This is a genomic window from Ensifer sp. Root31 (assembly GCF_001424825.1).
Lineage (GTDB): Bacteria > Pseudomonadota > Alphaproteobacteria > Rhizobiales > Rhizobiaceae > Ensifer > Ensifer canadensis.
In genome coordinates, this window is sequence record NZ_LMCO01000033.1 from 1 (window position 1) to 52664 (window position 52664).

At 59.5% G+C, this 52664-nt stretch carries 42 protein-coding genes and 2 pseudogenes; 14 read left to right on the plus strand and 30 right to left on the minus strand.

Going from position 1 to position 52664, the window contains the following annotated elements:
• The 10 genes from ASD00_RS24430 to ASD00_RS24475 form a co-directional block, all read right to left on the minus strand.
• Positions 1–348: aldehyde dehydrogenase family protein (locus tag ASD00_RS24430; protein WP_156585774.1), on the minus strand; the 348-nt coding region annotated here is incomplete at its 3' end.
• 68 nt (positions 349–416) lie between these two features.
• A complete protein-coding gene (gene kdgD / locus ASD00_RS24435; RefSeq protein ID WP_057209666.1) occupies positions 417–1322 on the minus strand; it encodes a 5-dehydro-4-deoxyglucarate dehydratase in 906 nt (301 codons plus the stop codon).
• Between the two features lie 82 nt (positions 1323–1404).
• Positions 1405–2607: a pyridoxal phosphate-dependent aminotransferase gene (locus tag ASD00_RS24440; protein ID WP_057209668.1), complete on the minus strand. Its 1203-nt coding sequence runs from the start codon at positions 2605–2607 to the stop codon at positions 1405–1407.
• 71 nt (positions 2608–2678) lie between these two features.
• Positions 2679–4316 carry a hydantoinase B/oxoprolinase family protein gene (locus tag ASD00_RS24445; RefSeq protein WP_057209669.1) on the minus strand — a complete coding sequence of 546 codons (1638 nt, stop codon included), beginning with the start codon at positions 4314–4316 and terminating at the stop codon, positions 2679–2681.
• Between the two features lie 14 nt (positions 4317–4330).
• Positions 4331–6421, minus strand: coding sequence for a hydantoinase/oxoprolinase family protein (locus ASD00_RS24450; protein WP_057209670.1), 2091 nt, complete (start codon positions 6419–6421; stop codon positions 4331–4333).
• A 176-nt stretch (positions 6422–6597) separates the two neighbouring features.
• The gene (locus tag ASD00_RS24455; RefSeq protein WP_057209672.1) at positions 6598–7443 is read right to left on the minus strand and encodes a transporter substrate-binding domain-containing protein; all 846 of its coding nucleotides are present in this window, start codon (positions 7441–7443) and stop codon (positions 6598–6600) included.
• 40 nt (positions 7444–7483) lie between these two features.
• The gene (locus ASD00_RS24460; protein WP_057209673.1) at positions 7484–8134 is read right to left on the minus strand and encodes an amino acid ABC transporter permease; all 651 of its coding nucleotides are present in this window, start codon (positions 8132–8134) and stop codon (positions 7484–7486) included.
• A 10-nt stretch (positions 8135–8144) separates the two neighbouring features.
• A complete protein-coding gene (locus tag ASD00_RS24465) occupies positions 8145–8813 on the minus strand; it encodes an amino acid ABC transporter permease (protein ID WP_057209675.1) in 669 nt (222 codons plus the stop codon).
• Positions 8814–8828: 15 nt separating this feature from the next.
• Positions 8829–9584: an amino acid ABC transporter ATP-binding protein gene (locus ASD00_RS24470; protein ID WP_057209677.1), complete on the minus strand. Its 756-nt coding sequence runs from the start codon at positions 9582–9584 to the stop codon at positions 8829–8831.
• A 24-nt stretch (positions 9585–9608) separates the two neighbouring features.
• A complete protein-coding gene (locus ASD00_RS24475; RefSeq protein WP_057209679.1) occupies positions 9609–10082 on the minus strand; it encodes a RidA family protein in 474 nt (157 codons plus the stop codon).
• Positions 10083–10553: 471 nt separating this feature from the next.
• Here ASD00_RS24475 and ASD00_RS24480 point away from each other — a divergent pair, with 471 nt between their 5' ends.
• Positions 10554–11300 (plus strand): FadR/GntR family transcriptional regulator, encoded by a 747-nt coding sequence (locus ASD00_RS24480; protein WP_057209681.1) that lies wholly within the window; start codon positions 10554–10556, stop codon positions 11298–11300.
• A 32-nt stretch (positions 11301–11332) separates the two neighbouring features.
• Here the strand turns inward: ASD00_RS24480 and ASD00_RS41920 are convergent.
• Positions 11333–11532: pseudogene (locus tag ASD00_RS41920) on the minus strand (hypothetical protein); the annotation flags it as partial.
• Positions 11533–11658: 126 nt separating this feature from the next.
• Entirely contained in the window at positions 11659–12270 is a 612-nt protein-coding gene (locus ASD00_RS24485; RefSeq protein ID WP_057209683.1) for a TetR/AcrR family transcriptional regulator, read from the minus strand.
• Positions 12271–12368: 98 nt separating this feature from the next.
• Here ASD00_RS24485 and ASD00_RS24490 point away from each other — a divergent pair, with 98 nt between their 5' ends.
• Both ASD00_RS24490 and ASD00_RS24495 read left to right on the plus strand, forming a co-directional pair.
• Positions 12369–13454 (plus strand): aldehyde reductase, encoded by a 1086-nt coding sequence (locus ASD00_RS24490; protein ID WP_082523716.1) that lies wholly within the window; start codon positions 12369–12371, stop codon positions 13452–13454.
• Position 13455: 1 nt separating this feature from the next.
• Positions 13456–13845, plus strand: a complete 390-nt coding sequence (locus ASD00_RS24495; RefSeq protein ID WP_057209684.1) for a nuclear transport factor 2 family protein — start codon at positions 13456–13458, stop codon at positions 13843–13845.
• A 113-nt stretch (positions 13846–13958) separates the two neighbouring features.
• Here ASD00_RS24495 and ASD00_RS24500 read toward each other — a convergent pair whose 3' ends face one another.
• From ASD00_RS24500 to ASD00_RS24540, 9 genes are all read right to left on the minus strand, one after another.
• Positions 13959–15521: an ABC transporter substrate-binding protein gene (locus tag ASD00_RS24500; protein WP_244496125.1), complete on the minus strand. Its 1563-nt coding sequence runs from the start codon at positions 15519–15521 to the stop codon at positions 13959–13961.
• 118 nt (positions 15522–15639) lie between these two features.
• Positions 15640–16464: a creatininase family protein gene (locus ASD00_RS24505; protein WP_057209686.1), complete on the minus strand. Its 825-nt coding sequence runs from the start codon at positions 16462–16464 to the stop codon at positions 15640–15642.
• A gap of 357 nt (positions 16465–16821) precedes the next feature.
• Positions 16822–17814 carry an oligopeptide/dipeptide ABC transporter ATP-binding protein gene (locus ASD00_RS24510; protein ID WP_057209687.1) on the minus strand — a complete coding sequence of 331 codons (993 nt, stop codon included), beginning with the start codon at positions 17812–17814 and terminating at the stop codon, positions 16822–16824.
• Positions 17811–18830, minus strand: coding sequence for an ABC transporter ATP-binding protein (locus ASD00_RS24515; protein WP_057209719.1), 1020 nt, complete (start codon positions 18828–18830; stop codon positions 17811–17813). Before ASD00_RS24515 ends, ASD00_RS24510 begins: the two co-directional genes overlap by 4 nt.
• Complete coding sequence (ddpC, locus tag ASD00_RS24520) at positions 18830–19738, minus strand: D,D-dipeptide ABC transporter permease (RefSeq protein WP_057209688.1); 909 nt, start codon at positions 19736–19738, stop codon at positions 18830–18832. Before ddpC ends, ASD00_RS24515 begins: the two co-directional genes overlap by 1 nt.
• Positions 19739–19740: 2 nt before the next feature.
• Positions 19741–20754: an ABC transporter permease gene (locus ASD00_RS24525; protein WP_025430709.1), complete on the minus strand. Its 1014-nt coding sequence runs from the start codon at positions 20752–20754 to the stop codon at positions 19741–19743.
• 142 nt (positions 20755–20896) lie between these two features.
• Positions 20897–22468, minus strand: coding sequence for an ABC transporter substrate-binding protein (locus tag ASD00_RS24530; RefSeq protein WP_244496124.1), 1572 nt, complete (start codon positions 22466–22468; stop codon positions 20897–20899).
• A 91-nt stretch (positions 22469–22559) separates the two neighbouring features.
• The gene (locus tag ASD00_RS24535) at positions 22560–23192 is read right to left on the minus strand and encodes an XRE family transcriptional regulator (RefSeq protein ID WP_025430711.1); all 633 of its coding nucleotides are present in this window, start codon (positions 23190–23192) and stop codon (positions 22560–22562) included.
• A 315-nt stretch (positions 23193–23507) separates the two neighbouring features.
• Positions 23508–24965 (minus strand): M81 family metallopeptidase, encoded by a 1458-nt coding sequence (locus tag ASD00_RS24540; RefSeq protein ID WP_057209690.1) that lies wholly within the window; start codon positions 24963–24965, stop codon positions 23508–23510.
• A 111-nt stretch (positions 24966–25076) separates the two neighbouring features.
• On the opposite strand from ASD00_RS24540, the gene ASD00_RS24545 reads away from it, so the two are divergent.
• Together ASD00_RS24545 and ASD00_RS24550 are read left to right on the plus strand one after the other, a co-directional pair.
• Entirely contained in the window at positions 25077–25901 is an 825-nt protein-coding gene (locus ASD00_RS24545) for a M55 family metallopeptidase (RefSeq protein ID WP_057209691.1), read from the plus strand.
• Positions 25902–25925: 24 nt separating this feature from the next.
• Positions 25926–27164: an FAD-dependent oxidoreductase gene (locus ASD00_RS24550; RefSeq protein ID WP_057209692.1), complete on the plus strand. Its 1239-nt coding sequence runs from the start codon at positions 25926–25928 to the stop codon at positions 27162–27164.
• A 264-nt stretch (positions 27165–27428) separates the two neighbouring features.
• On the opposite strand, the gene ASD00_RS24555 is transcribed toward ASD00_RS24550, so the two are convergent.
• Positions 27429–27692, minus strand: a complete 264-nt coding sequence (locus ASD00_RS24555) for a hypothetical protein (RefSeq protein ID WP_156407939.1) — start codon at positions 27690–27692, stop codon at positions 27429–27431.
• Positions 27693–27763: 71 nt separating this feature from the next.
• On the opposite strand from ASD00_RS24555, the gene ASD00_RS40800 reads away from it, so the two are divergent.
• Positions 27764–28069, plus strand: a complete 306-nt coding sequence (locus tag ASD00_RS40800) for a hypothetical protein (protein WP_162249752.1) — start codon at positions 27764–27766, stop codon at positions 28067–28069.
• A 454-nt stretch (positions 28070–28523) separates the two neighbouring features.
• Here the strand turns inward: ASD00_RS40800 and ASD00_RS39215 are convergent, their stop codons facing one another.
• Entirely contained in the window at positions 28524–29096 is a 573-nt protein-coding gene (locus tag ASD00_RS39215) for an MOSC domain-containing protein (protein ID WP_234908113.1), read from the minus strand.
• Between the two features lie 826 nt (positions 29097–29922).
• Here ASD00_RS39215 and ASD00_RS24570 point away from each other — a divergent pair.
• From ASD00_RS24570 to ASD00_RS24585, 4 genes and pseudogenes are all read left to right on the plus strand, one after another.
• Positions 29923–31098: a glycosyltransferase gene (locus tag ASD00_RS24570; protein ID WP_225906345.1), complete on the plus strand. Its 1176-nt coding sequence runs from the start codon at positions 29923–29925 to the stop codon at positions 31096–31098.
• A gap of 147 nt (positions 31099–31245) precedes the next feature.
• Entirely contained in the window at positions 31246–33480 is a 2235-nt protein-coding gene (gene glf / locus ASD00_RS24575) for a UDP-galactopyranose mutase (protein ID WP_113567105.1), read from the plus strand.
• A gap of 59 nt (positions 33481–33539) precedes the next feature.
• Positions 33540–36662: pseudogene (locus tag ASD00_RS24580) on the plus strand (glycosyltransferase).
• Positions 36659–38992 (plus strand): glycosyltransferase family 4 protein, encoded by a 2334-nt coding sequence (locus ASD00_RS24585; RefSeq protein WP_057209700.1) that lies wholly within the window; start codon positions 36659–36661, stop codon positions 38990–38992. The pseudogene ASD00_RS24580 and the gene ASD00_RS24585 overlap by 4 nt, the downstream one beginning before the upstream one ends.
• 563 nt (positions 38993–39555) lie before the next feature.
• Here ASD00_RS24585 and ASD00_RS24590 read toward each other — a convergent pair.
• Both ASD00_RS24590 and ASD00_RS24595 read right to left on the minus strand, forming a co-directional pair.
• Positions 39556–40782 carry an acyl-CoA dehydrogenase family protein gene (locus ASD00_RS24590; RefSeq protein WP_057209702.1) on the minus strand — a complete coding sequence of 409 codons (1227 nt, stop codon included), beginning with the start codon at positions 40780–40782 and terminating at the stop codon, positions 39556–39558.
• 66 nt (positions 40783–40848) lie between these two features.
• On the minus strand, positions 40849–42474 hold the full coding sequence (locus ASD00_RS24595; RefSeq protein ID WP_057209721.1) for an ABC transporter substrate-binding protein: 1626 nt from the start codon (positions 42472–42474) through the stop codon (positions 40849–40851).
• A gap of 437 nt (positions 42475–42911) precedes the next feature.
• On the opposite strand from ASD00_RS24595, the gene ASD00_RS24600 reads away from it, so the two are divergent.
• Positions 42912–44012 (plus strand): LLM class flavin-dependent oxidoreductase, encoded by a 1101-nt coding sequence (locus ASD00_RS24600; RefSeq protein ID WP_057209723.1) that lies wholly within the window; start codon positions 42912–42914, stop codon positions 44010–44012.
• Complete coding sequence (locus ASD00_RS24605) at positions 44009–44218, plus strand: hypothetical protein (RefSeq protein ID WP_057209705.1); 210 nt, start codon at positions 44009–44011, stop codon at positions 44216–44218. Before ASD00_RS24600 ends, ASD00_RS24605 begins: the two co-directional genes overlap by 4 nt.
• Before the next feature lie 242 nt (positions 44219–44460).
• Here ASD00_RS24605 and ASD00_RS24610 read toward each other — a convergent pair whose 3' ends face one another.
• The 5 genes from ASD00_RS24610 to ASD00_RS24630 are packed head-to-tail and all read right to left on the minus strand — an operon-like array spanning position 44461 to position 50956.
• Complete coding sequence (locus tag ASD00_RS24610; RefSeq protein ID WP_057209708.1) at positions 44461–45276, minus strand: ATP-binding cassette domain-containing protein; 816 nt, start codon at positions 45274–45276, stop codon at positions 44461–44463.
• A 53-nt stretch (positions 45277–45329) separates the two neighbouring features.
• Positions 45330–46049: a siderophore-iron reductase FhuF gene (gene fhuF, locus ASD00_RS24615; RefSeq protein WP_082523719.1), complete on the minus strand. Its 720-nt coding sequence runs from the start codon at positions 46047–46049 to the stop codon at positions 45330–45332.
• Positions 46046–48010 (minus strand): Fe(3+)-hydroxamate ABC transporter permease FhuB, encoded by a 1965-nt coding sequence (gene fhuB / locus ASD00_RS24620; protein WP_057209712.1) that lies wholly within the window; start codon positions 48008–48010, stop codon positions 46046–46048. Before fhuB ends, fhuF begins: the two co-directional genes overlap by 4 nt.
• Positions 48007–48903, minus strand: a complete 897-nt coding sequence (locus ASD00_RS24625) for an iron-siderophore ABC transporter substrate-binding protein (RefSeq protein WP_057209713.1) — start codon at positions 48901–48903, stop codon at positions 48007–48009. The genes fhuB and ASD00_RS24625 overlap by 4 nt, the downstream gene beginning before the upstream one ends.
• A gap of 4 nt (positions 48904–48907) precedes the next feature.
• Positions 48908–50956, minus strand: a complete 2049-nt coding sequence (locus ASD00_RS24630) for a TonB-dependent siderophore receptor (RefSeq protein ID WP_244494206.1) — start codon at positions 50954–50956, stop codon at positions 48908–48910.
• Between the two features lie 240 nt (positions 50957–51196).
• Between ASD00_RS24630 and ASD00_RS24635 the strand changes: the two genes are divergently transcribed.
• Entirely contained in the window at positions 51197–52126 is a 930-nt protein-coding gene (locus ASD00_RS24635; protein ID WP_057209715.1) for a LysR substrate-binding domain-containing protein, read from the plus strand.
• A gap of 233 nt (positions 52127–52359) precedes the next feature.
• Positions 52360–52664, plus strand: a 305-nt coding sequence (locus tag ASD00_RS41315; protein ID WP_210173878.1) for a hypothetical protein, incomplete at its 3' end; no start/stop codon positions are given.

Sequence of the window (52664 nt, forward strand, 5' to 3'; positions counted from 1 at the left end):
TCGCAGCGCCTCACCGGCAAAGAAGTCAAAGATCTGGCCGGCGCGCACGGTCTCGCCGATGCCTTCCGCCAGCGTCTTGCCCTCTTCGCGCGACAACAGCCGTCCGAGCTCGTCCTTGCGCGCCAGGATCTCGTCGGCGGTCTTTCGAAGGATTGCATGGCGCTCGAGGATGCCGGAGCGCGACCAGGCCGGAAACGCTGCCTTGGCCGCGGCAATCGCCGCCTTCGCATCCTCGGCCGAGGCGCGGGCATATTCCCCGATCACGTCGTTGGTGTCGGACGGATTGATATTGGCAACGCCATTACCGCCAACCCATTCGCCGGCAATCAGGTTCTGGTGCAATGTCATGGGACCTCCTGCGAGAAAATGAATAGGGTCGCCCTCATCATGCGGGACAAGGGCGACCGTTTTACCTATTAACGCCTGTGCTGACCAATCAAGGTTTCCATCATGGACATTTCCTCCCCCGTCAGGTCGTGAAGCGGTGAGCGGACAGGACCAGCATCGAAGCCCTGTAGGCGTACACCCGCTTTTACCGCCGAAACTGCATAGCCTTTGGCGCGGTTGCGGATCGCCATGAAGGGGTAGAAGAAGTCGAGAAGGATCTTTTCGCACTTCGCGCGTTCGCCGGCGCGCAACGCCTTGTAGAACTCCATTGCCAGACCGGGCACGAAGTTGAACACGGCGGACGAGTAGGTTGTGAACCCAGCTCCGAGATAGGCTTCTGCGAAGAGCTCGGCGGTCGGCATACCGCCAAGGTAGGTCAATCGGTCACCCATCTTCGCCGTAATCTGGCGCACAAGGGCGATGTCCCCGGTACCATCCTTAAAGCCGACGAGGTTGGGGCATTCGTCGCAAAGCCGCGCGAGCGTATCGGCCTGGAGCACGGAATTGTCGCGATTGTAGACCATCACGCCCATACCGGTGGATTGGCAAACGGCCTTGATATGTTGGTAGAGTCCCTCTTGCGGAGCGTCGATCAAGTAGTGCGGAAGGAGGAGAATTCCGTCGGCCCCGGCCTTTTCAACAGACCTTGCAATGGAGGCGGCCATATTCGTGCCATAGCCGCAGCCTGAAACAATCGGCGTCTTGCCGGCAGCTTCCTTGGCAACGCGCACGATTTGCGGGATTTCCTCTGGCGCGAGCGAAAAGAACTCGCCCGTGCCGCCCGCGGCAAACAGCGTGGCTGCATCGTAGCCTGAGAGCCAGTTGACGTGCTCACCGTAGCTCTTGGCATTGAACTTTCCCTCCGCATCGAAATGCGTGACGGGGAAGGAAAGTAGACCGGCGCCAAGCACCTTTTTCAATTCTTCAGTTCTCATGGGTGTAGCCCTCCTTTGAAGGAAGCACCGAATAGCGATGCTCCTAGTTGATTTGTTTTGATTGGATTGGGTGTGCGCCTCTTCAGGCTTTCAGCGATCGCACCATGCTGGCCAGGCGTTCGCAGGCACGTTCCAGCTCGCGCTCGGAGGCGGCGATTGACAGACGAATGAAACCCGGCGCGCCAAAAGCCGCACCTGGCACACTCGATAGGCCGAACTGCTGGAGTAGGTGAGCGGCAAACGTTGTGTCGTCTACGACCACCTCTCCGCTTAGCTTCCGCCCGAACAGCTTCCCCACGCCGATGAACGCGTAAAACGCGCCCTCCGGCGGAGTGAAATCGATGCCCTCCATCCCTGCAAGCCTTTGCGACATGATTTTCGCCCTGTCCGCGAAGGTTCGAGCAGCTTTGGCAACGAAAGCCTGATCGCCGGTTAGTGCCGCGAGGGCTGCCGCCTGCGCTACGGTCGAGACGGACGTTACGCTCTGCGACTGCATCTTATTAAGCGACGCGATGAGCGCTTTTGGGCCGGCAGCATAGCCAACGCGCCAGCCGGTCATCGCATATGCCTTGGACACACCGTTGACGATCAGCGTTCGTTCACGCAGTTCTGGGCAGGCCGACGCGAAAGATATAAAGGGTGCCTCCCTAAGCAGGATGTGCTCGTAGATTTCGTCCGAAAGCACCAACACCTGCGGATGGCGGGCGAGCACTTCGGCAAGTCCTCGGTACTCCTGCGCCGAATAGATAGCTCCGGTGGGGTTAGATGGCGAGTTCAGCAGCAACCATCGGGTCTTGGACGTGATCGATGCTTCCAGCCGCTCAGGGTCGATCTTGAAACCGACCTCGGGCCCGCAACTCACATGGACTGGGTCGCCTCCGTGCAGGGAGACGATGTCGCCGTAGGACACCCAGCAAGGCGTCGGGATTATGACCTCATCGCCAAGCTCAAGCGTGGCGAGGAATACGTCAAACAGGATTTGCTTGGCGCCATTGGCGACCATCACCTCGTCAGCGGCATAGTTCAGCTGATTTTCCGTTTTGAACTTGCTCACGATCGCCTGTCGCAGGCTCTCCATACCCGCCGGCGCGCCATAGCGCACCCGCCCCTGACGAATGGCTTCGCAGGCCGCCTCAGCAACGTGTGCCGGCGGCTCGAAATCCGGCTCGCCAAGCGACAGGTCGATGATATCGCGGCCCTCGGCAATCAATTTCTTCGCAGCCATTGCGATCGCCATGCTGGGCGATGACTTTATGCCCGCTGCGCGCTTGTTCTCGAAGTTCATCTCCGGCTTCCTTGGACTGATTGACATTTAAAGCCGGACGAAGCTTCCGCCCCGCCCGGCCCCCGGGAGGATTATCTGGTAGGGACGTAGTCGAAATCGCTGTCCCGCTTAGCGGCTGTTGGATCGCGCGTGTCTGCCAGGCCATAGCCGCCGCCGCCAGGAAGCTGGAGAATTAACCGGCGACCAGCGGGAACATGTTGCCGACCCTTCGAGGCCAAGCGCGTTCCGTCGTCGAGCAACACTGCGCCAGGAGCGCCGTTCTCGCCGCCATTGCGGCCGCGCGCGGGGTGTTCGACGCGGTCGAACATGGCGTTGAAATGCATCTCGTGACCTTCGGTCGGCGAGATTTCCACGACCTGCCCCAGGCCGCCTCGGAACTGGCCGGCGCCGCCCGAACCGTCGCGCAGTTCCTTACGCCAGAAGATGACCGGACCGACGTGCTCTGTCGCCTCGATCGACATCGAGTGCACGCCGCTTGGAAATGCCGTGGCATTCAAACCGTCAAGCGTGGAACGTGCACCGGCGCCGCCACTGTTGAAGAGCAGGACTTCTGCGCGCTGGCCGCCATCAGCCGGCGCCCTTTCACCCTGCAACGGCCGCACGCTGACGTGCAGGTTCCACAAGGCACCCGCCCCTTCCGCCGGTACGCGACCAGGAAGCATCTTGTGCACGGCGCCAAGTACGGCGTCCGGAACGAGATGCCCGAGGACGTGGCGCACCGAGACCGGTGCGGGATGTTGCGCATTGAGAATGCAGTTTTGCGGAGCCATGACGCGGAACGGTAGCAGGGAGGCGTGATTGTTCGGGATCTCCGGCGCGATCGAGCATTTGAGACCGTAACAGGCGTAGGCTGCGGAGTAGATGATCGGGCAATTGATACCCTTCGGACTGGGCGGCGAGGTCCCTTCGAAATCCGCAAGGATATGATCGTTCGCCACATCGAGGCGCACGGCGATGTCGATCGGCGAGCCATAGCCGTCGACCCGCATTACGTTGGAATAGGAACCCTTCGGCAGGGCCGCAATCCGTTCGATCGTCGCATCGTAGCTGCGCTTGAAGATGAAGTCGGCCAAGGTTTCGAGATCCGTAAGACCGAATTCGTCCATCATGTCCATGAGCCGGCGATGACCGATCTCGTTGCAAGCTGCGAGCGAATAGACATCGCCGACCACCTGATGGCTCTCGCGCACATTGTTGCGCAAGATGTTGACGAGGTCCTTGTTGACAACGCCGCGTTCGGCAAACTTCATGATCGGGACGAAGATGCCTTCTTCGTAGACCTCGTTGGCATCCGGCCCGAAACCGCGACCGCCTACATCGACTACGTGCGCGGTGCAGGCGAAGTAGCCAACCAGATCCCCTTCCCGAAAACTCGGCGAGACGACGGTGAAGTCGTGCAAGTGGCCCGTGCCCTTCCACGGGTCGTTGGTGATATAGACGTCACCCTCGAAGATGCTTTCAGGGCCGATGTCGCGGATGAAGTGGCCGACGGCTTCCGCCATAGCGTTGACGTGGCCGGGTGTACCGGTCACGGCCTGAGCTATCATCTTTCCGCCGCGGTTGAACACGCCGGCAGACAGGTCACCCGACTCACGCACGCTGGTGCTGAACGCGGTGCGGATCAGCGTAAGCGCTTGCTCCTCAACTACGGAGATTAGCCGGTTCCACATGATCTGCATGTGGACGTCAGAAAGTGCATTGGTTTTCATGGTTTTCCCTCTGTTCAGGCAGCTTGCTTGGCACGCACGAGCAGGCAGCCATCGGACTGCATGACGACTTCGCGGCTCGCTGTGATGATGGTCGAGGTTTCGCGTTCGGTGATGACCGCCGGACCGGCGACCCAATCGCCTGGCTTCATGTCATTGCGGGAGACAATCGCGGCACTTTGGAAGTTGCCTTCCTGCACGTCGAAGATTTCACGCGTGCCGCGAACCTCGGCGGCTGCTCCCTTAGCGGTCTTGCCGATCCGCTCAGGCGGGATCACCTTTGAAGTGGCACGCAGCGACCAACTGACGATCTCGACATCAAGCCCGTCAATCACGCGGCCGAAGAACTGCTCATACTGTTCGTCAAACAATTTGCGAAACAGTGCGCCGTCACTATCGATGTAATCACGCACCTCAATGGTGACTGGTACTTCCCAGCCCTGACCGACATAGCGCATGTAGGCAGTGCATTCGAGACCCGGTTCCGCGTCCGGCGCTCCTGAGCGCACGAAGGATGTCGCTTCAGCGATCAAGTCGCTGATGGTGGTGTTGATCGCTTTCGCCTCGAAGCGGCTTAGACGGCTATAGGCGCTTCGAACGGATTCAAAGCCGAATGGAGCCCTCAGGAAACCGATTGCCGAGCCGACACCAGCGCCTGGTGGAATCAAAAGATCCGACATTCCAAGCTTTTCGCACAGCCGGGCGGCATGGATAGGTGCCGCACCGCCGAAGGCAATCATCGTGAACTCCGAAAGCTCCTTGCCGTTTTCAACGGCATGCATTCGCGCGGCGTTGCTCATGTTCTCGTCAACCACTTCGCTAAGCCCGTAAGCAGCGGTCGCAACATTGGTCTCAAGCTTAGACGCCACATCCTGATCCATTGCCTTGTCAGAGGCACAGCGATCGAGCTTCATTGCACCGCCGGCAAACTCGTCGGGGTCAAGACGACCGAGAATGAGATCGGCATCAGTGACGGTCGGGTTCTTACCGCCACGCCCATAGCAGGCGGGCCCTGGCTCGGAACCGGCGCTGTGGGGTCCAACGCGGATCTGGCGCATGCTGTCGACGGTTGCAATCGAACCGCCCCCGGCGCCGATCTCGACCATTTCGATGACCGGAATGGATATGGGCATGCCGCTGCCCTTCTTGAAGCGCCAGGTGCGAGCGACCTCGAATGTCTTAGACGTCTTGGGCGTCTGTTTTTCGATCAGGCAGATCTTGGCCGTTGTCCCGCCCATGTCGTAGGAGAGGACCTGGTCGAGCCCGTAGCTGCTGGCGATATGAGCGGCGAAAATTGCGCCGCCTGCGGGACCGGATTCAAGAAGGCGAACCGGGAATTCGATGGCGCTTTCGACGCTGATGATCCCGCCGCCAGAATGGATCATAAAGATCGGGCATCGGGTTCCCTCATCCGTCAAGCGACCAACGAGGCGGTTGAGATAGGAAGCCATCAGGGGCTTGACGAAGGCGTTGGCGCACACCGTGTTGAAGCGCTGGAACTCGCGCATTTGCGGCGAGACCTCGAACGACACTGACACCGAGATGTCCGGGTTTTTGGCAAGTAGCCGGTCTCGAACGGTTTTTTCATGCGCGCCGTTCAAGTAGGAATGTATGAAGCCAATCGCGACGCTTTGATAACCGGCAGCAACAATGCGATCGCAGAGGGCATCGACTTCGGAAAGGTCCAGCGCCTTGAGCACCGAACCGTCGGCGCCGATGCGCTCGTCAAGTACAAAGCGCTCGTTGCGCGAAACCAGTGGTGCGGGCAGTACGATATCGAGATCATATTGTTCGAAACGGCTCTCCGTGCGCATTTCGATGACGTCACGGAACCCCCTGGTGGTGATGAAGGCAGTTTTCGCACCCCGGCGCTCGATCAAGGCATTGGTGGCGAGCGTGGTGCCGTGGATGATCGTATCGATCTCGGAGAGATCCACGCCCGCGACCTCAGCGACCTGTCGAATGCCTTCAACGATTGCGTTTTCGGGAAACGAGTAGTCGGTCAGCACTTTGATCGAATGGAGCGTGGCTCCCACTTCCATCGCGACATCGGTAAAGGTTCCACCGATATCGACGCCGACCCTAATTTGCTTGCCATCTTTCGCCATTTTCTTCACTCATGCTCCGTAAACGAGCTGTTGTTGCGCCGCGCCCGGGAAGGCTTGTTTTTCGACGTGCGGCGGCACTCCCCGCCCGCACAGACAGGCGGGGGCAAAAAGCTCTTCAGTGGTTGATGTTTCGGGTGCGCTGCGCGACGGCTAAATGAACGCGCAGAGCTTAAGCGTTATTGCTTGCCGGTGAAATCGACACCCGGCAATGTCGTCGGAAGCGCGGCGCGATCCACGCCAATCCATTTCTTGTAGAGCGCGTCAAGCGATCCGTCCGCGGTATGCCGGGTCACAAAATCTGTGAGGTAGGCGAGCATATCCTGATCGCCCTTGCGCACCGCCATTCCCTGGAAATTGTCGGCAACTTTGTACTTGCGCTCGAATTCGGCGCTGTGTCCTGTTTCCTTGATTACCAGGCCGTATGTGACGCTCCCAAGGATCGCATCGACCTGGCCTGAAAGCAGTGCTTGCACTGTCGTCGCATCATCGTCGAAGCGCTTGATTTCTGTCTCCGGCGGCGCAGCCTTGACCAAAACCGGTTCGAACACGCTGCCTCGGTTGACGCCGATTACGTATTTACCGAGATCCTCGTTACCCTTGATTTCAGCATCCTTTTTTGCCCAGACGGTGATGTCGTTCGACGAGTAGGGAATGACATATTGGATGACCTTGGCGCGCTCTTGCGTAATGGTCATAGAAGGCACGAGGAAATCGACATTGCCGTTGACGAGCAGAGGAATGCGGTTCTGGCCGGTGATGCGTTCGAACTTCACCTCGACGCCGAGTTCCTGGGCAATCAGCTTGGAAAGCTCGATGTCGAAACCCTCGTTTTGACCGTTCTGGTCGATGAAGCCCCAGGGAAACTGATCCATCTGAACCCCAATGACGGCCGTGCCCTTTGCCTTGATCTCTTCCGGCGTCACAGCCCCTGCAGTGTTGGCAAAGGCAGTCGCCGTCAGAATGACCGCCGTAAGACCGGACAGGAACCTGGAACGCGAGATGGTCGGTGCTGAATTGAACATGTTGGTTACCTCTGGTTGGTTTTGATATGCGTTCTTCTTGTTATCTCGCGGCGTTGAGGCGCCGTTCGACTCTTGCGCTGAAGTATGTCAGGGGCAGGCAGATAAAGAAGTAGACGAGCCCGACCGCCCCGTAGACTTGCAGTGGTTGAAACGTGATGTTCGCCATTAGCTGCCCCGAGCGGGTAAGCTCAGTCAGGCCTAAGAGTGCAGCAAGAGCAGTCCCCTTGATAAGGTTCACCAGGAAGCCGATGGTGGCGGGCAAACCGATCCGGAAGGCCTGAGGCAGGACCACGTCGATCATGCGGTAGACATAGCCGATACCAAGCGCGCGGGCGGCCTCGCTTTGACCCGGCGCCACGGCCTGGATGCTGCCACGCCAGATCTCGCCGAGAAACGCGCTGGTGTGCAGCGACAGGCCAACGGTCAGCGCCACCCAAATATCGACTTTGAGGCCAAATACCGGCATTCCAAAATAGACGAAGAACAACTGCACCAAGAGCGGCGTCCCTTGGAAGATCTGGATGTAGGTTGCCATAAGGCCGCGCAGGACTGTCCATTTGCTGGTACGACCGAGCGCTACTGCGAGACCGAGCGCTCCGCCAAAAGTGAACGCGAGAAGAGAGAGGATGACTGTCCAGCGAGCACCTTCCAACAGGAATAGAAACTCTCCGAAACCAAATTCACGGATCATCGATTTGGCCTCACTTTGTCGGATAGGAGAAGTAGGTTCTGCCGACCAGCTGCAATGCGACAGAGAAGAACTGGGACAGCAGGAGGTAGACCGCACCGAGGACGAAATAGATCTCGAAACTGCGGAAGGTTTGGGCGTCCAGCGTCTGCGCCATGTAGGTCAGTTCCTCCGCGGAGACCGACGCAACAAGGCTCGAATTCAGCATCATCAGGATGAACTGACTGCAGAGCGCCGGATAGACCGCACGGATTGCCGGTCGAAAAACGATGAAACGATAAATGTCGATCGTATGCAGGCCAAGCGCCCTGCCCGCCTCGATCTGGCCAGGCCGGATCGACTGCACGCCACCGCGAACGATCTCCGCGGCATATGCCGCGCAGTTGAGTGACATTGCGAGGATCGCTGCCTCTTCGCCGTCCAACTTGATACCGAGCGTCGGCATGCCGAAATAGATAAAGAAGATCTGGACGAGAAACGGTGTGTTGCGGATAAGCTCGATATAGCCCACCGCAATCATCCGCACGGCGGCAAGTTTACTCATGCGCATCAACATAAAGACAATGCCCAGCGAAAGGCCGGCAACCATTGAGATGGCAGACATCCTTAGTGTTTGAATGGCGCCCTCGAGAAACATGGGCCAAGCGGCAAAAACAGGGGCGAAATCGAAGGAATATTGCATCTATACACCTCTGCCCTAGTGATTGAGGATCTGGCTGAGGAACGTCTTGGTGCGTTCATGGCTCGGGTTACTGAAGAACACGTCGGGCTTGGCGCTTTCGACGATCTCACCGCGGTCCATGAAGATGACGCGATGCGCAACGGCTCGGGCAAAGCCCATCTCGTGCGTGACGCAGATCATGGTAATGCCGTCGTCGGCGAGCGACACCATCGTATCGAGCACCTCCTTGACCATCTCGGGATCGAGCGCTGAGGTCGGCTCGTCGAACAACATGATCTTTGGATCCATGCAGAGCGCGCGTGCGATGGCGACACGCTGCTGCTGACCGCCCGATAACTGAGCTGGATACTTCAGCGCCTGCTCGACGATGTGGACGCGCTCAAGATGGCGCATGGCCTTTTCCTTGGCCTCTGCCCCCGACGCCTTGCGAACGCGCCGCTGTGCCAGCATGCAGTTTTCAAGCACTGTTAGATGAGGGAAAAGGTTGAACTGCTGGAACACCATACCGACGTCGCGTCTAATATGGTCGGCATTCGCGCCGCTTTGGTTGAGCCGTGTGCCGTTGACGAAGATTGTGCCTTCCTGAATTTCCTCCAGGTGGTTGATGCAACGGATAAGCGTCGACTTGCCAGAGCCCGACGGACCGCAAAGAACAATGTGCTCGCCGCGAGCGACGTTCAGATTTATGCCCTTTAACACTTGCAAAGGGCCATACCATTTGTTGACGCCGACCATATCTATGGCTTTTTCGGACTTCGCGCTTTCGCTCATTCCTCGTTCCCCTTCCTGTTATCGTCAGGATTTCATTGCGACTTCAAACACGGCATCAACCTCGACGGATGAGCCGCGAGGAAGCGATCCGGCGCCGAGCGCCGTACGGACGTGGCGGCCATTTTCTCCGAAGATTTCGACAAGAAGATCGGAAGCGCCATCAATTACGGCGGGATGTCCCTGGAAGTGCGGCGGCGCGTTCACGAAACCGCGAAGCTGCACGCACGCAATTACTCGGTCGAGGTCCCCGTCGAGGGCGGCACTTACCCGGGCCACAAGGTTCAAAGCGCAAAGACGAGCGGCTTGATAGCCGTCTTCAGGCGAGATGTCCTGCCCCACCACGCCGACGAAATGCTCGATACCGTCGATACGCGGGATCTGTCCTGAGACAAAGAGAAGGGATCCCACGAGCCGGTGCGCAACGTAGTTTCCGGAGGCCGGCGCATTAGAAGGCAACACGATGCCGAGCTTGGAGATGCGTTCAGAGACGACACCCATAGCAAATTCCACCTGATTTTCTGCGAGCGCTTTAAAGCGCTTGTTTCGTTGCCGGAGCCATTCGCCTCGTCTCGACTGACAAGGTATCGCTGGCTCACTTACCGGGACCAAAGATTATTGAAATAGTATCTCATGTCAATACCGACACAAGAGATACTACCTCTCAAGAGGTTGACGCATTTACATCACGATAATCGTATTAATTCAGCTACTTACAGTGCATTTTTAAGTCTCTGTCGGTGCGTGTTGCTAATCAGCGTCGAAAATATTTTTGAGTCATTTGCCATAAAGAGCTTTGAATAAGGCTCGCCGATATGCTCATCGAAGCCTGTGTGCGCACACTTTGAGCGCAATCGCCGACATACAGGTAGTACCACATCTTGAAGTAGTGCTATCTTGTCAGAAGGACACCGAAACCCTATTAATCGTCAAAAGCACCGGTAAAGGGTGACGCTAGGTAACGGGTGAATCTTGGACACACTGACAAGTCGGACCATACAAGCACTCAAGGCTCATATCATCGAGGGTGAACTCGACAAGGGCGATAAGCTTGGATCGCTTAATGACCTTTCTCAACGCTTTGGCGTGAGCCGGACCGTCATTCGCGAAGCGATATCCGCATTGCGGTCTGATGGAGTAGTAGAGGCACGCCATGGCGTCGGCGTGTTTGTACGGAATGTGCCCGCGCCGGAAGATTTGACCGGCTATGATTCCGAGCTGGCACTGGCGCCGCTTCGCCGCCTGAAGACGTCATTCATCGACCTTCTGGAACTGCGAATGGCATTCGAGGTTCATGCGGCGGGTCTTGCTGCGACCCGCCGCTCCTGGGCACAGGAATCAAATATCTGGAATGCTGCCCGCCAATTCGAGGCATCGATCGACGACGAAACCGCCCTCGACAATCTGGACGTTGTTTTCCATCGCTCGATCGCAGAGGCGACGAATAATGGTGCCTTTATAGAGTTCTTCAACTTGATGAGCCTTCAAATACTCCCGCAACCGGCGTTCTCAAAGGAACTCAATCCAGCGCTCATCACGCCCGAGTACATTCAAAACACTGTGAGAGAACACAGGGCTATCTGCGAAGCGATCAGCAGCGGAAATTCCGAACAGGCCCGCGAAGCCATGCGCGCCCATCTAAACCGGAGCCATCTTCGGTACCGCGGCTTTTCAGACGGAGAAACTTCCCCGTTAAGCAATCTCGCCCAATCGCCATGAGCCGATGCGCTACATTGAATCGGCGCCAAGCCCTATTGAAGTCTAATGGCAGACCAGAAACACCAGCGCACCAGACGGTGCGGGTGTGTGGGCTGCAAGTTTGGTTTCTTATCAGTCCATTCAGGGCGCGCGCCGTACTGGGCCGTGATTGCCCCGATAAGACCCTGTACCCGACCAAAGCGTCACACGCAGCATATTTGTGTTTGCCACCCAACCAGGACTGCAAGCGTTGCCGACCGCCGACGCCGCCGGCAGCTCGGGAAAATTGTGACCATCCTAAGCGGCCACAGCAGCTCTGCGAGAGACCGTTCGCTCGCGTACATCCGGCCACCCCCCACGTTGCCCCAACGTGAACGGGTTATCTGGTTGTTCCATCGGCATTTTTTTCTTCTGGTTTGAGCGCTACACTCAAAACACGCATCAATAGCCGCAACGCGTCATCCGACCGCCCATCGGCGCTGAAGCTGTGTTTGATGCCATCCATCGCAGCCGCAATCAGCGCGGCGAGGTCCGCGGGTGATATCTCTAATGCCTTCAGGTCGATCTCCCCTTGAGCTTGAGCTGCAGCCAGTACGTTTGCCAGGAGGTCAAGCAGCTTCGATCTGGCGGCAATCGTTATATCCTTTGCCAGTTTCAAATTGGTGTCGAAGAGTTCCTTGGCGTTATCGCTTTTGCTGAACGGAGCGATCAGTCCTTCCTGGAAGGCAGAGATCGCCGCCGCGATACGGTCCACGACATTTCCCGTGCGGCCAAGCGCGGCCTCAACCTCAGACATTGTCCGTTCGTGTGCACGCGCCGAGCCGGCCCGAAAAAGCTCCTCCTTACTGTTGAAGGCAAGGTAGAGGGAAGCGCGCGAAATCCCTGTAGCACGAGCGATATCCGCCATGGTGGTCTTCTGAAAGCCGTACCGGGCGAACACCGGGAGCGCAGAATCCAAAATTAAAGCTGATTTGCGATTTTCATTTTCCATCTGGACATGTTGACGCCCCCTGTCTGAAATGTCAAAGTGACAATTGGACAATATTAGTCCACTTGTCCAATTAACCGAACTCGCATCGGAGCACGATCATGAAAGAGGCGCGACCGCCACAACAAACCACAGTGCTAGTCACGGGGATCAGCGGCTTCCTTGGCGGGCATGTGGCGCTGCAGCTGTTGCAACAGGGTTATCGTGTTCGCGGAACCCTAAGACGGATGGCGTCAGCCGCTGCAACGATGTCCCGCTTTCAACCGTTCACCGAAAATCTCGGCTTCGTCGAAGCCGATCTGGATCACGACCTCGGCTGGGCGGAAGCGGTTTCGGACTGCGATTACATCATCCATACCGCATCTCCATTTCCGAGTGGCGCGGTGCGCGATCAGACAGGATTGATCCGGACAGCAAAGGAAGGGGCTCTCCGCGTGTTGCGGGCGGCCCATGCAGGCAAGGCGAAAAGGGTCGTCCTCACCTCATCAATCGCAGCCACCAATCATGGCAGCGGGCGTGCACCGTTCAGCGAAAAGGACTGGACGGACACAGAGAGCAAACGCGCGACACCCTATTACAAATCCAAGACTCTGGCCGAGCGCGCCGCTTGGGCGTTCGCTGAAGAACATGATCTGGCCTTGACCGTGATCAATCCGGGTCTCATCCTTGGTCCGTTGTTAGGCAATGACTGCGGCGCGTCCGTCGGACTAATCAGGAAATTGATGAACGGCAAGTTCACGCGATTGCCGCGCTACGGTTGCGCAATCGCTGACGTTCGCGATGTCGCGCTCGCCCATGTCCGTGCGATGGTCGAGCCCGGGGCCACTGGACACAGGTTCATCGTCGGAGGCCGCGTCTTCTGGATGAGGGACATTGCGCACGTACTTGCCCAGTCCTTTCCAGCCTACACTTCCCAGATACCCACTGCGGAACTTCCAAACTGGTTGGTTCGAATTCTGGCTCTCATCGACGCCGACGCGGGGACGATCGTGCATGAGCTTGGAAGGGACCTCCGCATCGACACCTCAAAAGCAGAATGCGTGTTGCAATGGCAGCCGCGTCCCGAAGAAGAAACCATCCGCGCCTGCGGTCAAAGTCTGATCGAAAAAGGACTGGTGACCGCCCGCACCGCTGGCCGAGGATTTGACTTTCGCCGCGAAGAGCCAACGAAACATCCAGGAGATTAGAATGATAAACAATGTTCAGACCGAAGAAGACCGCATCCGTGAAAGCGAGCGCAGCCGATTGCGTGCGCTCGTCGCCGCCGATATCACTGCGGCGGCACCTCTTCATGCCGATGACTTCCAGTTAATCACCCCCATCGGCGGAGCTCTATCGCGGGAAGAATATTTCGGTGCCATCGCCGCCGGCCAGATCAAATACCGCGCATGGGAGCCAAGCGATATTGCCGTCCGTCTTTATGGCTCGGCCGCCGTCATACGCTACCGCGCTCGCCTGGAAGTAATCTTCAACGGACATCTCGTGCCGGCCGCAGACTACTGGCACACAGACACTTATGAAGAGCGCAACAGCCGCTGGATAGTTGTATGGTCTCAGGCCACGACCATCAGCCGCTAGCCAAATCGAGGCTGGTAGCCGTTCCCATAAGCCCTTCGAGCCAGAAGCGGTCGAGTATCCGCTTCGGGCCTTCAGGACCAACGATGGGCCATGCGTCGCCTAGAGTTGCGGGGTTAGTCCTCGATGTCGACCTGCTGGAAGCGATGCGAGCCCAATGGCTCCATCACGTAGTTCTTCACCTCTTTCGACATCGGCAGCACAACCGTGGAGTGGGCAATCGGAACCCAAGGTGCCTGATCGCTGATGATGGCCTGTGCCTCTTCGTACAGTTTCGTCCGCTCGCTTTGATCCGAGCTGGTACGCGCCTTCTGGAAGATCTCATCGAGCGGCTTGTAGCACCAGTTGGCATTGTTGCTGCCGCCAACGCCAGAGCAGCTGAAGAAATAGCTGAGCAAATTGTCAGGATCGCCGTTGTCGCTCGTGCCGCCCAAGATGACGGCGCCATCGCGCGCTTCGTCGCGCACCTTCTTCAGATACTCGCCCCACTCGTAGGAAACGATTTCGACACCGATGCCCACCTTGGCAAGGTCCGCCTGCATCAGCTCTGCCGCGCGGCGAGCGTTCGGCATATAGGGACGGCTGACAGGCATAGCCCAGATCTTCATCTTCAGATCTTTGACGCCGGCCCCATCCAGCAGCTTCTTTGCCATTTCCGGATCGTAGCTGTAGCCCTCTATTTTGCCGTTATAGCCCCACATCGTCGGCGGCAGGACGCTTTTGGCGACCTGTCCCATGCCCTGATAAACGGAACCGACAATCGCCTTGCGGTCGATCGCCATATTGATGGCGCGGCGTACTTCCAGCTTGTCGAACGGCGCGATCAAGGTATTCATCGCGAGATAGGAGACGTTGAGACCTGGCTGTTCCAGAACAGTAAGGTCCGGATTTGCCTTCAGCCCGGCCACGTCAGCCGGCGCCGGGTATGGAGCGACATGGCATTCTCCCGCCTGGAGCTTCTGCATGCGTGTCGTCGGATCGGTAGTGATCGCGAAGATGAGGTTGTCGATCTTCGGCGCGCCTGCCCAATAGTCTGCATTGGCCGCAAAGCGAATTGCCGCATCTTGCTGATAATCGACAAAGCGGAACGGCCCGGTTCCGACCGGCTTACGGTCAAGATCCTCGCGCCGTCCTTCAGCCGCCAGCTTGTCGGCATATTCCTTCGACATGATCGAGCCGAAGTTCAGGGCAAGCTTTGACGGAAGCGATGCATCCGGCTGCTTCAGGACGAACTTGACGGTCTTTTCGTCCACCTTGACGATGGCCTTGATGACCGATGGCATGTCCATGGCATTGAACATTTCCCAGTTGGCACCGGGGAAATAGCTGTTCCAGGGATCGTTCTTGTCCAACTGGCGATTATAGGTGAAGAGCACGTCGTCGGCGTTGAAATCACGCGTCGGTGTGAAGTCATCCGTCGACTGGAACTTCACGCCCTCACGCAGTTTCAGCGTGTATTCGAGATTATCGTCGGAAATTGTCCAGCTTTCAGCGAGGCCCGGAATAACCTTGGTCGTACCGCTTTCGAATTCGGTCAGGCGATCATAGATCGTCTCCGCCGAAGCGTCCCAAGTACTGTTGGCCGAGTAGAGCGCTGCATCGAACCCCTCTGGCGCGCCCTCCGAGCAATAAACGAGCGTCTTTGCCATGGCCGGTGTCAGGGCGACGCCCGAAAGCATCGTTGCTGCAAACAGAGAAACAACGGTCTTGCGCGTCCGTGCGAATTTTAGAGTCATTGGCTTATCCTCCCTCAGGAATGGAATGCGAGATGCCCGGCGAATGGCTCGCGCGCACAGGTCAATCGGCTTTGCCGGCCGTCGTGCCGAGGCCGCGACCGGGCGTCCAGACAGGGTCTGGCGCGGTCCAGAGCACATCGTTGCGGATCAGTTTCACCAGTTCACCCGCCTGCAGGTCGAGGAAGCGCTCGCCCTTGTCAGCTGTTGCACTGCGCGGATCGCCCCAGGTGCCGGTGACCGGCGCACGCTCGGCGAAGGAATAGAAGCGCGACACGTCCGCCGGCACATCGACGGGATGTTGCTGGTTGCCATATGCCTGCCCGAACATCTCGGTCTTTACCGCGTCCGGGACGATTGCCAACATGACAGATGCCTCGCCTTCGCAAGCATGCTGCGCACCGGTGTCGACCTCGAAGATTTTCCCCGCCTCCTCCGGCGCCAGCATCCAAGGCGTCGTGGCGACGATCGGCATGGCAAACTCGACCGCCAGCTCACGCACGGCAACCGCGAGCGGATCCATGTTGCCGCCGTGTCCATTGACGATGAAGAGCCGTTGGAAGCCGAGCGTCTTCAGCGAGCGCACGATGCAGCGGATGACGCGGCTGAGCGTATCGTAGTCGAGCGTGATGGTTCCGCCGAAAGGCAGGTGGTGTTCGCTCATGCCAAGCCAGAGGCCAGGCAGAACGGCGACCGGGATATCATCGGCAACCAGACGGGCGGCGCGAATGGCCGCCGCCGATGCGCTGGCGGTATCGGTAATAACCGGCAGATGCGGGCCGTGCTGTTCCAGCGAGCCGATCGGCAGAATGGCGAGCGCCCCGGGCTTGCCGGCAATTTCGCGCAGGCTGGGTGCGGTCATGCGCGCCCATTCAACTTCCTTCGTCATGTCAGGCCTCTTTCATCAGATCACGTTCATGTCCGGATCGCAGGCGCCTGGACCGCCACACGCCTGTCTGCGTCGGACCAGCATTCCGAAACATGCCGAAACGGCGGCCGACAGAAGGGCGCCGATTTGCGTTGGTTCGCGTCACTGTTATCTCCGGCAAGCAGTGGGTCGGGCTTCGCCTCCGCTCCGCCGAGCGAACAGCTCCAAATTTGCACAGTCGGAAATATCAATCAAATTATTTTTCGGATAAGAAAATTATATTTCTTAAAATACCTACCTCGAGCATCAATTCATCGAACCGCCATGCGCCGCCCATGCGGACGGAAGGCGGAACGCCCTATAGCGCTCGTCTGCGTCTCAACCCTCGGCCAGATGACACCTCGCCTGGCGCGGGCCATCGCCGAGGCGGTGGAGAACCTGCGGTGCCTCGCAGCCAGCAGCAGCCTTGGCGCATCGTTCCCTGTAGAAGCAACCGGCCGGCAATTTGCGGTTGTTTGGAAGCTCCCCGATCCGCACCTCGGCAAGGGTCGGCAAGGGGCTTGCGAAACTCGGAGCTGAGGCCAGAAGCGTTTGAGTGTACGGGTGCCGAGGATTGCCAAGAACCTCGTCGGCGGGACCTGATTCAACGATCTGGCCGAGATACATCACAGCGACATCGTCGCAAAAATGGCGCACCAGCGCGACATCGTGCGAAATCAAGAGGTACGTTAACCCCCGCTCCCGCTGCAACTTCAAAAGCAGGTTGACGATCTGCGCCTGCACCGACACATCGAGCGCCGATGTCGGCTCGTCCAACACCATGAGATCGGGATCCGTGCTGATCGCGCGGGCGATTGCGATGCGCTGGCGCTGGCCACCTGAAAACTCGTGGGGCAGGCGATCCAGATGTTCCGGCCTCAAGCCGACGGCAGCGGCCAGTTGCTCCGCCTTCGCATGCAACTCGGCATTGCTGTGTCCGCCGCGAATGTGCAGCGGTTCGCTGATCAGCCGCCAGACCGGCAGCCGCCGATCGAGCGAGGATTGCGGATCCTGGAAAACGATCTGCATCTTCTGCCGCAGATCGCGCTTTTGCTTTCCCTGTGTTGCCTGCAAATCCTGGCCGTCGATCGTCACCCTGCCCTGCTCGTAAGGCGCAAGCCCGATGATCGCCTGGGCGAGCGTGCTCTTGCCGCAACCGGACTCGCCGACAATGCCGAGGCTTCTACCGCCGCGAACCTCAAGGGTGACGCCGTTGACGGCGTGCACATGCGAGGTGGGGCGACCGAGCCAGTCTCGGGACGCGGGGAAGCGGACTTTGAGATCGGAAACTTCCAGAACGGGCCGGGTTATCGTGTCAATACCTTCGGTCATTGCGGGCTCCCCTGCTCTGTTTCCGGTCCGACACCACGCCGCCAGCAGGCCACCTGTCGGCCATTGGCGCCCTCCAACTGCGGAGACCGGGATCGACAGAGATCAACCGCTTCCTTGCATCGTGGCTGGAAATAGCAGCCGGCAGGCGGGTGCATCAGGTTCGGTACCGCGCCGGTGATCGCTTCGAGTTCCTGCTTCGGCGCCACCCGTTCCGGCAGGCAGCGCAGCAGCGCCTGGGTATAGGGGTGCTGCGGCGCGTCGAGAATGGCTCGCGTCACGCCCTGCTCCACGATCCTTCCGGCATACATCACGTAAAGTCGATCGCAGAGCTGCGACACGACCGCGACGTTATGCGAGATGAAGATCACCGACGTCCCGGTCCGGCGGGCGCGGTTCTGGATAAGCCGCAGTATCACGGCCTGGACGGTGACATCGAGCGCAGTCGTCGGCTCGTCGGCGATGATGAGCCCGGGATTGCAGGAGAATGCCATCGCGATCAGAACCCGTTGCCGCATGCCGCCGGAGAGCTCGAACGGATAGAGCTTCATGACCCGCTCGGGCTCGCCGATCAGCATGTCGGCAAGAATATCCCGGGCAATGCGCCTGGCATCCGTCAAGCTTGCCTCCTCGTGACGCATGATGACATCAGTCAGCTGCTTGCCGATGCGGATCGTCGGGTTGAGCGCGTTCATCGGCTCCTGGAAGATGGTCGAGACCATCTTGCCGCGCACATCCTGCAGTTGGCTCTCGTTCATGGCGAGGGTGCTATGACCAAAGATCCTGACGGAGCCGCCGGTGATCCTGTAGCGCCCCTTGGGCAGCAGCCCGGTTGCTGCCATGGTCGTCACCGATTTGCCGCAGCCGGACTCGCCGACGATCCCGACGATCTCTGCCTTTGCGACATTGATCGACACATTGTCGAGCGCCTTGATCGCCCCGCTGAAGGTTGGGAACTCCAGCGACAGATTGTGAATGGCCAGCGCCTGACCGCGAGATTCAACAATACCGGTCGTCATCATCTGCCCCTCAAGCGCGGGTCGAGCATATCGCGGATGCCGTCGCCAACGAGGTTACATCCCATGGCCGTGATCAGAATGGCGAGACCCGGGAAGGTCGCGTACCACCACTGATCGAGCATGTAGCTGCGGCCGCTGCTGACGAGCGCGCCCCATTCGGCGGTGGGCGGCTGAGCACCGAGGCCGATGAAGCTGAGGGCGGCTGCGATCAGCACAACACCGCCAAGATCGAGCGTCGCCTGCACGATGATCGGCGACATGGCGTTTGGCAGGATATGCCAGCGCAGAATGTAGAGCGGCGAGGCACCGAAAGTGCGCGACGCCTTTACGAAGACCTGCTCGCGCAAGGACAGCGTTTGACCGCGGGCCAGGCGCACATAGGCGGGAATCCGCACGATCGCCACGGCTAGCATGGAGTTGAAGAGGCTGGGCCCAAGGGCCGCGGCCAGCGCCATGGCCAACACGAGCGCCGGCAAGGCAAGGACGACGTCCATCAGCCGCATGACGGCGGTGTCGACCCGTCCGCCGACCACGCCGGAAAAACAGCCGATCAGCACCCCAACCGACATCGAGATCAGGACAATCATGAAGGCGGCGCCGCAGGATGCCCTTGCCCCATAGACGACGCGCGAGAACAGGTCGCGGCCGACCTCGTCGGTACCGAACCAATGGGCAGCACTCGGTGGCAGCAGACGCGCCGTCAGCGAGACCTTGTCCGGGTTGTACGGCGCGATCACCGGCGCGGCGATGATCATGATGAGGACGAGCAGGATGATGGCAGCGCCAACCAGGGTCAGCGGGCTCCGGCGGCTGAGGTACCAGAGATAACGCAGCCGCTCGGATAGGGACCTGGTCCTGCGCATTGCGGAACTCGCCGCGACAGGTTCGGTGGGGATGACGGCAGACATGATCAGACCTCCCTGATCTGGGGGTCGGCGAGCATGTAGGCGAGATCGACCAGGAGATTGATCAGCACATACCCAATGGAAGCGACGATCGTGAAGCCCATGATGGCGGGAAAATCGAGCGTCTGAATGGAGGTGACGACGTAGGTGCCCATGCCGGGCCAGGCAAAGATCGTCTCGGTCAGCACCGCGCCATAGAGAAGATCGCCAAGTGCCAGCCCGAGCAGGGTGATGGAAGGGATCAGCGCGTTTCTGAGCGCATAGTTGAAGATGATCATGCCCTTGCGCAGGCCGCTGGCGCGCGCAGTGCGAATGTAGTCTTCCTGCAGGACATCCAGCATCGAGGCGCGTATCTGGCGCGTGATCACACCCATATTGGCAAAGGCCAACACAAAGCCCGGCAGGATGATGTGGTAGACGGCGCTGCGGAAGGCATCGAAGCGGCCTTGCAGCAACGAGTCGATCAACAGGAACCCGGTGATGCGTTCGGGCGCAACGATGCCCATGGCCAGACGGCCGCTGCCGGGCAGTATCTGAAACTTGGCGTAGAAGAGATAGATCAGGATGAGGCCGAACCAGAATACCGGCATCGAGATGCCGCACACGGAGACAGTGCGCGCAATCTGGTCAATCGGACCGTCCTTGTAGACCGCCGACAGCACGCCAAGCGGTACACCCAGACAGATCGCGATGAAGAGCGCGACCGTTCCAAGCTCCAGCGTCGCCGGCAGGAAGGTGCGGATATCGCCGGCGACCGGGCGATTGGTCCGCAGGGACGTCCCCAGATCGCCCTGCAGCAGATTGCCGATATAGATGGTGAACTGTTCGACAACAGGTCGATCAAGGCCGAGATTGCGCCTGACGTTTTCAAGCGTTTCGGCGCTCGCCCGGTCGCCTGCGATCATGCGCGCCGGATCTCCCGGGATGAGATGGGAGATCGTGAAGGTGATGACGGCGACGCCTAACACCACGAAAAGCAAAAGTACCAGGCGCGGGATGATGATGCGGGTGATAGCCATGGACGTCAGCCCTTCCGGCAGGAGAACCCTGACCTTGCTTGGGAAACGATGAAACCCTGCCGCCACAGCCGTTGAGGCGGGCGGCAGGTGTTGCGTGGAATGAGGCCCGTCAAGGCCGCGGGATCGGCCTGATCCGGCTCCGTCATTCCGTTTTCGACATCGTTCCGAAGTTGTAGACCTGGATCAGCATGGGGTTGTAGACATAGCCTTGCACGACGGCGCGGCGGGCGAAGATGTCGTTCTTTTCCATGATGTAGAGATAGGGCGCGTCCTCAGTCGAGAGCTTCTGCGCTTCGGCATAGAGTTCCTTGCGCTTCTCCTCGTCGACGATGGATCCCGCCTCTTTCACGAGCGTGGTCACCTTGGTGTTGTCGTAGAAGGAACGGTTGCCCGGACCGCCCATTTTGTCGGCGTCGAACCAATAGTTCATGAACATGTAGGGGTCGGCGAAATCAGGCGTCCAGGCGCCGGGAGCCATATCGAATTTGCCATTGGCCACCAGTTCGCGTTTGGTCGTGTCGGCGACCGCCTGCAGATCGAGCTTGATGCCGATTTCCGCAAGAGACGCCTGCAATGCAAGCCCGACCGGCTCCCAGGCAGGATCGGCTTGAGAGAAAGTGTAGGTCAGGCGAATGTCACTCTTGCCGGAGTCGGCGAGCAGGGCCTTGGCCTTCTCGACATCATATGTGTACTGGAAACCCTTCGGGTCGTGCCCCCACATGCCGCTCGGCACCGCGCCGCGCATCTGCTTGGCCTGGCCGAGCATGATGCCGTCTATGATGCCCCGATAGTCGACCGCATAGGAAATCGCCTGGCGAACCCTGGCGTCATCCAGCGGCGGCTGGCGGTTGTTCATGTAGATGTAGTTCACATACATGCTGGGATTGCTCTCGACCACGACGGAGGCGTCCTTCTGCAGCGCCTCCGCCTGATCGAGCGGGATCTGCTCGATGATGTCGGCATCACCGTTGGTCAGTTGAAGACGACGGGCCGAGACGTCGCCGACGATGCGGACGACCACTTGTTTCAGCGCCGGCTTGGTGCCTGCGTAGTGCTCGTTGCGATCGAGCACGATGCTCTGGTTGCGCTCCCAGGAAGCTATACGGTATGGGCCGCTACCTGCGGAGTGCTCCGCAAGCCAGGCCTTCGCCATGTCGCCGTCCTTCTCGTGCTCCATCACCTTGGGATTGATGATCGCCGCACCGGAGACGGCGAGTGTCGAGATGAAGGGCGCAAATGGCGCCGTCAGATGGAATCTCACCGTCTGCGGATCGACGACCTCGACCTCCTTCAGCACCGGAAACGCGTCGGAGGGTCCCGCCTTCAGCTTCATCAATCGATCGAAGCTGAATTTGACCGCAGCGGCGTCGACCGGTGTGCCGTCATCGAACTTGTGGCCGCTGGCGAGCTTGAAGGTCCACACGAGGCCGGCGTCGTCGGCAGTCCAGCTTTCAGCCAGTTCGGGGCCGACCTCCGTTGTCGCACCCTTGTAGGCCACGAGCCTTTCATAGGCAGCGTAAATCAGTGTGTAGCCGCTGTTGCTGATTTCGACGCCAGGATCGGCGGTCGGCGGATCTTCCGCTCGCGCCAGTACCAGCACGTCCTGCGCAGCGATCGCGCCGGAAAGAGGCGTTGATGCCAGAAGCAAGGCGACGCCAATCGATTTCCACTTGGAAGCGTTCATCTCGTAGTCCTCCCCAGAACTGCGGCGCACGATGCCCTCCCGGCACCGACCGCAGCACTAGAGTAGGAAACGATTTTCCTAAGTGCAATATTTTTTCTTATCGTACTCGTCTTTAGTTACATTAGCTTGTGAGCTTGGTCGTTTGTGCGTTCGCCAAGGTGGAGACCAATTCGGTTTCCGGGGTCGAGCAAACGCACAGGATTTGCGCAGGTTCTTCGCTCACGCTGAGATAGGCGTGCCCCGTCATGGCATCGAAATAGCAGGAATCGCCTTTCTTGAGCCGTAAGGGCGCATAGATCTCGGTATGAAGTTCGAGTTCCCCTTCGATAACGTAGAAGAACTCCTCGCCCTTGTGCCGGATAAGCGGCCCGAACTCCTCGAGCGTGCGGGCGCGGGCCACCGCCACGATCGGAACCATCGACTTCTTCGAAATCTCCGTACAAACATAGAGATAGTCGTAGTTTTGTGTGATGATCTCCCGCCCATCGCCGGATCTGGTATAAGTGCGGCGCCCCAGCATACTGGGGGCTTCCTCAGCACCCGCCGTGGTCCCGAAAAGCTCGACGATATCGACCTTGAGGCCCTGGGCGAGCTGAATCAATCGGTCGTAGGTGAGCTGCATCTGGTTGTTCTCGACCTTGGAAAGGGTCGAGACCGCAAGCCCGGTCATGGAGCTCACCTCTGCCAGCGTCCAGCGATTGCGGTTGCGAATCTCCTTCAGGATATCGCCGAGGCTGGATTTCGCATCGGTCATCGTTGGCGTCTCCAATTTACCTGCAGCCGTTCCGGACCGCGTGCCGCTCTCGGCTCAGCCCGCGACGCGGGCAGAATCCGACTGGCATGATAGGAAAACCATTTCCTATAATACTTGGCCGAAATCAACATCGGCTTGAAAAGCAATCCCATACTAGAGCATCCCGCTTTCACGTGGAATCGCCGAAGGTGGATAAGATGCCCTAGAATCAAAGTGCTAGAGCGCCGAGCGACACCCTTGCACCCAGGCGTCACCGGCACGACCCAATGGCTGCCAAATCTTCGCCGCGCTGAGCCGCGCCAAATGGCATCCTTTCTACTGTGCGAACGGGTCGCCGACCTTCGGCCAATAGGGGCGTCTCAATTTTGTGAAGGGCAGCTGTTCAAAGCTGGGTTGCAAGGCGCCGGGGCCGCCGACATAGAGGATTTCGCTGGCGATCGGTTCAAAGCCGGCGCGGAAGTGGTTGCTCGACTTCACCACGACAATCTTCCTCTGCGCCGGGTTCAAGCCCAGCGCCGTCATGCATTCCGGGTGGAAGACTTGTGTGCGCACGGTGTTCAGCACGATGTCGATGCCGCCTGCCGTAACCCACACCGCGTCGCCGATCCCGAGCGGCGTCGGCCCGAAGCGCTGGGTAACGCCGGAGGTGATGCGCCTGACATTCACGGTCAGATCCAGGGGGTCGCCGGAGGCCGGCCCGACCTTGCCGCCGATCCTCAGCGCCAATGTCGCCCCTTCTCCCGCCTCGCGGCACATGCGCACCGCAATCGGGTCCCAGTAGAGGCAGGTCGCCACGTCCTCGATGCCGCGTTCGATGATGCGGCGCAGGATGAAGGTCGAGTCTCCGGGCGCCCCGCCGCCGGCATTGTCGGAGACGTCCGCCAGCACGATCGGTCCGCTCTTCGCGGCGACGGCCCGATCCAGCGCGTCATCGATATCGAGGTAGGTGCCGCGCATTTCCTCACGCGCATCGAATATCTCTCTGCCAAAGGCCTCCGCGGTCCGTGCCGCCTTCGCTGTATCGTTGTCGGTCACGACGAGCATCTTGGCGCCGACATCTTCGACGTCTCCCCAGGGAAAGCCGTGACCGAAGGAGACCGAGAGAATGCCATCCTGCCCCTCCATCGCCTTCATGCGGTCGACAATGCCGCGCAACGGCGCGCGATGCGGGTGGAAGGTATTGATCATCCGGCAGTCATAGAGGCCCATCACCGGCCGCACTTCGCCCGCAAGGGTTCGCTTCATCAACCGGAACAATTGGTCGGCGACCTCCTCGATGTCGGTGTGCGGATACTCCTTGTAGGTGGAGATCATAGTCGCGCTCGAGAGCATGCGATCGGTGATGTGGCAATGCAGATCAAGCTCGGCAGCAACCGGGACATTCGGCCCGACCACTCCGCGCACATGCTCGAGCAGATCCCCCTCAACATCGTCATAGCCCTCGGCAACGCAGGCGCCGTGCAGGGCAAGCATGACCGCGTCGACCGGCATCGCCGCCTCGAGGTCGCCGAGGATGGTGGAGCGGAAGCTTTCATAGACCGCCCGCGTGGTCTTGCCGCCGGGCTCAGCCACGGCGCAGAGGCTCTCCACCACGTCCCAGGCTTCTTCGTCGGCACCATTGCGCCAGACAGACATTTGCGACGAGCAGCAGGTGAGCGGCCTGCTGGTGGCGTCGCCATAGGCGATCAGGTTTTCCCGGAAGGCCTCAAGGCCCGTCTGCATCGGCGAAAACGTATTGGTTTCGGTGTCCAGCCCCGCAATAAACAGTTTCATTTTTGCCTCTCGCCAACAAAGAAAGATATTTTCTAATCATAAAACTATGTTTATCGTCGGAAAGTCAAATGCATCATTCGCGCCATCGCGCGGCTGGCCGGGGAGGCAGGAATGCGCATATATATTTCCGCGGATATCGAGGGGATAGTCGGGGTCGTCAGCCGCGACCAGCTGATGCCGGAAGGTTTCGAATACGAAAACGCGCGCCGTTGGATGACAGATACCGTCGTTCACGCCTGCGAGGCTGCTCACGAGGAAGGTGTGGAAGAGGTTATCCTCAGCGATTCCCACGGAAATGGCGAGAGTATCCTAATTGACCGTCTGCCCGACTATGTGCAAATCGTCCGCAGCTGGCCGCGGCCGCTAATGATGATGCAGGGCGTCGAGCTCGGTTCCTTCGTTGGTGCGATGCTTCTCGGCTACCATGCCGGGGCAAGTCATCCGGGTGGCGTGCTGTCGCACACGATCGGCGGCACAGCCTTTGCCGAGGTGCGGATCAACGGTGTCGTCATGCCGGAGGCCGGCATCAATGCTGCCATTGCCGGGCATTTCGACGTGCCGGTCCTGCTCGCCTCAGGCGACAACATCGCCTTGGACGAGATCAAAGCGCGTATCGGCGATATCGTGACGGTGCCGGTCAAGCAGGTTTACAGCACACAATCGGCGATATCGTTGACGCCGGCCGTCGCGCATCGCCGGATTCGCGAGGGCGTCAAAGCGGCGCTGGCGAGAGCCGGCGCGGCGAAACCGTTCAAGTTGGAAAACCCGACGCTGGAGATCGTGTTCCGAAATCGCCTGCCGGCCGAATATCTCTCTTACCTCAAGGGCGTCGAGCGCACCGACGGTTATACGATCCGCTACCAGGGCGACGACATGATCGACGTCTCGCGCTTCATCCAATTCGTGGTCGGCTACAATTCACGCCTGACTTTCTGACCAACTCCGCTACGGAATCCCGCCATGACCACCTCCATTATCCTCGGCGCCGGCATGGTCGGCGTCTCCACCGCGCTTGCATTGCAGGAGAGCGGGCACCAGGTGGTGCTGCTGGATCGCCAGGCACCAGGGCGGGAAACAAGCTATGGCAACGCCGGCATCATTCAAACTGAAGCCGTCGAGCCCTATGCCTTCCCACGCAGCTTGAACGAAATTGCCAGGGTGGCGCTCAAGCGCGGCAACGACGTCGATTGGCGGCTTGGCGATATGCGACGTCTGGCGGGGCCGCTCTGGCGCTATTTCACACAGTCTGCGGCTGCGCCTTACGCGAGAACAATTGCTGCCTATTCCCAGCTCGCGCTGCGCGCGAGCGACGATCACGCGCGCTTCATCGAGCCCGCGGGTGCTGGTGAACTGATCGTGCGGCGGGGATGGCGCGCTGTCTATCGTACGCCCGCGAATTTCGAAGCAGCTGCCGCGGCCGCGGAGCGGCTGAGGCGTGTCTACGGCGTGCCCTCAGATGTGCTTGGTGCGGACGAACTTGCGGCGAGCGAACCCGCGCTGCTGCGTCGGCTTGCGGGTGCTGTCCATTGGACCTCGCCTTGGACCTGCCGTGACCCGGGCGAACTGGTTGCGCGCTACGCCGCTCTCTTCGTGGCGCGCGGCGGGACGCTGGCTCGGGGTGACGCCATGACGTTGCAGCAGAATGGTGCCGGTTGGCGGGTCTTGTCTGAGGATGGCGTTGTCGGCGCTGAAAACGCGGTCATTGCCCTGGGACCATGGTCGCCGCCGCTTGCGAAGATGTTCGGCTATAGCATACCCATGGTGTTCAAGCGCGGTTATCACAGGCATTTTTCAGGCCCGGACGGGCCGCGCGTCTCAATGCTCGATGTCGACAATTCCACGTTGATTGCGCCGATGAATGCGGGATGGCGGGTTTTGACCGGCGCGCATATTGCGCCGCCGGGAGCAGCGCCTGCCTCGCGACAGATTCGACACGCGACCAGCGCTGCGCGCGAGCTTTTTGCGCTGGGCGAGCCCATCGAACCGACGCCATGGTCGGGTACCCGCCCCTGCATACCCGACATGCTGCCTGTCGTCGGCCCGACCCGGCATAAGGGCTTGTGGTTCCATTTTGGTCACGGCCATCAGGGCTTCACATTGGGCCCGACGACCGCATTCCTCCTGGCAGAGTTCATGGCAATGGGCCGCTCGCATCCCCTTACTCTCCCCCTGCTGCCGTCAGCGCGAGGTTGGGCGTAACGCAGCCGCAAAGACCACGACGGATTGTGTTGGGGTGGATTTTGGGATGTTGATCATCGACGTTGACCGATTCAAAACACCTCCCGCTCGAAGAGCGAAGCCCACTCCATCGGAGCCTTTTCCTTTTCGGCTCCCTCCGGCGGAGCGACAATCGCAGCCTGCGCGAGGGCAATTCATTGTTGACGAGACCCGCATGCATTTTTGCCGCGCCGTGGCCAACTGACCGGGTCAACTACCAGCGTGATGTCGAACCGACAGCAACGCCTATCGGCTGCTCTTAGGAAGCTCTTCGTCGAAACGGGTCTTTTCGCGCCCCGGGTCGTCGTCGAGGATCTCCTCCTCGCTGTCTTCCGGCAACGCTTCATCCGGGTCCATATTGGCTTCATCCCGGCTCGGAACCGGCGGCACGCGGCCCTGATCGGACGGCGGATTGTCGGCATCGTGCAAAGGGAATTCGCCGGACCGGTCTGGCAACGGAATCGTCTCGGGAGGGCTCGATGTCCAGTTCTGTTCCTTCGGATCGCTCATCATCTGACTCCTTTCCTGTTGGAAAGTGAACCGACGGCCATCGGGAATGTTCCCTATCGGGAGGCATTCTTATGCCGATCAGATCCGATCGCATGAAGCTCTACCCCGGCGGCGGAACACACTCGAAGGAATGGAAGGCCTTCCGCGCCTCCCTAATCGAACGCGCCCGCAACGCTTGCGAGGGCAGGCCAAAGCTCCCGGAATGCCGCGCCGCCAACGGCCAGCCTCACCCGAAGACCGGCAGCAAGGTTGTGCTGACGATCGCTCAACCCCTGCGAATGCGCCGGCGGCGAGAGCCAGTGCGTCGACCCTCCCCGCGGGTGGACCGTAATGATCTCTTCGCCATCCATGGCCATCAAGCCGGAGAATGGGTTTGAACCATGCGGCTCAGGCGTGGAGCGGTGGCAGAAAACAGTTCTGTGTGCGGGACCGGGCAGTCTTTGCCAAGCTCTTGCAATCACACGGCACTTTGTTGGCCGATCACTGTTGGCCAGCCCCTTCACTTTACTGATGCTCATAGCCGCGGAGGTCTGCCGGGGGCCGCGGATAGGGATTAGCAGCGCGATCGAGCTGCTATGGCGTTTCGGAGAACGGGGATCGGTCCATCTAAACCAGCGATTTCCCGAGCCTGCTCCTTGGAAAGCAACCGAGGCGGCCTTTATTGACCGATGCTAAGCGCGGCACATCCAAGGTCCGTAAAGTGCGGCGCAGAGAATGGGACCCAGCTGGTATCGGCGCGTTCTCCGTTAACGTGGTCCGCTTGGCGGCTCACCGGGTCAGTCGGGGCGTAGCTGAGAACGGACATCTATTCCGGGGCAATTATCATTTCGCCTAGAACTTGATGACGCCATCCGAGAGAGAAGCCCGCAGCTTGTAATGTACCGGTACCGACCGGTAGCGTTCGATCAAATCGGGCGATGCCTTCTTGCCATAGTGTACCATCATTTCTGGCATCAAAATGCGCTCTCCCGCGAACGCTTCGTACCTCACCAACGCTCCTGCAGCGATACGGCCGGGTTTGATGATACGACAATAGAAGCCGGGTCGAGCAGCATTGATGTACATTTTTGAGAAACAAGGGTCATCCATTCTTTCGCAAAGGATTCGGCATGGCATCCGAGGTGCTGTCACTTCCATCACCAGATCGCCGGTGGTGAAACGATCCCCGGCCGCTACGACTTGATTGTCCAGTCCTTCAAGGCAAAGATTTTCGCCGAAAAGTCCGTAGGCAATGGATCTGTTCAGTTTCTTTTCCCACCAGGCACGGCTCACATCTCCCTCGATGTAGATGGCCTGGTCGGGGCCGCCGTGGTGCTTCCGGTTGCAGACAGCGTCGCCTTCAAGTCCTTCACATCCAACTAACGGGCTGTGGCGGGTCGGACGTTTGTTGATTCCGGTTTTCATCCGGTTGCCCGGTCTTACTTCCGCTTTCCCAGTGCACACCGCCAGCACTCTCAGTTCTCGAATCCCGCCCGGCATTTAGAGCATTGCGATCATTATTGCGATGGCCACCATCGCAAGTACTGCTACGCCGACGTGAAGAAAGTGCGCTGCGCTGCTGTTGCTTTTAAAGGTTCGTGCCATGATATCACCTCGTCAGTAGACAAGTTAACGCGCGGCTTGTGTGATGGTTCAAGCCTTCCCGCTCCAAGGCTATTTTAGCGCGCACGCGAGCATCTTGCCGCTCGTCTTGAGGCTTCCTATCTCAAGTAGCGTCCTCGACATGGAGCCTCGAGATGGATGAGCTTGCAGCGAATGGCGTTCCCGACGCCGAGATCGAAGTAATCCCGCCCGCGCGTGATGAAGTTCCCGCGGGAAACACAACCGTATGCCTTTGTTGTCAAGAAGTGCGCTCGGCCTCGCGAATGGACGCCGATGGCTGCGGTATTTGTGACGAGTGCCTGGCGCCATCATTTGAGGGGTTATTCGCACGGGAGTTTCGAAGTGAAACGGGCGTGATCAATCGCCCTTTGCGGACGTGGGCGCCGTAAGCCTGTCAAAGCGGGTTGGGGACAATGACTAGCCAGAGCGCGGCGACGCGAGTGGCTCCTTTTCCCACGTCCTCACCCCTCATTTTTGAATATTAGAATAAAAACACATGAAGTTGCCTCGCTTCGGAACAAATGCGCACCGCGCTGGTTAAAGCGCGACCTACGGAATCCTAAGAACCAATCGATCCCCCCATGATCGTCGACAAGACGCTCATGAAAACATGCGTGTGAACTCAGATATGCGGAAAGTAGTTGTCATCAGCGATTTTCAGGACGGTTGGCCTCCTGCTTCTGCGGTTCCCACCAAGGCCGAACGTCTACTGACCTGGACGACGCGATTGAAGGAAGAGCAGGAGGAGTGGCAGTCTGGGGACCATGAAATCGTGGTAGAGGGCGGCTATCTGGAGCGTCTCCCTTTGGCGTGCCTCGCTCAAGGAATGGTTGATCGCGCGGAAATCTGGAGCCACTGGCGTAACAACGCCCCACCCGATGAATGTCCTGCTGAGGCGCATTTGAAGCGACGCGTCTTCATCTTGAACGGCCCGGATCATCCGTTCTCCTCTGATGATATGCTTGCTCACATTGAGGTTTATGGCGCTCCTACCATCCTTTGCGTCTTAGGGCTGGGTGTCAGTGAGGAAATACTTCTCCCCTGCCATCGCAGCTTCAAAATCTATAACTCGATAGATGCGCCCGCCCTGCGAATTCCGTCCAACATAAGCCGTCACTTCGATCTCATCCTGTCGGCTTCCAAAGAGCAGAGCGACGAGATCCGCGCGCGCCATCCAGAGACGCAGATCGCCATCCTTCCGATCGGACCCGAGTTCGCGTCCCCCTCCACGTTTTATCCAATCGAAGGACCGAAGGATTACGACGTCATTTATGTAGCCGCTGCTCAGCCCTACAAACGTCACGACATTCTGTTTGCAGCATTGAGCCGTTTGCCACGAACCGTGCGCACGCTTTGCGTATTCGGTTATGGCGAGGACGCAGCGGCATTGCGTCAAGACGCGGCCGAACTCGGACTGAACGCCGATTTCGTCGGACCTCCGGCCGTGCCCATCGCGGAGGTCAACCGTTTGATGAACCGAGCGCGCATGGGCGTTGTCTGCGGTGTCGATGACGGAGCGCCAGCGGTGCTCACCGAATACATGCTGGCCGATCTGCCCGTTCTTGCCAATGCTGCGTTGCGCTGCGGGCTCCAATATATCACCCCAGAGACCGGCGCCGTGGCCACAGCGGACCGGTTTCATCTGGGCATCGCCAACATGTTGACGCGGCTTGAGGATTTTACCCCTCGCGCGGCGGTCCTGCGTCAATGGACGTGGCACCATTCGATCAGAAAACTTCAACAGTTGATTGCAGCCCATCGTTCAAACCAAGAGAGGAGCGCGCGGGACTCAGAGATCGTTTGATCATTCGAACGTCTGAAGCGCGGTTGATTTATGAATATATTGCCAAATTCTTTATCAACAGATGAGATCCACCGAAATTCTGATGTACCGCTAATCTGTTTTTCCCATCTTCGGTGGGATTTCGTGCTGCAACGGCCGCAACATCTGATGCAGCGGTTCTCGCGGGAGCGCAACGTATACTTCTTCGAGGAGTTTATCCCGACCAATCATCATTTGCCCTATCTTGAATTTCACTCCTTCGCCGGCTCGAAGGTAAGAGCCGTGCGCCCGAGAGTGCCAGATCGTTGGAGCGAAGCGGAGCGCCAGGCTGGATTGACCGAGCTGCTTGACGACCTACTCGAACTCATCGGGCGAAAGCCGCCGATCCTGTGGTTTTACACGCCGATGATGTTCCCATTGGCTCGGCATGTCGCCGCCGCCGCTGTCGTCTACGACTGCATGGATGAACTCGCGAATTTCAGATTTGCGTCGCCGCTCGTGGGCGAGTTGGAGCAAGAGCTGATGCGCCGGGCCGACGTCGTATTCACGGGCGGTTATAGCCTGTATGAAGCCAAGCGGCTTCTCCATGATAACATACATCCCTTCCCTTCTGCCGTCGACGTCGGTCATTTCCAGTCGGCGCGCGCAATATCCGACATCCCCGACGATCAAGCGCCGTTTGCACGCCCGATACTCGGTTTCTGCGGGGTTATCGATGAACGTCTCGATCTGGACCTCGTCGCGGCCTTGGCCGATCAGCGTCCGTGGTGGTCAATTGTATTCATCGGGCCGATCGCCAAAATCGCACCGGAGGAACTGCCGCGGGCACCCAACATCCATTACTTGGGGCAGAAGGATTATGCGAGGCTCCCTGCGTATTTTGCCGGCTGGGATGTCGCGTTGATGCCGTTTGCCCGCAACGACGCCACCCGTTTCATCAGTCCGACGAAGACACCTGAATACCTTGCCGCAGGACTTCCCGTCGTGAGCACGCCGATCACAGATGTCGTGAGGCAATACGGAGACATCAATGGCTTATTCGTCGCAGCCGATGCCGCGGCCTTCGTGCAGGCGTGCGAGGCAGCGCTTCAATTGGGACCCAAGCATGGGGACTGGCTGAAGGTCGTCGACGAACGACTGGCAACACTTTCCTGGGATGACACTCACCGTCGTATGGATCGGCTAATTCATGAGGTCTTGGATCCTGCTGTGCGGGCGCCGGGGCCCCTTTTGCGTCACGTGGGAAAGACGTCACGAAAGAGCTCGAGGCACCACCGAATTGATTACCTGATCGTCGGGGCGGGATTTGCGGGGGCGGTCTTGGCCGAGCGTCTTGCCAACGAGGGCAAGCAGAGAGTTCTTGTATGTGACCGGCGCCCCCACATCGGAGGCAATGCCTACGATTTCTACAATGAAAACGGTATCCTGGTTCACAAATATGGACCGCACATTTTCCATACCAATAGCGAAGCGATCTTTAACTATTTGTCGCGCTTCACGGCCTGGAGGCACTACGAGCACCGGGTGCTAGCCCAGGTAGACGGCAAGCTGTTGCCGATACCCATCAACCGGACGACCCTAAACCAATTGTACAGCCTTGATCTTGAGGACGACGCTGCCGCCGCGCGATACCTCGCCGGGAAGGCCGAGCCAACTGAAGAGATCCGCACCTCGAAGGACGTGGTTATCGCCCAGGTTGGAACGGATCTTTATCGGACATTTTTCGAAGGCTACACCCGCAAGCAATGGGGACTGGACCCTTCGCAGCTCGACAAGGCAGTGACGGCGCGAATTCCGACCCGCACGAACACTGACGACCGGTATTTCCAGGACATTTTTCAAGCGATGCCGAAGAACGGCTACACGGACATGTTCGAGAACATGCTGGCTGGCGAAAACATCGAGATCCTGCTGGAGACAGATTTTCGCGATATTCGTCCCCGGTTTGCGGACGCCCACGTGATATTCACCGGACCAATCGATGAATTCTTCGATTACGAGTTTGGCCGTCTTCCCTATAGGAGCTTGCGCTTCGAGCACGTGACGTACGATCAGCGGCGCCTGCTACCTGTCGGCGTGGTCAACTTTCCTTCCGAAGCCGTACCTTACACACGGCTGACTGAATTCAAACATATCACCGGACAAATCCATCCGAAGACGTCTGCCTGCTTTGAATATGCCTGTTCGCAAGGCGATCCGTACTACCCAATCCCCAGATCAGAAAATCAGAAACTCTTCAGCCAATATGCTGAGCTTGCGCGTTCGCGCACGGACGTGACGTTCGTCGGAAGGCTGGCCACCTATCGCTACTATAATATGGATCAGGTCGTCGGACAGGCCTTGACGGCATTTAAGAGATTGCAAAACAAAGAAAAGGTGAACGCCGGGTTGGGTGTCCGGTGAGCCCGCTCCCACAGAGGCGGAGACTGGTACTCGCAACGGAAAGTTGCGATCCCTCCGGTATGGGAGCCCACATGCTGGTGCTCGGCGAACGGCTGCGCGACCGATACGACATTACGGTGGCCGCGCCACTCGGCGATGGCGCATTCGTGGAGAAGGCAATCGCCTTGGGACTCGCGGTAAAAGCCCTCGGCGACATCCATAGTTTCGGCCATTGGCTGCGATCAAGCGGCACGGAGCTGCTGCATATTCACGCCGGGATCGGATGGGAAGGACATGCACTGGCCCATGCGGGCAAGGCAGCCGGCATTCCCGTCATACGAACGGAGCACCTGCCATTTCTCCTTACCGATGAGAGGCAGAAATCGGAGTTTCGGGAGGGCCTCAGTGCTGTGGCGAGACTGATCGTCGTCTCTGATGCCTCACGGGCCACCTTCTTGGAGGCCGACATTGACCCCGACAAGATCTGCGTCATTCGCAATGGCATCTTGTCTCTGGACGATGGCAAGGACGCGCGCGCGCAGTGGGGCTCGCCCTCGGCAAGAACACTCGTCTCGATTGCCCGTTTTTCACCGCAAAAGGATCACGCGACGCTCGTGCGAGCAATGCCGGCTGTGCTGGCAAGATATCCAGATGCGGTTTTACTGCTGGTTGGCAGCGGCCCCGAAATGGCTGCCGTCAGAGATCTGGTGGCCGAGCTCGCCATCAAAGAGGCGGTGCGATTTGCCGGACAGCGGGATGATATCGCGTCCCTGCTGGCCTCGGCGGATCTCTTCGTTCTGGCCTCTCGGTTCGAGGGGCTTCCGCTGGTCGTTCTTGAGGCGATGTCGGCGGGGGTTCCTGTCGTCGCCACGGCAATCGGGGGAACCATCGAGGCTCTCGGGCACGATCATCCCTACCTCGTGGAGCCGGGGCGGCCCCATGCTTTGGCTGAGGCAATTTGCTCGGTCATGAGTGACCCGATCGCGGCAGCCCGCACAGGACGGGCAGAACGAGCGAGGTTCGAACGACTTTTCACAGCAGCCAGGATGGTCGCGCAAACGGAAGAAATCTATCGAGCCACTTCCAAAACAGAAATGGGCATGCAGAGAGGGTACAGACCCATGGAACGTACGCGTATCGGATTTGTCGGGGTGGGCGGAATCGCAAGACGCCACCTTGAAGTTCTGGCGGGATTCGACGACGTGCACCTCGTCGCATTCTGCGACCCGGAGTTCGATCGGGCAAGGCAAGCCGCTTTTCAGTTTGGCGCCAAAGCCTTCCCGGGGTGTCCAGAGATGCTGGCGAACCAGGAGATCGATGCCGCCTATATCTGCATCCCGCCGTTCGCCCATGGTAAGGTCGAGCGTGAACTGATTGCCCGCAGGATTCCGTTCTTTGTCGAGAAACCGATCACACTGGACCTTGAGCTTGCCACGGAACTGGCTGCCGCTATCGCCGACGCTGGTTTGATCACAGCGGTCGGTTACCATTGGCGGTATCTGGATATCGTTCAGGAAGCGCGCTGGCGTTTGAGCGAAAACCCAGCCCAACTCCTTTCCGGCTATTGGCTGGATCAGACGCCCCCTCCGCAATGGTGGTGGAAGAAGGAGACCTCAGGCGGCCAGATGGTGGAACAAGCCACCCACATCATCGATCTCGCCCGCTACCTGGTTGGCGATGTCACGCGCGTGTTCGCACAGGCGGCACACAGGAGGCGTGACGATTTTCCCGAACTCGACGTCGCGACTTCAAGCACAGCCAGCCTCGCATTCGCATCCGGTGCCATCGGCAACATCGCTTCCACATGCGCTTTACGGTGGGGACATCACATAGGACTGAACCTGTTTGCCGACGGATTGGCGATTCAATTGACGGATCGCGACATCATGGTGGATGTCGGAGAAGGCCGCCCTGTGCGCCGCGCGGAAAGAGATCCTGTGTGGTTGGAGGATCGTGCGTTCGTCGATGCGATACGCGGCGGCGACAATGAGATCCGCTGTGCATATGAAGAGGCGCTCTCGACCCACCGCATTGCCCTGGCGATCGCCAGGTCAGCGGAGAGTGGCCTGCCAATCGATCTCAACACGTTCTAGGAGGTTCCAACGATGACGAGCCGTACTATTCGGTCGCTTGGTGTCTCGGGCCCTGGCGAATTGTACTTCCTGGACTATGAGGAGGGGCCCCCCGGCGACGAGGAGGTGCAACTTGAGACGCTGTTCACCGGCTTTTCTGCCGGTACCGAGCTGACGTTTCTCAAAAACACCAACCCGTACTTCTTCTCCCGCTTCGACAATGATCGGTGTTCATTCATTTCCAACGAGCCTGGACTTCAGTATCCGGTTCCATTTCTTGGCTACATGGAAGTGGCACGCGTCGCCGACAGCAAGTCTGTGGGCTATGCAAAAGGCGATGTCGTGGCGACGACCTACGCGCATAAGACCGGCCACACAGCCAACCCGTATCACGATCTTCTCGTTCCTCTTCCCCCCGCGATTGAACCCATTCTTGGGATATTCGTCGCACAAATGGGTCCCATCGCCGCCAATGGCATCTTGCATGCCGATGCGGCTTCTTTCGGGACCTTTGTTCCTTCGCTCGGAAGCGGCCTGGCCGGGCGACGGATTCTCGTTGTCGGAGCCGGGACCGTCGGCCTGTTGACTGCGCTCTTTGCCAAGTCGCTTGGTGCAACGGAGATCGTCATCGCCGACCCGTCGAAGTTTCGTCGCGGCAAAGCGGAGGCCTTAGGCATTCTTGGGATGAGTGAGGATCACGCTTGGCAGTATGCAAAAGCACGATGGCACAACGGCGGTGGTGACCGGGGCGCCGATTTGGTCTTCCAGACACGGGCGCATTCGGAAAGCCTCAACGTCGCCTTGAAAGCTCTAAGGCCGCAGGCAAGCGTGATTGATCTCGCATTTTACCAGTCGGGCGCAGACGCGCTGCGGTTGGGCGAGGAATTCCACCATAACGGACTGAACATCCTTTGCGCGCAAATCAATCGTGTTCCTCGCGGGCTTTCTCCTCACTGGGATCGGCGTCGTCTCGCCGAAGAGACGATCAAGCTATTGCGCAATGAAGGCGCCCTGATCAAGGAACATCTGATTACTCACGTGGTGCCATTCAACGATGCTCCAGCATTTCTTTCAAGCGTTTTGGCGCGGCAGTTCGAGTTCCTGCAGATTGTATTCGAGGTGCAGAAATGAAGGAGCCCGAGCGCCCGAAAACCGTGCTTTTCGTCTTTGGATGGCTTGTCGTTGGCGGGGAAGAGACGGAGGTCCGCCTGCTTGCCGCCAACCTCGACCATTCCCTCTACAAGATCGAAGTTGTTGCATGTCTGCGAAAGGACGACATGCCCGAGCAAACGCACGAGCAGCTTCGTGCCATGGGCGTCGAAGTGGACACGACGCCCTACGGGCTTTCGTTGGAGGATACCGTCGTCTACCTCGCCGACAAGATCCCGTCCTACGATATCGTCGTCTCCTGTCAAAACGTTGCCGACCTCTACCCAGCTCTTGAACGCCTTCACTTGCGTCCGCCCTTGATCGAGCATGGCGGACTGGTTTCAGAAGCATTGGGTGGTCCGAAGCATTTCACCAGCCGGTATGTAGGGGTATGTCGTACCATCCGCGAGGCAGCAGCCTCCAGAATGCCTGGACGAGAACATCACGCCATTGAAATCCCATCCATGGTCGACTTGAAGGAGTTCAATCCGGTGAGGCGATCCGCAATGCGTCGTCAGCTTGGATTTTCGGATGACGAGATCCTCGTCGGGTGGGTGGGACGCCTCGATCCGAAGAAAAACGTCGAGACGTTCATACGTGCAGCCTCGATCGTTCGTGACCATTGCCCTCATGTTCGCTTCCTGATCGTTGGCGGCCCGGATGCATTCTTTCCGCAATATGCGCAGCTATTGCGCGCCCTAACCCACGGACTTGCGCTGGATTCCGCTTTGACATTCCTCGGCGATCGAGCCGATGTGTCGGACATCTTGGTCTCGATCGACATGTTGGTCTGGCTTTCTAGTGGCGAAGGCATGCCTCATGTCCTCGCAGAAGCAGGCGCCGCATGCCTCCCGGTGGTCGCAACAGCGGATAATGGCTCGATCCAGCAAATCGAACATGGCGTCACGGGGTACTTCGTGCCGCACGATGATCCGCAGGCGGTCGCCGAAAAGATCATGCTTCTCGCGAACTCGCCCACCCTGCGCACCCGGCTCGGCCGACGGCTTCGCGCCCATGTCGAAGAGTTTTATAGCGTGGAGGCGGTCATTCCCCAGTGGGAAAAATTGCTCGCCGACGTACTCGCCGAGAGAATTGCACGCGGTCCAACCGGTTTGTTTTCGTCTTTTTTCCAAGCCGGTTTCGAATGCTCGACGCATCGAATCCGAGCCAAGAGCAAGGGGCAGCCCGACAGAAGGCTCGACGTAATTGCATCAACGAAACACGACCTTTACGTGGAGAACGACTATCGCCAACTGCATGCGCTCGGAATGCGCACTGTCCGTGATGGATTGCGGTGGCATCTCATCGAGCCATCGCCGGGACGATACGAGTGGGACAGTGCGTTGCCGATGATTCGGGCCAACCGGCGCACTGGCACCCAGGTCGTATGGGATCTACTCCACTACGGTTGGCCGGATCATATCGACATCTGGTCGCCCGCTTTCGTCGAACGTTTTGCCCTCTTTGCCGGCGCCGTCGCCAAAGTAATGCGAGAGGAAATCGAAGCTCCCCCATTTTATGCGCCGGTTAACGAAATCTCATTCTTGTCCTGGGCTGGCGGCGAGGTTGGCTACCTCAACCCGTGGGCAACGCGCAGGGGTTTTGAGTTGAAGGCGCAACTCGCACGGTCATCACTTGCTTCTATGAAAGCCATTTTGGGCGTTGACCCTCGCGCGCGATTCGTCCATTGCGACCCCGTCATCAATATTGTCGCAGCACCTGATCGACCGCAGGACCGCGGCGCTGCCGAGGGGCATCGGCTCTCTCAATTCCAGGGGTGGGACATGATCGCCGGCCGCCTGTGGCCGCAGCTCGGCGGCGCAGAACGATACCTCGATATCATCGGCGTCAACTACTATCACAACAATCAATGGGTCCACGGCGGCTCTCACATTGACGTCGACCACCCGCTCCACAAGCCGCTCGGGAAAATCCTTGTCGAAACTTATGCCCGTTACGGAAGACCGATGCTGATTGCTGAAACCGGCATTGAGGGTGAGCGTCGTCCGGATTGGCTCGAATATGTGGCGGAAGAGACACGAGCCGCAATGAAGGCGGGAGTACCTGTGGAGGGCGTGTGTCTTTACCCAATCCTGGACCATCTGGGATGGGACGACGATCGGCCATGCGAGAACGGATTGCTGTCGATGGAACCGACGGATTTGGGACGCACGCTTTACTCTCCCCTGGCACGCCAGATTGGGCATGAAATAAAGGTGACCGAGGCCTTTATCGAACACATACCTGGGGATTCAATGAAACGGGCCTGCCTGGAAGACATTAGCCAAACGAAGGGACCATTGGCAATTTGACGCCACCCTGGACCTCTTCCAGTAGTCCCGAACTGCCGGAAGAGGCGTGTCGGTTCAGTTGAGAATTCAATATAAAGAAGTACTCCAAAGCTCTCGGGCAGTCTTCGGTCCAAAAAGGTCCGCGCTATGCTGCCTGCGGTCTTCGATTCGGATCGCCGCTACGGTCTGCTCGAACTCCGCCACAGCAGCCAAAAGCAAAGTCTTGTTTGCCCAAATAGGCCGCCTTGGCGACAATGCGCCACTCTGGTTGAACGCTTTGGAACGATCGTCAAACGCCGCGCTCCATTCGGCCGCAGAATTTAGACCTACTTTTCCTCCGGAGATGGCCACGACATTGACGCGCTGTCCGGTATCCGCATCCAAACGGCAATCTTTCGATCATCCGCACCTGCTACTGAAGCTGCGTATCGATGACGGCAATTCCCTCGCTCGGATTTTTTGCATACCCCCACATTATGGGCTCTTCTGCCTAGCCTTCGGGGCCTAACCGGCGTCGACTGCCGCGCGCGATGCACTGCCCCTCCAGCTGATGTCCGGTGTGGCGGTCAATTGGAGTAATCCCCTCAGAAGACCTTCCCTTCCTTCAGATGGATGGTCGTACCATTGAGGAGATAGTCGCCGACGACGCGCGCCTTGTGCAGCAGCGGATTGTGATTGAGCACCGTGCGAATATTGCGCCAATGCCGGTCGAAGTTGTTGTTACGGGACGTCGCTGACCCGCCACCCAGATCGAACAAGCGCTCGGCGCTTCGCAGACCAAGCTGGCCAAGGACAAGCTGAGCGCGGGCGGTTGAAAGCGCACTTGCGATGAGGGCATCTTCGATCTCCGCTTCGTTGCCCCGGTTTAAAACCGCAACCGTCCGATCCAGGGCGCTGGCGGCCGCAGCCACCGCAGTGTCGATGGCAAACGAATTGGCGGCGATTTCGCCGATGACCTGCTGGACGAAGGGGTCCTGGGTCGCGGTTTCCGCCATGCTGTGGGCGGCGGAACGCGCCTGGCGGCTGACGTAGCTAAGCCCGTCGGAAAGAACATTGCGGACGGCACCGGCAGCGCTTGCCGCGAGATGCAACTGGCGCAATGTCGAGCAATGGCGGCCGACAAGATTGTCGAGCGAGCGCCGGGTAAACTCGTGCGGGAACACCTCGACATTTTCGAGGATCACGCCACCGCTGGCGGTCAGCCGCTGACCCATTCCGTCCCAATCGTCGAGAATGGTGATGCCGTGTCTATCGACGGGCAAGAGAACGCCGACCGCCTGCCCGTGCTCGTCCAGCGCACTGAACGAGGCAAAATCGGAGAATGCCGTTCCCGTTGCATACCACTTGCGGCCATTGAGCCTATAGGTATCGCCCTGCCTGACGATCGTCGTCGTCACCTGGCCGGGCCGAGCGGTACCCTGTTCGGTGTGGGCGCCGCCGAAGAGCTTTCCCGAGAGGATCAGCTCGATCGCACCCGCATCCCTCTCCCGCGGTTCACTCAGAATGACGTTTTCGACATAGTTGAAGTGCGACCGGAGCGCATGCGCAACATTGGAATCGGCAGCGCCGATCGCCGCGATCATCTCGATATAGTCGGCAACCGAACCGCCTGGACCCCCGAGCGCCACCGGAATCCGCAGGGTTCCAAGTTCCAGCTGGCGAAAGCGCTCGAAGGCTTTGAAAGGAAGTTCACGCGACAGGTCGCGCTCGGCCGCGCCCGTGGCGACTTCCGCCGCGAACCCAGGAACGCGCGCAAGAAGTTCCGCACGTGTCGGGCGTGAAGCAGTCTGCACATTGGTTAGTGTCGTCACTCGTCAACTCCGAGACTGAAGAAACCGGTGCAGCCGGATCTCCCGCAGACTGCACCGTGCCATCGATCACTCGTCGAGATAGATGTCGGAACCGTTGGCCCAGAGATGCTCGACACCCAGCTTGAGGTTTTTCACCCGCTTGTCGTAGACGGTGATCACCGCCGGGGTGACGATGTCGAGCGTGGGCAGATCTTCCACGACCAGTTTCTGGAACGCGTTGAAGAGCTCCAACCGTTTCCGGGTATCGATTTCGACGGCGGCGGTCTCGAGGAGCCGGTCGACTTCCGGGTTGGAATATTTAGACCCGTTGGTGAACGGCACGCCCGGTTTGAAGTTCTTCGACCAGTATAAGCGCTGCACGCCGACGGTCGGATCGTAAAGATTGCTCATGCCTTCGATGGCGATATCGAAATCGCGATCGGTGAAGACCCGCTTCACGAAGGTCGCAAAGTCCTGGGTGCGCAGTTCAACCTTGATGCCGACCTTGGCAAGTGCCTGGGCAATATACTCCGCCGTCTGCTTGGGTGGGCCGGAGGGCTGAGTGGGATCGATGAACAGCTTGAAGCGGAAACCGTCGGCGCCTCGCGCGTAGCCGGCCTCGTCCAAGAGCTTCTCCGCCTTGGCAGGATCGAACTCGTACTTCGGAAGGTCCGGCGTGTAGAATTTCGCAAGGTCGGCGCTGACGGGACCGTCCAGTCGCGTCGCATAGCCGAGATAGACGGTGTTGACGATGAAGTCCTTGTCGACTGCATGGGCGATCGCGTGACGCACCTTGATATCGGCCAGATACTTGTTCTCGAGGTTGAACTCGGCTCGGGCGATGCTCGGCGAATAGGGCGCCGGATCGGTATCGACGACGAGATTGGGGTTCGCCTTCAGGCGCTCGATATCGGTCAGCGGCAAGTTGGCGGTGGAGACTTGCACTTCACCGGTCTCGATCGCGGCAACCGCTGCCGCCGGATCGATGATGAAGCGAAAGATGATCTGGTCGAGATAGGGCTTCGGAGATCCCCAATAGTCCTCGTTGCGCGAAAAAAGCGCGTGGCTGCCGCGCACCCATTCGACGAACTTGTAGGGTCCGGTGCCAACCGGCGCGACATTGTGCGGGTTCTCCGCGATCTTCGTGCCTTCGTAGAGGTGCTTCGGCACGATCGGCGCCTCGAAGCTCGCAAAGGCGGTGAGCAGATAGGGAGCAGGCTTGGAAAGGATCAGTTCCACTTCATGGGCATTGAGGACGTTTGCCTTCTGAATATGTGCGAACGTCGCTCGCCCGCGTGGATGGTGCTCTTTGAGCGCCAAAATAGAGAATGCGACATCCTCGGCGGTGAAATCCTTGCCGTCATGCCAGCGAACACCCTGGCGCAGCTTGAACCAGTAGCGCAGGCCGTCCTCGCTGACCGTCCACTCGGTCGCCAGCAATGGCTGTGGGTTGAAATCACGGTCATAAGTCAGCAGGCTTTCGGTCGCCTTGCCGCTGATATAGTAGGCAGCGCCCGCACTGTGGGCGATCAGAACAAGGACCGGCGGTTCGGTGCCTATATTGATCGAAACGCTACCGCCGCGTGTCGGCTCTTCCGCGGCAAACGAGATCTCCGGAATAGCCCCGACGGCGACGACGGCCGCCAACGCAACGGACGAGAGCAGAAAGGCGCGGCGTGTCGGTTTCGGTGGGCTGATAGGTGTTGATGTCATCAGGATATCCCCAAGCAGACGCAGAGCGCTGGTTTGTTTTCGTGCACCCATCATTGGGTGATCCGTTTCACGATATATAATCTATCAAATTTATGGTGATAATAGATTTCTAAAGTCACGCTGGCTTTTGGAAAATGCTGCACGGCCGGGGACACCGCGACGGAATATCTCACGTCGGAGCCATGCTCTCTCGAATTTACGAGGTTTGGACATCCTCTGATGAATGGCGGCGACGATCATCGGCGGGCATGTCCATCTGCGTCCTGGTACCAGACGCATCGGCCACCGTCCCAGGGCAGGAGGTTGAACGAAAAATCCCGACATTGGCAAGCCGTTGAAAACTCATCCCAAGATCGGCACCCAAAACGCAATCGACATTATCGATCTATTAAATAGACTAAGGAGCAACGCTGACTGTGAGTTTCAAGGAGTTTTCGATGTCATCAGAATTCATCGGCCACACGTCCAACAGGGAGGGATCCGATATCGTTCCGGCGACCGGCCCGATCATCGACAAGGCGTATATTGGCAGTCACGTGCAGGCAGCGGAAGCCGCCGGCATAGACCGGCTGTTGATCGGCCAGTTCGCACAGTGGCCAGACAACAACCAGATCGCCGCCTTCGTCTTCGGCCAGACACAGCGGCTCGGGGCGCTACTTGCCCATCGGCCTGGCCTGATGGCTCCGACGCTCGGCGCCCGGCAGCTCGCAACGCTCGACCAGTTCTCCGAGGGTCGCCTATGGGTGCACATCATCACCGGCGGTTCCGACAGCGACCAGGCTCGCGATGGCGATTTCGAGGATCATGACACCCGATATGCCCGCACCGACGAATATCTGTCGGTGCTGAAGAAGACCTGGGAGAGCGACGAGCCCTTCGACCACGAAGGACGCTTCTACAAGTTCAAGGGCGCCTTCAGCCAGGTCAAGCCCTATCAGAAGCCGCGGATCCCGATCTCCTTTGGCGGCTCGTCGGATGCCGCGATCGCGGTCGCCGGCAAACACGCCGATATCTATGCGCTCTGGGGCGAACCGCTGGACGGAGCGAAAGAGACAATCGCCAAGGTGCGTGCAGCCGCTATTGCCAATGGCCGGTCGGCCAGTGACGTCCGCTTCACCCTCGCCTTCCGCACCGTCGTGGCCGAGACGGAACATGCCGCATGGGCAAAGGCCGGCGATATCCTTGAGAAGGTGAAGTCACAGAAAGCGCGTTCGGCCGGCGGCAACGGCGAGAAGCTACCCTCGAACGTCGGCTCCGTGCGCCTGCGCGAGGCTGCCAAACGCGGCAAGGTGTTGGACAAGCGGCTGTGGACCGAGGTCGCCGAGGCAAGCGGGGCGGGTGGCAACTCGACCGCTCTGGTCGGGACGCCGGAACAGGTGGCAGACGCCATCCTCGACTATTACGATGCCGGCGTTTCCAACTTCCTCGTGCGCGGCTTCTACCCGACCGAGGACACCGTGACCTACGGACGGGACGTAGTGCCGCTCGTCAAAGCCGGCATTGCCGAGCGCGAAGCCAGAAAGGTAGCCGCCGAATGACCGTACCGCTCGATATCGTCGACATCCATGTCCATATCTGGCCGCCGGCTTGGGAACCAGGCGGAAGATGCGCCAAGCCCACCGGCGGCTTCTCACCGGAGATCTATCGCAAGATCACCACTCCGCATGCGCTGGTTGACGAATTTGGCCGTCGGCATATCGCTGGCGGTCGTCATCGCGACGATCGAGAGCCTGTTCAGCCTTGAACGCACCGTGCCGCTTTCCGCGTTACGGGAAGCCAACGACTGGCTGACGACCCTGTCGCGCGATCATCCGATGCTGGCCGGCTTTGGCGTCGTCCACGCCTTTGCAGGCGAGGAAGGCGCGCGTGAGGCCGAGCCGCCTAGTGACAAACGCCTTCCTCCTGCCCAACACCATGGCCATCGGTGGACGCGAAGCCCGACCCTGCAGGGCCGGGAGTGTTCACGCCACGAGCGAACGTTGGGGGTTACCGTGCCAGCGCGACGCGCCGCCCACTGCCGGGCTGTTCCAGTACATCCATCTGCACGTCGTATATCCGCGCCAATTCTTCCGAAGTCATCACATCGGAAGGCGTCCCCTCGGCAATGAGACGGCCCGAATGGAGTGCCACGATGCGATCGCAGAAACGGGCTGCCATATTGATCTCGTGCAGTACCGAAATGATGGTGATGCCCTTGTCCCGACAGAGATCGCGAGTCAACGCGAGCACCTCGAGCTGATGACCGATGTCGAGGGCGGAGATCGGCTCGTCGAGCAGCAGGCAGATGGCATCCTGCGCGACGAGCATGGCAAGCCACACGCGCTGGCGCTCGCCCCCCGACAGACTGTCGACCTCGCGGTTAACAAACGGGCCGATGCCGGTGACCTCGATTGCTTCTTCCGCCTTTGCCCTATCGGCCGAACCGAAGCGGCCGAGCGCGCCGTGCCAAGGATAGCGACCGAGTGCGACCAGCTCGCGGGCAAGCATACCAGGTGCTGGCGGCGTACTCTGCGGCAAATAGCCGAGCCGCCGGGCGAAGGCCCGTGTGCCCCAGCCTGCAAGCGGCTTGCCCTCGAAATCGATACGGCCCGAGGTCGGCACAAGCTGCCGCCCGATGAGCTTGAGCAGCGTCGACTTCCCGGAACCATTGTGGCCTATCAGCGCGATGGAGTGTCCTGCGGGGATCTGCAACGTCAGCGGATGCAGCAAGTTGCGATCACCAATCGCAAAGCTTACATCATGAAGCGTCACGACGGCCTGGTCGCGGGCGATGGGTGGAGTTTCAGTGAGGTGGTTCGGCATCTTTTCGTTCCAGTGCGGATCCCTGGACCTGCTGTTCGTCTCATTGATAGATATTATCGACGGCAAAAGGTCGGGGCATTGATTGGGCAGGCTGTGCCGCATTTCTTCAAGCCATCGAGCTTGTAGCGTATGCAGCAAACCTTTCGTTGGAGGCAGATACCGCGCGCGGCATCTGGAACCATGTGCGTCAGACGGAACAGCGGATGGACGGCGGACATATGCATCTCCATCTCACGCAAGCGCACCGCGACATCAGCCGGCATCGTCTCCTGCTGCCAGAGATCCCGGACATGGCCGCAAGCGCGGCATAACGTGTAGGACGCGTTGCTCCAATGCACCCGTTCGGACGTGGCTGTCACCCTCGCCATCCGCACGATCAAGGGCTTTACATTGTCTTCGACAATCCGCCCCAGGTGCTCGCTCACCGGAGCCGGCGCAGCGCGTTTCAGCACGAACCGGACAGGCGTCTCCAAATCAGACAGGCCGACGTAAATATCCGACAACTTCAACGAAAACCAGATGTCGTGAACGAGACCATAGGCAATAACCGGTCGGAGCAGCCGGCCGAAATAACCTTGCGTCCACAGCGACGCCGCGGCCCGGCGATCACCCGGTCCCCACCGCTGCAACAGGCCATCCAGTGCGTTCGCAATCGGCCCTGGCTTGAGAATGCTGTCCAGACTGACGAGATTACCATTTTCCGTTGGCACTGCGTGGCTCAGGGCTGCATCCGCGAACGGCGTGGGAAGCGTCGGAAGCTGGTTCACCATCATTTCTGCCGCCCCAGGAGCCAAATGAGGTAGGGCGCGCCGACGAGTGCAGCGAAGAGGCCGAGCGGCAGCTCGTAGGGAAAGGTCGCTGTGCGGGCGCCGAAATCGGCAAGGGCCATCAGGATCGAGCCGAGCAGGAACGAGCCTGCCAGGTGCTGCGGCGCTGTGACGAGACCGGCGCGCAGAGCAATGTGCGGTGCGACGAGCCCGACAAAGCTCAGAGGGCCGACGAGCAGGGACGCGGCGCCCGTCGCAGCACCCGAGAGAAGCAGGAGAACCACGCGGCTCAACCGCACCGAAAGACCAAGCGACAGGGCGATCGAAGGACCGAAGGGCAGGATCGTGAGCCAGCGGCTCAATATCAGCGCGGCAACAAGGACGAGCAGTGAGAGAGCGCAAAGGAATATTGCGGTCGCCGGCGTTGCCGTTGATGCAGAACCACCAAGCCAGGAGAGAATTTGCCACGACCGCTGATCGCCGATCGCAAGCAGCGCCGACAAAACGGCAGAGCTGAAGGAACCAACGGCCACGCCCGCAAGTAGCAGCTTTTCCGGCGGCAGATGCCGGCGGCTGGCGAACACCAGAACCGCCAGCATGGCTATGAGCGCGCCGAGCCCGGAGCCAGTGAAGACCGCGACCGTGCCGCCATCAGGCGCGAAGGTCAGCGCTGCGGCAAAGCCAAGACCGGCACCGCCGCTTACGCCGACGACTTCGGGGCTGGCCATCGCATTGCCGGTCATGCGTTGGAGTACCGCGCCGGTCACCGCGAGGAGGCCGCCCGCCGCGGCAGACGCCAAGAGCCGAGGCCATCTAAGCGGTGCCAGGTCGAGCGTTTCCGACCAGTTCAGGATCTTCCAGCCATGTCCGGACGGCCCGATGAAGAATGCGATCGCGACAAGGACCGGCACGAGAAACAGAAAGGCGGCGAATGCTGTTTTCAGGTGACTGCGATGGACGTTTTCACGCGCCTCGTGCGGCACTTCCATGCTTCGCACCCTGGGCAGAAGCCAGAGCAGCAAGGGACCGCCAACGAGTGCGGTGACCGCACCCGTCGGAAAGTTCTCGCTCGACGCGCGAGCAACGGTTTGCACGATGCCGTCGCAGAGCCACAGGAAAAGCGCCCCCGCAACCGGCGACAGCGCTACGATCATCGCCGGCCGGCGAGCACCGCAGGCGCGCACGAATGCCGGGGCGGCAAGGCCGACGAAGCTTACCAGGCCGGCGGCCGCTGCTACGGAGCCGGCAAGCGCCGTGGCGATCGCGGCAATGGCAAAACGGATGCCGCCGAGATTGACTCCAAGGCTACGTGCGCTCGTGTCACCAAGGCCCAGGACCATCAGCGGGCGGATCAACAGGCCGGCAAGCAGGCCAAGAAGCACCAACTCCGAGCCAAGGTTTTGGAACACTGACCAGTCCTGCTGAGTGAGGGATCCGCCGTTCCAGGTCACAAGCGACATGAGGTACTCGCCCCGCGCGAGCGTAATCGCCGCGGAAAATGCTGCGGCTGTCACCCCCACAAGCAGGCCGGAGACCACCATCGTCACCGGCTCGAAAGCCCGACGCCAACCGAGCGCGAAGACGATCGCCGCTGCCCCCGCGGCCCCGGCGAGCGCGACCAAGGTTCGGTGGCCATCGACGATTTCGGGGACATAGAGCGTCGCCGCGACGATCGCGAGCTGAGCGCCCGCGGAGATGCCCAGAGTCGATGGATCGGCGAGCGGGTTGCGCAATAATTGCTGGAGTAGCGCGCCGGAAAGACCGAGTGCTGCGCCCGCGACCAAAGCGACGGCCGCTCTCGGGAACAGGCTGTAGGCCAGGATGATCTTGTCGAGGCCGAGCTCTGCGGGAGGGGCAGACAGGTCTCCCCATTGCGCAAACGGGACCTGGTTCGATGCGGCCAGCGCGAAGAGGATGAGGCCAGCGAGCACGCTAGCCGACAGGAAGGACCATGTCCGCATCGTCATCCGCGCTGATCCTCCGTAAGAATCGCTTCGGCGAAGAGGCGCGCAAACCGCAGGCCTGCGGTCACGCCACCATAGGGGTTGACGTTGGCGAGCTGGATGACCCGTCCTTGACGGACCGGCTCCAGCGAATTCCAGATGATGCTGTTTCGAAGGCCGCTGCGCGCCTCGACGGGCACCTCGGAAACGATGACGATGCGCGCATCGGGATCGGCCGCCAGGTTTTCGATCGGGACAGGTGCCGCAAAGGTGAACCGTGAACGATCGGTCCAGGCATTCGGCAGGCGGAGCCGGACGAGCATGTCGCCGAACATGCTGTCGAAACCAAAGACGCGGACATGTCGCGCGTCGCCGATATTGACGACGTAGGTAGACCTATTCGCCAAGGGAGCCAGCGTCTGCCGGTAACTTTCGATTTCGCCGGCAATCTCCTTCAGCAGCGCTCCCGCTTTGTCAGACCGCCCGAGACGCTCGCCGAGCGCCTCGACCGCTGCCAGCGCCTTTTCAAAGGGCGGCTCGCCCCGCACGTAAAATGGCAGGGAGAAGAGCGGCGCGATCCGGCTAAGCGCAGCCTCGTGGCGCACGTAGAACGGCGAGATGAGAATGAGATCGGGCCTCAGGAGGTGAAGCAGTTCGAAATTGGGCGAGCCGCGCAATCCGAGATCGACGACATCGGCTGGCAACTCCGGCTCTACCGCATTGCTTCGAAACTGTATGAGTTCCGTCGCCGCAACCGGGATGAGGCCGAGTACGCACAGCGTCTCCAACATCGCCCAGTCGATCGCAGCAATGCGCAAGGGCATGTCGGCCCTGACATCAGGCGCGGCGAGCAAAAGCGCTGCGCCGAGAAGCAGCTCCCGGCGACCGATAAAAGGACCCAATGCCCGCTCTCTCATTTCGCTACCAGCTATAGGTCAGCTTCCCCATGAACGTGCGGCCGTCGCCGTAGTAGCAGCCGAAGGAGCTGCAGCTTGCGACATAGTCCTTATCAAAGACATTTTGAACGTTGAGCGACGCCTTGTAACCATTCTTCTTAAAGGAGAGCGCGAAATCGGCCAGTACGACCGAATCCAGGTTAAAGGTGTTGGCGCTGTTACCATAGCGCTGGCCGACATAGCGCACGCCCGCCCCGATCCCGAGCCCTTCGAGCGCCGTGCCCTCCTGGAAAGTGTAGTTCGCCCAAAGGCTCGCCATGTGTTCCGGGACGTTTTCGACGCGGTTGCCGTCATCGGCGCCGGAGGCGATCCTAGCATCCGTGTAGGTGTAGGACGCCCGCAAATCGAGCCCTTGCGTTATGCTCGCTACGGCTTCGAGTTCCAGGCCGCGGACGTTAACCTCGCCGATCTGCGACGAAATGCCGGCGATGGTGCGAAGCACGTTCTTCTGCTTGAGGTCGTAGGCGGCTGCTGTGAAAAAGCCGTTCCAGTCGGTTGGTTCGTATTTCACACCGAGTTCGACCTGCTCTCCCGAGGTCGGCTCGAATGGTCTCCCGTCCGGCCCTGCGCCGATCACCGGCTCGAAGGACGACGAATAGCTGACATAGGGCGCAATGCCGTTGTCGAAGATATAGCTGAGGCCGGCCCTGCCGGCCAGTTCGTGATCGTCCTGGTCGAGCGGACGTGAAACGCGTGTCAGTCCATTCAGCGACGTTCCCGCGCTGCTGGTCCAATCCTGTCTGAAGCCCAACGTCGCGCGCCAGCCTCCAAGCGCCAGTTCGTCCTGCACGTAGACACCAAGCTGGGAAAGCTCGCTGTCGACAGTCGTGTCGAGCGTCGGCGCGATCAGCCGGATCGGTTCGCCATAGCTTGGCGAACGCACGTCGAGCGGTGTCGCCTGGTAGAAGCGGGTCCGCACATTATTGCCGAAGTGGCGATAATCGAGCCCGAAAAGCAGCGTATGGTCGACATCGCCGGTCGAGAACTCGCCTTGCAGATTGTTGTCGATATTGACGGTATTGAGAGCCTCGTCCTGAAAGGTCGCGTTTCGGCGGAGTGTCCGACCGTCAGCCGCGAGACCAAGCGTCGACATACCGAGCGATTGGTAGTCCCAATTGAAGTCGCTATAGCGGAAGCTCTGCCGGAAAATCCAGCTCTCGCTCAAGCGATGCTCGAATTCATATCCGAGGTTTGCAAGCGTGCGGCTGGAACGGTCGAAGGACTCGTTACCGACATAAAAGTCACGTGGCAGGCGAAAATCGGTGGCGTTCAGCGTGTATTGCGGCGGCAGTCCGGAGGGCGTGCTGGGATTGTCGTGCTGGACACTCGCAAGGATCGTCAGCTTGGTATCCTCGTCCGGTTGCCAGGTGAGCGCCGGGGCAATGAAATAGCGATCGTTGTCCAGTTCGTCGACCTGGGCAGCGGCGTTCTTGCCAAGCCCGGTCAGCCGGTATGCAAAATCCGACTGCTCGCCCAGAGTGCCGCCGAAATCGAAGAAGCCACCAATGGTCTCGTAGCTTCCGCCCTGCACGCCGACTTCGCCGAAATTCTCGAAGACCGGCTTTTTGCTGATCATGTTGATGATGCCACCCGGATTGCCCTGGCCATACATGACCGAAGCGGGCCCGCGAAGAACGTCGATGTTTTCGAGCCCGTAGATTTCGAAGGCAGGCGCGCCGGCCGTTCGCATCATCCGCAGCCCGTTCAGGAACTGGACCTGACGCCCGTCGAAACCGCGGATGATCGGCGCGTCGAAGCGCGGATCGGTACCGAAGGGCTGTCCAAGCACGCCGGGCGTATAGTTCAGCGCCTGCCCCACCGTCTGAGCGCCCTGAGCCTCGATCTCGTCGTGGGTGATGACGGACACCGACTGCTGCGTCTCAAGAAGCGGCGTGCCGGTCTTCGAAGCGGTACGGCTCGACTTTGCCACATAGCCCTCGACAGGACCGCCGGCATCCCTGTCGCCCTTCACGACGATCGCCTCGAGCTTGGTCTCACTTTGCTGCTGCGCCATGGCGGTCTGTCCGGCGAATCCTGTCAAAGCGACGGACGTAAGCAGCAACCAGTGAATGCGTGACATGTGACGACGAAAGCCTCTGCGCGCGGCATTTACGCGCTCAATCTGGAGTGATTTTGTCATCTTTCTATAGTCAAATTTTCCGGCATTCCAATAAGTCGGCACAGGATTTTTCAGAACTATGAATTATGATATGGGGGCACAGCATCGTTTTCAGTTATTGCAATGCGAGACCTCATGTCGGCTCCAAAATCGCCACGCGCGGCGACCTTCGAACTTCGCCACCTGCGCTATTTCATCGCGCTCGTGGAGGAAAAGAATTTCGAGCGGGCTGCCGCCCGGCTCGGTATCGCCCAACCCGGCCTCAGCCGGCAGATTCTGAATCTGGAAAGCCTAGTCGGCATCCCGCTACTCAATCGAGCCAAGCGGTCCGTGCAGCTGACGCTGTCGGGACAATTGCTGTTCGACGAAGCCCGAAAGATCGTCGCCCAGGCCGACCTCGCACTGTCCGAACTGCAGCGGGTCGGGCGCGGCCAGACAGGAAGGATATCGGTCGGTTATGTGGCCTCGGCCGCCTATTCCGGCGTGCTGACGGAATCACTGACCTCTTTCCGCCATGAATTCCCCGAGATCGAACTCCAGCTTGTCGAGATCGAGATGCGCCAGCAGCTCGCGATGATTTCGGAAGGCGACCTCGACTTCGGCTACATCCGCCCGCCCGCGCCGATCCCGGCCGGCCTCACCACGACAACCGTGCTTCGCGAGGTACTGGTCGTGGCGCTGCCGGAGGCCCATCCCCTCGCCGCACAGCATGCGATCGAGCTCACGGCCCTCTCGGAACAGACCTTCATAACGCCGCGCCAGCCCGCCGATGTCGGTTTCCACTCCAATACGCTCGATGCCTGCAAGGACGCCGGCCTTGCCCCAAAGATCAGTGCGACAGGCCGGGATTTTACCACTATCATAAGCATGGTCGCCGTCGGGCTCGGCATCGCGCTCGTGCCGCAGTCGCTGCAATGCCTGCAGCTTCCCGGCGTTCGTTATGTTTCACTGGCGCGAAATCGCGTCACGTCCGACCTCGCGGTCGCCTACCGCAAGGTCGAAGCCTCGGCGGCCGTGCGCGCCTTTGTCGCGCACCATCGAGCACGCTTCGGCCGTCCCGCCTAGCGCATGCTCTTACAATCTCCTTGTAAAGCTCTGTGCTCGAGGGGACTACGCTCAGTCTTAAAATGACAGCAAGGGATCCAGGTAATTGAGCCGACCTCGAAGACTGGAACCTAGGAGAAGGTTATTACGCCGCTACAACCCGCAACCACCTTGCCCTCCGACCCTTGGTTGATCATCGCCGGCACGGCGCTTTTCCTTGTTGCCTCCTGCGTTATTCCAGCCAACACGAGTATATGAAAGTGCTGCTTTCCGTGTTGCGCGGTTGGCTTTCGTGCAGCGCAAATATTTTGCCGCATCTGCAATTTACCGGTGTTGACGTGCAATCTTGCCCAAGCGGCCATGCACGAAATCTCCGAATTACCACGGACTCCCCGGACGGCCAGTGCACCGCGTCAGCGACTGGCGTTCGCGTCGGTATTGCACGGATCGAACAACCGTGCTGCTCTTATGTTCGTTTGCAAGCTTTTAGTCATAACTCTTTCCTTTCCGGCTTTGACGACGAAAGCATATGCGTGGAGCTGTTGAACAAGGCAGGAGA

Coding starts and splice junctions, on each gene's coding strand:
- kdgD (WP_057209666.1), bottom strand. CDS start 1,322: ATGAGAACTGAAGAATTGAAAAAGGTGCTTGGCGCCGGTCTACTTTCC.
- ASD00_RS24440 (WP_057209668.1), bottom strand. CDS start 2,607: ATGAACTTCGAGAACAAGCGCGCAGCGGGCATAAAGTCATCGCCCAGC.
- ASD00_RS24445 (WP_057209669.1), bottom strand. CDS start 4,316: ATGAAAACCAATGCACTTTCTGACGTCCACATGCAGATCATGTGGAAC.
- ASD00_RS24450 (WP_057209670.1), bottom strand. CDS start 6,421: ATGGCGAAAGATGGCAAGCAAATTAGGGTCGGCGTCGATATCGGTGGA.
- ASD00_RS24455 (WP_057209672.1), bottom strand. CDS start 7,443: ATGTTCAATTCAGCACCGACCATCTCGCGTTCCAGGTTCCTGTCCGGT.
- ASD00_RS24460 (WP_057209673.1), bottom strand. CDS start 8,134: ATGATCCGTGAATTTGGTTTCGGAGAGTTTCTATTCCTGTTGGAAGGT.
- ASD00_RS24465 (WP_057209675.1), bottom strand. CDS start 8,813: ATGCAATATTCCTTCGATTTCGCCCCTGTTTTTGCCGCTTGGCCCATG.
- ASD00_RS24470 (WP_057209677.1), bottom strand. CDS start 9,584: ATGAGCGAAAGCGCGAAGTCCGAAAAAGCCATAGATATGGTCGGCGTC.
- ASD00_RS24475 (WP_057209679.1), bottom strand. CDS start 10,082: ATGGGTGTCGTCTCTGAACGCATCTCCAAGCTCGGCATCGTGTTGCCT.
- ASD00_RS24485 (WP_057209683.1), bottom strand. CDS start 12,270: ATGGAAAATGAAAATCGCAAATCAGCTTTAATTTTGGATTCTGCGCTC.
- ASD00_RS24490 (WP_082523716.1), top strand. CDS start 12,369: ATGAAAGAGGCGCGACCGCCACAACAAACCACAGTGCTAGTCACGGGG.
- ASD00_RS24495 (WP_057209684.1), top strand. CDS start 13,456: ATGATAAACAATGTTCAGACCGAAGAAGACCGCATCCGTGAAAGCGAG.
- ASD00_RS24500 (WP_244496125.1), bottom strand. CDS start 15,521: ATGCTTTCGGGCGTCGCCCTGACACCGGCCATGGCAAAGACGCTCGTT.
- ASD00_RS24505 (WP_057209686.1), bottom strand. CDS start 16,464: ATGACGAAGGAAGTTGAATGGGCGCGCATGACCGCACCCAGCCTGCGC.
- ASD00_RS24510 (WP_057209687.1), bottom strand. CDS start 17,814: ATGACCGAAGGTATTGACACGATAACCCGGCCCGTTCTGGAAGTTTCC.
- ASD00_RS24515 (WP_057209719.1), bottom strand. CDS start 18,830: ATGACGACCGGTATTGTTGAATCTCGCGGTCAGGCGCTGGCCATTCAC.
- ddpC (WP_057209688.1), bottom strand. CDS start 19,738: ATGTCTGCCGTCATCCCCACCGAACCTGTCGCGGCGAGTTCCGCAATG.
- ASD00_RS24525 (WP_025430709.1), bottom strand. CDS start 20,754: ATGGCTATCACCCGCATCATCATCCCGCGCCTGGTACTTTTGCTTTTC.
- ASD00_RS24535 (WP_025430711.1), bottom strand. CDS start 23,192: ATGACCGATGCGAAATCCAGCCTCGGCGATATCCTGAAGGAGATTCGC.
- ASD00_RS24540 (WP_057209690.1), bottom strand. CDS start 24,965: ATGAAACTGTTTATTGCGGGGCTGGACACCGAAACCAATACGTTTTCG.
- ASD00_RS24545 (WP_057209691.1), top strand. CDS start 25,077: ATGCGCATATATATTTCCGCGGATATCGAGGGGATAGTCGGGGTCGTC.
- ASD00_RS24550 (WP_057209692.1), top strand. CDS start 25,926: ATGACCACCTCCATTATCCTCGGCGCCGGCATGGTCGGCGTCTCCACC.
- ASD00_RS24555 (WP_156407939.1), bottom strand. CDS start 27,692: ATGAGCGATCCGAAGGAACAGAACTGGACATCGAGCCCTCCCGAGACG.
- ASD00_RS40800 (WP_162249752.1), top strand. CDS start 27,764: ATGCCGATCAGATCCGATCGCATGAAGCTCTACCCCGGCGGCGGAACA.
- ASD00_RS39215 (WP_234908113.1), bottom strand. CDS start 29,096: ATGAAAACCGGAATCAACAAACGTCCGACCCGCCACAGCCCGTTAGTT.
- ASD00_RS24570 (WP_225906345.1), top strand. CDS start 29,923: ATGCGGAAAGTAGTTGTCATCAGCGATTTTCAGGACGGTTGGCCTCCT.
- glf (WP_113567105.1), top strand. CDS start 31,246: ATGCAGCGGTTCTCGCGGGAGCGCAACGTATACTTCTTCGAGGAGTTT.
- ASD00_RS24585 (WP_057209700.1), top strand. CDS start 36,659: ATGAAGGAGCCCGAGCGCCCGAAAACCGTGCTTTTCGTCTTTGGATGG.
- ASD00_RS24595 (WP_057209721.1), bottom strand. CDS start 42,474: ATGACATCAACACCTATCAGCCCACCGAAACCGACACGCCGCGCCTTT.
- ASD00_RS24600 (WP_057209723.1), top strand. CDS start 42,912: ATGTCATCAGAATTCATCGGCCACACGTCCAACAGGGAGGGATCCGAT.
- ASD00_RS24605 (WP_057209705.1), top strand. CDS start 44,009: ATGACCGTACCGCTCGATATCGTCGACATCCATGTCCATATCTGGCCG.
- ASD00_RS24610 (WP_057209708.1), bottom strand. CDS start 45,276: ATGCCGAACCACCTCACTGAAACTCCACCCATCGCCCGCGACCAGGCC.
- fhuF (WP_082523719.1), bottom strand. CDS start 46,049: ATGATGGTGAACCAGCTTCCGACGCTTCCCACGCCGTTCGCGGATGCA.
- fhuB (WP_057209712.1), bottom strand. CDS start 48,010: ATGACGATGCGGACATGGTCCTTCCTGTCGGCTAGCGTGCTCGCTGGC.
- ASD00_RS24625 (WP_057209713.1), bottom strand. CDS start 48,903: ATGAGAGAGCGGGCATTGGGTCCTTTTATCGGTCGCCGGGAGCTGCTT.
- ASD00_RS24630 (WP_244494206.1), bottom strand. CDS start 50,956: ATGGCGCAGCAGCAAAGTGAGACCAAGCTCGAGGCGATCGTCGTGAAG.
- ASD00_RS24635 (WP_057209715.1), top strand. CDS start 51,197: ATGTCGGCTCCAAAATCGCCACGCGCGGCGACCTTCGAACTTCGCCAC.